General features: G+C 37.6%; 62 protein-coding genes (2 of these 62 cut by a window edge). 51 read left to right on the top strand and 11 right to left on the bottom strand.

The genetic code is table 11. The annotated features are described in order from the left end of the window. Both RCJ95_RS14285 and RCJ95_RS14290 read left to right on the top strand, forming a co-directional pair. On the top strand, positions 1-147 hold the 3' portion of the coding sequence (locus tag RCJ95_RS14285) for a hypothetical protein (protein WP_026023402.1). The gene continues 51 nt to the left of window position 1, outside the view; the window shows 147 of its 198 coding nt (coding positions 52-198); its start codon lies beyond the left edge, outside the window; it ends in the stop codon at positions 145-147. Positions 148-359: 212 nt separating this feature from the next. Further along, positions 360-1154 (top strand): inositol monophosphatase family protein, encoded by a 795-nt coding sequence (locus RCJ95_RS14290; protein ID WP_221679679.1) that lies wholly within the window; start codon positions 360-362, stop codon positions 1152-1154. Between the two features lie 42 nt (positions 1155-1196). Here the strand turns inward: RCJ95_RS14290 and RCJ95_RS14295 are convergent, their stop codons facing one another. Continuing rightward, on the bottom strand, positions 1197-1382 hold the full coding sequence (locus tag RCJ95_RS14295) for a DUF5325 family protein (protein WP_004224770.1): 186 nt from the start codon (positions 1380-1382) through the stop codon (positions 1197-1199). A gap of 138 nt (positions 1383-1520) precedes the next feature. On the opposite strand from RCJ95_RS14295, the gene typA reads away from it, so the two are divergent. The 5 genes from typA to RCJ95_RS14320 all read left to right on the top strand — a co-directional run bounded on the left by typA (position 1521) and on the right by RCJ95_RS14320 (position 6559). Beyond that, complete coding sequence (typA, locus tag RCJ95_RS14300) at positions 1521-3365, top strand: translational GTPase TypA (RefSeq protein ID WP_221679680.1); 1845 nt, start codon at positions 1521-1523, stop codon at positions 3363-3365. A gap of 30 nt (positions 3366-3395) precedes the next feature. Then, on the top strand, positions 3396-3794 hold the full coding sequence (locus RCJ95_RS14305; RefSeq protein ID WP_004224772.1) for a YlaH-like family protein: 399 nt from the start codon (positions 3396-3398) through the stop codon (positions 3792-3794). 216 nt (positions 3795-4010) lie between these two features. Further along, positions 4011-5003 carry an ABC transporter substrate-binding protein gene (locus RCJ95_RS14310; protein ID WP_257521262.1) on the top strand — a complete coding sequence of 331 codons (993 nt, stop codon included), beginning with the start codon at positions 4011-4013 and terminating at the stop codon, positions 5001-5003. Position 5004: 1 nt separating this feature from the next. Further along, entirely contained in the window at positions 5005-5772 is a 768-nt protein-coding gene (locus RCJ95_RS14315; RefSeq protein ID WP_221679682.1) for an ABC transporter ATP-binding protein, read from the top strand. Next, entirely contained in the window at positions 5765-6559 is a 795-nt protein-coding gene (locus tag RCJ95_RS14320; protein ID WP_221679684.1) for an ABC transporter permease, read from the top strand. Before RCJ95_RS14315 ends, RCJ95_RS14320 begins: the two co-directional genes overlap by 8 nt. Before the next feature lie 54 nt (positions 6560-6613). Here the strand turns inward: RCJ95_RS14320 and RCJ95_RS14325 are convergent, their stop codons facing one another. Both RCJ95_RS14325 and RCJ95_RS14330 read right to left on the bottom strand, forming a co-directional pair. Beyond that, entirely contained in the window at positions 6614-6817 is a 204-nt protein-coding gene (locus RCJ95_RS14325) for a YlaI family protein (RefSeq protein WP_048394712.1), read from the bottom strand. Between the two features lie 11 nt (positions 6818-6828). Then, the gene (locus RCJ95_RS14330; RefSeq protein WP_036077076.1) at positions 6829-7329 is read right to left on the bottom strand and encodes a hypothetical protein; all 501 of its coding nucleotides are present in this window, start codon (positions 7327-7329) and stop codon (positions 6829-6831) included. 182 nt (positions 7330-7511) lie between these two features. Between RCJ95_RS14330 and RCJ95_RS14335 the strand changes: the two genes are divergently transcribed. From RCJ95_RS14335 to RCJ95_RS14355, 5 genes are all read left to right on the top strand, one after another. Continuing rightward, positions 7512-7793 carry a YlaN family protein gene (locus RCJ95_RS14335; protein ID WP_004224778.1) on the top strand — a complete coding sequence of 94 codons (282 nt, stop codon included), beginning with the start codon at positions 7512-7514 and terminating at the stop codon, positions 7791-7793. 60 nt (positions 7794-7853) lie between these two features. After that, positions 7854-9035, top strand: coding sequence for an FtsW/RodA/SpoVE family cell cycle protein (locus tag RCJ95_RS14340; protein ID WP_004224780.1), 1182 nt, complete (start codon positions 7854-7856; stop codon positions 9033-9035). Between the two features lie 12 nt (positions 9036-9047). Beyond that, a complete protein-coding gene (gene pyc, locus RCJ95_RS14345) occupies positions 9048-12482 on the top strand; it encodes a pyruvate carboxylase (protein WP_446722429.1) in 3435 nt (1144 codons plus the stop codon). A gap of 133 nt (positions 12483-12615) precedes the next feature. Then, positions 12616-13236, top strand: a complete 621-nt coding sequence (locus tag RCJ95_RS14350) for a TetR/AcrR family transcriptional regulator (RefSeq protein WP_320939856.1) — start codon at positions 12616-12618, stop codon at positions 13234-13236. After that, on the top strand, positions 13229-13417 hold the full coding sequence (locus tag RCJ95_RS14355) for a hypothetical protein (RefSeq protein ID WP_004224783.1): 189 nt from the start codon (positions 13229-13231) through the stop codon (positions 13415-13417). The genes RCJ95_RS14350 and RCJ95_RS14355 overlap by 8 nt, the downstream gene beginning before the upstream one ends. A gap of 51 nt (positions 13418-13468) precedes the next feature. Here RCJ95_RS14355 and RCJ95_RS14360 read toward each other — a convergent pair whose 3' ends face one another. Further along, the gene (locus RCJ95_RS14360) at positions 13469-14392 is read right to left on the bottom strand and encodes a COX15/CtaA family protein (protein ID WP_004224784.1); all 924 of its coding nucleotides are present in this window, start codon (positions 14390-14392) and stop codon (positions 13469-13471) included. A gap of 336 nt (positions 14393-14728) precedes the next feature. Here RCJ95_RS14360 and cyoE point away from each other — a divergent pair, with 336 nt between their 5' ends. The 7 genes from cyoE to RCJ95_RS14395 all read left to right on the top strand — a co-directional run bounded on the left by cyoE (position 14729) and on the right by RCJ95_RS14395 (position 21334). Then, on the top strand, positions 14729-15646 hold the full coding sequence (cyoE, locus tag RCJ95_RS14365) for a heme o synthase (protein WP_004224785.1): 918 nt from the start codon (positions 14729-14731) through the stop codon (positions 15644-15646). A 99-nt stretch (positions 15647-15745) separates the two neighbouring features. Next, positions 15746-16834: a cytochrome c oxidase subunit II gene (gene coxB, locus RCJ95_RS14370; RefSeq protein WP_016992772.1), complete on the top strand. Its 1089-nt coding sequence runs from the start codon at positions 15746-15748 to the stop codon at positions 16832-16834. 40 nt (positions 16835-16874) lie between these two features. Then, positions 16875-18758: a cytochrome c oxidase subunit I gene (ctaD, locus tag RCJ95_RS14375; RefSeq protein WP_004224787.1), complete on the top strand. Its 1884-nt coding sequence runs from the start codon at positions 16875-16877 to the stop codon at positions 18756-18758. After that, positions 18758-19384, top strand: coding sequence for a cytochrome c oxidase subunit 3 (locus RCJ95_RS14380; RefSeq protein ID WP_257521265.1), 627 nt, complete (start codon positions 18758-18760; stop codon positions 19382-19384). The genes ctaD and RCJ95_RS14380 overlap by 1 nt, the downstream gene beginning before the upstream one ends. Beyond that, a complete protein-coding gene (locus RCJ95_RS14385; RefSeq protein ID WP_004224789.1) occupies positions 19384-19728 on the top strand; it encodes a cytochrome C oxidase subunit IV family protein in 345 nt (114 codons plus the stop codon). Before RCJ95_RS14380 ends, RCJ95_RS14385 begins: the two co-directional genes overlap by 1 nt. Before the next feature lie 180 nt (positions 19729-19908). Beyond that, complete coding sequence (gene ctaG / locus RCJ95_RS14390; protein ID WP_004224790.1) at positions 19909-20832, top strand: cytochrome c oxidase assembly factor CtaG; 924 nt, start codon at positions 19909-19911, stop codon at positions 20830-20832. A gap of 40 nt (positions 20833-20872) precedes the next feature. Further along, the gene (locus RCJ95_RS14395; RefSeq protein WP_016992774.1) at positions 20873-21334 is read left to right on the top strand and encodes a DUF420 domain-containing protein; all 462 of its coding nucleotides are present in this window, start codon (positions 20873-20875) and stop codon (positions 21332-21334) included. Positions 21335-21348: 14 nt separating this feature from the next. On the opposite strand, the gene ytvI is transcribed toward RCJ95_RS14395, so the two are convergent. Together ytvI and RCJ95_RS14405 are read right to left on the bottom strand one after the other, a co-directional pair. After that, the gene (gene ytvI, locus RCJ95_RS14400) at positions 21349-22410 is read right to left on the bottom strand and encodes a sporulation integral membrane protein YtvI (RefSeq protein ID WP_009373494.1); all 1062 of its coding nucleotides are present in this window, start codon (positions 22408-22410) and stop codon (positions 21349-21351) included. 146 nt (positions 22411-22556) lie between these two features. Continuing rightward, complete coding sequence (locus RCJ95_RS14405) at positions 22557-22958, bottom strand: YugN family protein (protein ID WP_004224795.1); 402 nt, start codon at positions 22956-22958, stop codon at positions 22557-22559. 147 nt (positions 22959-23105) lie between these two features. On the opposite strand from RCJ95_RS14405, the gene RCJ95_RS14410 reads away from it, so the two are divergent. Together RCJ95_RS14410 and RCJ95_RS14415 are read left to right on the top strand one after the other, a co-directional pair. After that, a complete protein-coding gene (locus RCJ95_RS14410; RefSeq protein WP_257521267.1) occupies positions 23106-24260 on the top strand; it encodes a CAP domain-containing protein in 1155 nt (384 codons plus the stop codon). A gap of 151 nt (positions 24261-24411) precedes the next feature. Continuing rightward, positions 24412-25884, top strand: a complete 1473-nt coding sequence (locus tag RCJ95_RS14415; RefSeq protein WP_221679697.1) for a UDP-N-acetylmuramoyl-L-alanyl-D-glutamate--2,6-diaminopimelate ligase — start codon at positions 24412-24414, stop codon at positions 25882-25884. Here the strand turns inward: RCJ95_RS14415 and RCJ95_RS14420 are convergent. After that, entirely contained in the window at positions 25865-26365 is a 501-nt protein-coding gene (locus RCJ95_RS14420) for a PaaI family thioesterase (RefSeq protein WP_221679699.1), read from the bottom strand. The two genes, RCJ95_RS14415 and RCJ95_RS14420, sit on opposite strands and share 20 nt — an antisense overlap. A gap of 87 nt (positions 26366-26452) precedes the next feature. On the opposite strand from RCJ95_RS14420, the gene RCJ95_RS14425 reads away from it, so the two are divergent. Together RCJ95_RS14425 and RCJ95_RS14430 are read left to right on the top strand one after the other, a co-directional pair. Next, complete coding sequence (locus RCJ95_RS14425; protein WP_004224800.1) at positions 26453-26899, top strand: YlbF family regulator; 447 nt, start codon at positions 26453-26455, stop codon at positions 26897-26899. A 109-nt stretch (positions 26900-27008) separates the two neighbouring features. Next, on the top strand, positions 27009-28061 hold the full coding sequence (locus RCJ95_RS14430; RefSeq protein ID WP_320940188.1) for a tartrate dehydrogenase: 1053 nt from the start codon (positions 27009-27011) through the stop codon (positions 28059-28061). Between the two features lie 90 nt (positions 28062-28151). On the opposite strand, the gene RCJ95_RS14435 is transcribed toward RCJ95_RS14430, so the two are convergent. After that, complete coding sequence (locus RCJ95_RS14435; RefSeq protein WP_221679704.1) at positions 28152-29063, bottom strand: glycerophosphodiester phosphodiesterase; 912 nt, start codon at positions 29061-29063, stop codon at positions 28152-28154. Between the two features lie 377 nt (positions 29064-29440). Here RCJ95_RS14435 and RCJ95_RS14440 point away from each other — a divergent pair, with 377 nt between their 5' ends. Then, positions 29441-29713 (top strand): YlbG family protein, encoded by a 273-nt coding sequence (locus RCJ95_RS14440; RefSeq protein ID WP_004224806.1) that lies wholly within the window; start codon positions 29441-29443, stop codon positions 29711-29713. Positions 29714-29715: 2 nt separating this feature from the next. Here the strand turns inward: RCJ95_RS14440 and RCJ95_RS14445 are convergent, their stop codons facing one another. Next, entirely contained in the window at positions 29716-30105 is a 390-nt protein-coding gene (locus RCJ95_RS14445; protein ID WP_036077099.1) for a DUF7147 family protein, read from the bottom strand. A 56-nt stretch (positions 30106-30161) separates the two neighbouring features. Here RCJ95_RS14445 and RCJ95_RS14450 point away from each other — a divergent pair, with 56 nt between their 5' ends. The 3 genes from RCJ95_RS14450 (at position 30162) to coaD (ending at position 32714) form a co-directional block, all read left to right on the top strand. Beyond that, positions 30162-31583, top strand: a complete 1422-nt coding sequence (locus RCJ95_RS14450; RefSeq protein WP_446722430.1) for an RNA polymerase II — start codon at positions 30162-30164, stop codon at positions 31581-31583. Positions 31584-31654: 71 nt separating this feature from the next. Further along, positions 31655-32221 (top strand): 16S rRNA (guanine(966)-N(2))-methyltransferase RsmD, encoded by a 567-nt coding sequence (gene rsmD / locus RCJ95_RS14455; RefSeq protein ID WP_446722431.1) that lies wholly within the window; start codon positions 31655-31657, stop codon positions 32219-32221. A gap of 1 nt (position 32222) precedes the next feature. Next, the gene (gene coaD / locus RCJ95_RS14460) at positions 32223-32714 is read left to right on the top strand and encodes a pantetheine-phosphate adenylyltransferase (RefSeq protein WP_004224812.1); all 492 of its coding nucleotides are present in this window, start codon (positions 32223-32225) and stop codon (positions 32712-32714) included. 58 nt (positions 32715-32772) lie between these two features. Here the strand turns inward: coaD and RCJ95_RS14465 are convergent, their stop codons facing one another. Continuing rightward, a complete protein-coding gene (locus tag RCJ95_RS14465) occupies positions 32773-33672 on the bottom strand; it encodes a hypothetical protein (protein ID WP_320940185.1) in 900 nt (299 codons plus the stop codon). Positions 33673-33790: 118 nt separating this feature from the next. On the opposite strand from RCJ95_RS14465, the gene RCJ95_RS14470 reads away from it, so the two are divergent. Continuing rightward, positions 33791-34837, top strand: coding sequence for a SepM family pheromone-processing serine protease (locus RCJ95_RS14470; protein WP_221679711.1), 1047 nt, complete (start codon positions 33791-33793; stop codon positions 34835-34837). A gap of 44 nt (positions 34838-34881) precedes the next feature. On the opposite strand, the gene RCJ95_RS14475 is transcribed toward RCJ95_RS14470, so the two are convergent. Then, the gene (locus RCJ95_RS14475; RefSeq protein WP_221679714.1) at positions 34882-36093 is read right to left on the bottom strand and encodes a nucleotidyltransferase; all 1212 of its coding nucleotides are present in this window, start codon (positions 36091-36093) and stop codon (positions 34882-34884) included. Positions 36094-36259: 166 nt separating this feature from the next. Here RCJ95_RS14475 and RCJ95_RS14480 point away from each other — a divergent pair, with 166 nt between their 5' ends. The 23 genes from RCJ95_RS14480 to RCJ95_RS14590 all read left to right on the top strand — a co-directional run. After that, the gene (locus RCJ95_RS14480) at positions 36260-36793 is read left to right on the top strand and encodes a YceD family protein (RefSeq protein ID WP_004224818.1); all 534 of its coding nucleotides are present in this window, start codon (positions 36260-36262) and stop codon (positions 36791-36793) included. 24 nt (positions 36794-36817) lie between these two features. Continuing rightward, positions 36818-36991, top strand: coding sequence for a 50S ribosomal protein L32 (gene rpmF, locus RCJ95_RS14485; protein WP_004224819.1), 174 nt, complete (start codon positions 36818-36820; stop codon positions 36989-36991). Positions 36992-37153: 162 nt separating this feature from the next. Further along, the gene (locus RCJ95_RS14490) at positions 37154-37921 is read left to right on the top strand and encodes an enoyl-CoA hydratase/isomerase family protein (protein WP_446722432.1); all 768 of its coding nucleotides are present in this window, start codon (positions 37154-37156) and stop codon (positions 37919-37921) included. Positions 37922-38032: 111 nt separating this feature from the next. Beyond that, complete coding sequence (locus tag RCJ95_RS14495) at positions 38033-38410, top strand: transcriptional regulator (RefSeq protein ID WP_004224822.1); 378 nt, start codon at positions 38033-38035, stop codon at positions 38408-38410. Positions 38411-38541: 131 nt separating this feature from the next. Then, positions 38542-38667 carry a hypothetical protein gene (locus RCJ95_RS14500; RefSeq protein WP_446722433.1) on the top strand — a complete coding sequence of 42 codons (126 nt, stop codon included), beginning with the start codon at positions 38542-38544 and terminating at the stop codon, positions 38665-38667. A 120-nt stretch (positions 38668-38787) separates the two neighbouring features. Continuing rightward, positions 38788-39690 carry a ketopantoate reductase family protein gene (locus RCJ95_RS14505; protein WP_221679719.1) on the top strand — a complete coding sequence of 301 codons (903 nt, stop codon included), beginning with the start codon at positions 38788-38790 and terminating at the stop codon, positions 39688-39690. Further along, positions 39687-40082 (top strand): DUF3397 domain-containing protein, encoded by a 396-nt coding sequence (locus RCJ95_RS14510; protein WP_221679721.1) that lies wholly within the window; start codon positions 39687-39689, stop codon positions 40080-40082. Before RCJ95_RS14505 ends, RCJ95_RS14510 begins: the two co-directional genes overlap by 4 nt. Positions 40083-40477: 395 nt before the next feature. Then, positions 40478-42094 (top strand): bacillithiol biosynthesis cysteine-adding enzyme BshC, encoded by a 1617-nt coding sequence (gene bshC / locus RCJ95_RS14515; protein WP_112117456.1) that lies wholly within the window; start codon positions 40478-40480, stop codon positions 42092-42094. A 254-nt stretch (positions 42095-42348) separates the two neighbouring features. Continuing rightward, on the top strand, positions 42349-42780 hold the full coding sequence (gene mraZ, locus RCJ95_RS14520) for a division/cell wall cluster transcriptional repressor MraZ (RefSeq protein WP_048394670.1): 432 nt from the start codon (positions 42349-42351) through the stop codon (positions 42778-42780). A gap of 62 nt (positions 42781-42842) precedes the next feature. Next, positions 42843-43793, top strand: a complete 951-nt coding sequence (gene rsmH, locus RCJ95_RS14525) for a 16S rRNA (cytosine(1402)-N(4))-methyltransferase RsmH (RefSeq protein ID WP_257521273.1) — start codon at positions 42843-42845, stop codon at positions 43791-43793. Continuing rightward, complete coding sequence (gene ftsL, locus RCJ95_RS14530; RefSeq protein WP_004224836.1) at positions 43794-44165, top strand: cell division protein FtsL; 372 nt, start codon at positions 43794-43796, stop codon at positions 44163-44165. Next, complete coding sequence (locus RCJ95_RS14535) at positions 44162-46384, top strand: penicillin-binding protein (RefSeq protein WP_446722434.1); 2223 nt, start codon at positions 44162-44164, stop codon at positions 46382-46384. The genes ftsL and RCJ95_RS14535 overlap by 4 nt, the downstream gene beginning before the upstream one ends. Before the next feature lie 57 nt (positions 46385-46441). Continuing rightward, positions 46442-48358: a stage V sporulation protein D gene (locus tag RCJ95_RS14540; RefSeq protein WP_221679735.1), complete on the top strand. Its 1917-nt coding sequence runs from the start codon at positions 46442-46444 to the stop codon at positions 48356-48358. A 125-nt stretch (positions 48359-48483) separates the two neighbouring features. Then, positions 48484-49455 (top strand): phospho-N-acetylmuramoyl-pentapeptide-transferase, encoded by a 972-nt coding sequence (gene mraY / locus RCJ95_RS14545; RefSeq protein ID WP_131521629.1) that lies wholly within the window; start codon positions 48484-48486, stop codon positions 49453-49455. Next, positions 49455-50804, top strand: a complete 1350-nt coding sequence (murD, locus tag RCJ95_RS14550; RefSeq protein WP_320939020.1) for a UDP-N-acetylmuramoyl-L-alanine--D-glutamate ligase — start codon at positions 49455-49457, stop codon at positions 50802-50804. Before mraY ends, murD begins: the two co-directional genes overlap by 1 nt. A 40-nt stretch (positions 50805-50844) precedes the next feature. Beyond that, positions 50845-51924, top strand: a complete 1080-nt coding sequence (gene ftsW / locus RCJ95_RS14555) for a putative lipid II flippase FtsW (RefSeq protein ID WP_221679742.1) — start codon at positions 50845-50847, stop codon at positions 51922-51924. Between the two features lie 21 nt (positions 51925-51945). After that, the gene (locus RCJ95_RS14560; RefSeq protein ID WP_369354375.1) at positions 51946-52779 is read left to right on the top strand and encodes a cell division protein FtsQ/DivIB; all 834 of its coding nucleotides are present in this window, start codon (positions 51946-51948) and stop codon (positions 52777-52779) included. Next, positions 52757-53485 (top strand): DUF881 domain-containing protein, encoded by a 729-nt coding sequence (locus RCJ95_RS14565; RefSeq protein ID WP_221679746.1) that lies wholly within the window; start codon positions 52757-52759, stop codon positions 53483-53485. The genes RCJ95_RS14560 and RCJ95_RS14565 overlap by 23 nt, the downstream gene beginning before the upstream one ends. Before the next feature lie 123 nt (positions 53486-53608). After that, positions 53609-54328, top strand: coding sequence for a DUF881 domain-containing protein (locus tag RCJ95_RS14570; protein ID WP_004224851.1), 720 nt, complete (start codon positions 53609-53611; stop codon positions 54326-54328). 3 nt (positions 54329-54331) lie between these two features. Next, positions 54332-54703, top strand: coding sequence for a small basic family protein (locus RCJ95_RS14575; protein ID WP_004224852.1), 372 nt, complete (start codon positions 54332-54334; stop codon positions 54701-54703). Between the two features lie 95 nt (positions 54704-54798). Then, on the top strand, positions 54799-56082 hold the full coding sequence (gene ftsA, locus RCJ95_RS14580) for a cell division protein FtsA (protein ID WP_221679748.1): 1284 nt from the start codon (positions 54799-54801) through the stop codon (positions 56080-56082). A 53-nt stretch (positions 56083-56135) separates the two neighbouring features. Continuing rightward, entirely contained in the window at positions 56136-57293 is a 1158-nt protein-coding gene (gene ftsZ, locus RCJ95_RS14585) for a cell division protein FtsZ (protein ID WP_221679749.1), read from the top strand. Positions 57294-57475: 182 nt separating this feature from the next. After that, on the top strand, positions 57476-57671 hold the 5' portion of the coding sequence (locus RCJ95_RS14590; protein WP_221679751.1) for a sigma-E processing peptidase SpoIIGA. Its footprint extends 638 nt past the window's final position; the window shows 196 of its 834 coding nt (coding positions 1-196); its start codon is at positions 57476-57478; its stop codon lies off the right edge, out of view.

Raw genomic sequence — 57671 nt, forward strand, 5'->3', positions numbered from 1 at the left:
GAGCATATTTTACAATTAGAATTAGATTATGAATTAGCTTCACTTTTTGCAGCAATGAATGAAAAAAATGATATCGAAATTGAAAAAAGTAAAAAACGTCTGGCAGAAATTCAGATGGAACTTGAAAGTTTGCACGCCTATGCGTAATCAAAATCTAATACCCATTTAAAAAATCACTTGCTGAATATTCCGACAGCAGGTGATTTTTATTGTGACAAAGGGTAAAATAGAAATTATATCATAAGGTAGTACTAGGTTTTATATAGCAAAAGTTGTGAAGTAGTGGGAAAAGGTATCATAAACATACGGGAGCGATTAATATAGAAGGCCTTTTCTTATATTCGAAGGGTGGGTTATGAGTGGATTTACAACAAATTGATAAATTTGCAAAAGATATTATTTTTGAAGCTGGGCGACGTATTCGGGAGGCTTTTTCGTATAATCTAGTAATTGAGACAAAATCAGGTGCAAATGACCTCGTTACCAATATTGATCGAGAGACGGAGTTATTCTTTATTGAGCAAATTAAAGCTTTTGATCCAACCCACAAAATTCTAGGGGAAGAAGGAATGGGCGAACAGGTTAAATCACTAGACGGTGTAGTTTGGATTATTGATCCAATTGATGGAACGATGAATTTTGTTAAACAGCATCGTCATTTTATGATTTCTATCGGTATTTTTGTCAATGGCGTAGGAAAGCTAGGTTACATATTTGATGTTATGCGGGAGGATTTATTTAGTGCCATCGAGGGGCAAGGGGCATGGTATAATGATTCACCATTGCGTAAACTACAGTCTGTTACAATGGAGGAGTCAGTCATTGGCATAAATGCACATTGGGTCGCACCTAACCGACATATTCACCATGAAAAAGTGATTGATATGGTTCGTAAAGTTCGCGGTACACGCTCCTATGGCTCCGCAGCAATGGAAATTGCATTTGTTGTAAGTGGCAAATTAGATGCCTATGTCTCTATGCGTTTAGCACCATGGGATATTGCAGGAGGGACCATCATTGCTCAGGAAGTTGGAGCAGTTGCTACAAATCTACATGGTGAAGGCTTTGATTTCCTTCATCAGGATACATTTATTATTGCTAATCCCGCTATTCATAAAGAATTATTAAAAAAATATATAGTGCCATATGAATAAAAAAGAGCCGTCTATTTATTAGACAGCTCCTTTTTATGTTCTTTAAAGTAATCCTTGCGCACGTAGTTTACGCTTCATTTTAAAGGCTGTCATGAAAATGACACAAGTAGCCACAATACCAGCTATTACACCAAATACATTACTAGCTGCAACAGAGTAGCCAATAGAGCACATTGCTAATACAGCTGCCAATGCATAGATGGCCATTACGATTTTTGCACGATTCATAGCCTAGCCTCCTATATAAAAAATTTGTCAATCAAATATATTTTTTAGAATGATGGAAATTCTAATAAGGACATTTCTATCCTTCTTGTGCTATAATATCACAGTTAAACATTCGAAAAAAGAATATGGAGTGGAATAATGACAAACTTACGTCAAGATCTTCGCAATATCGCAATTATCGCCCACGTTGACCATGGTAAAACTACTTTAGTCGACCAACTATTAAAACAATCAGGTACATTCCGTTCAAACGAACATGTTGAAGAACGTGCAATGGACTCTAATGATATTGAACGCGAACGTGGTATTACAATTTTAGCAAAAAATACTGCAGTAAACTATAACGGAACACGTATTAACATCCTTGATACGCCTGGACACGCCGACTTCGGTGGTGAGGTAGAACGTATTTTAAAAATGGTAGATGGCGTTTTACTAGTTGTCGATGCGTATGAGGGTTGTATGCCGCAAACACGCTTTGTACTGAAAAAAGCGTTGGAACAAAAGTTAACACCGATTGTAGTTGTAAACAAAGTTGATAAAGACTCAGCTCGTCCATTAGAAGTAGTAGATGAAGTATTAGAATTATTCATCGAGCTAGGCGCTGATGATGATCAATTAGATTTCCCTGTTGTGTATGCATCAGGTGTAAACGGTACAGCTTCTCTTGATGCTGATCCAACAAAACAAGAAGAAAATATGCAATGTCTATTTGAAAAGGTAATTGAAGCAATTCCTGCACCAGTAGACAACTCAGTAGATCCATTACAATTCCAAGTGGCATTACTTGACTACAATGATTATGTTGGTCGTATCGGGATTGGACGCGTATTCCGCGGAACAATTGAAGTAGGACAACAAGTTGCTTTAATGAAGTTAGATGGGACTGTGAAACAATTCCGTGTTACGAAACTATTTGGTTTCTTTGGTTTAAAACGTGAAGAAATCCAATCAGCAAAAGCTGGTGACTTAATTGCTGTTTCAGGGATGGAAGACATCAATGTTGGGGAAACAGTATGTCCGGTGGAACATCAAGAAGCTTTAACACCATTACGTATTGACGAACCAACATTACAAATGACTTTCTTAGTGAATAATTCACCGTTTGCAGGTCGTGAAGGGAAATGGGTAACTGCTCGTAAAGTAGAAGAGCGTTTACGTTCACAACTTCAAACGGACGTATCTCTTCGTGTAGAAGATACAGATTCACCAGATGCATGGACAGTTTCTGGTCGTGGTGAGCTACATTTATCAATTCTTATTGAAAATATGCGCCGTGAAGGCTTTGAACTACAAGTATCAAAACCTCAAGTTATCATTCGTGAAATTGATGGTGTAAAATGTGAACCATTTGAACGTGTACAAATTGATGTTCCAGAAGAAAATGTAGGTTCGGTTATTGAATCGATTGGTACGCGTAAAGGTGAAATGTTGGATATGGTGAACAATGGCAATGGCCAAGTACGTTTAACATTCCTTGTTCCTGCACGTGGTTTAATTGGATATACAACAGAATTCATGTCTATGACGAAAGGTTTTGGTATCATTAACCATACATTCGATTGTTACCAACCATATATTCCAGGCCGTATTGGTGGACGTCACCAAGGTGTTCTTGTATCAATGGAAACTGGTAAATCGACAACTTATGGTATGATGCAAGTAGAGGACCGTGGTACACTATTTGTTGAGCCAGGTACTGAAATTTATGAAGGTATGATCGTTGGTGAAAATACACGTGATAATGATATCACTGTAAACATAACAAAAATGAAGCAAAAAACGAATGTTCGTTCTGCGACAAAAGATGCAACAAACGTTATTAAAAAGCCACGTCTATTAACACTAGAAGAAGCATTAGAGTTCTTAAATGATGATGAGTATTTAGAAATCACACCAGAATCTATTCGCCTTCGTAAACAAATTCTAGATAAAAATGAACGTGAAAGAATAGCGAAAAAACTAAAAAACGCTGAACAATAATTTTTTGCTTCCACGAAAGGAAGAGGAGTCTTGGATCTGAAGTCCGCTTTATTGGGTGAACTAAATGTTATTCAAGTTGCTGCACAGACAGGTACAGATGAAACAACACGAGTTTATGGGAGAATGGCTGGTATCACTAGATTTTTATATGAAAATTTACCAAGCTATGAAATAGCAGGTTATGTTGTATTTCTTCTTGTATTTGTACTTTCTGCCATTGTCTATAAGCTAGGCTTTGCCAAGAAATTAAAGTTATCTCAAAATATTATTATTTATGCGTTCCTATTTTTAGGTTGTATCATGCTTACATTCTTCGCCCTATTCTTACCAATGATTGAAGGTCTGATTGTAGCGGCCTTAATTCTAATTGTCTATAAAACAAGACTATGGCGTGAAAAAAGAGAAGAGCAACAAGCTACCAATCAATAACAATTACGTACTTTATAATAAGAACTTTTTATCTGTTAGTAACAGTCTTAGCGGTTTTAAAGCTAAGGCTGTTTTTTTTGTATGTTTCACTTGTAGTCAAGCTGAAGAAAACACCCACACTCTACACAAATTAAAAAATGATAGGCACCGAAATCTTCTTATGTGAATAAGTTAATGTCGATAGGCTTATTTTCAACACATCAAGGAGGAAAGGGAATGCGTTGGCTTACAAAAGGTTTATTATTAGGTGTCATTGCTTTGTTACTCCTTTCTTTGACGGCATGTAATAAAGCAGAGCTAGAAAAAGTCAAAGTAGGAGAAGTAACTCGTTCAATTTTCTATGCGCCTCAATATGTAGCACTTGAGAAAGGTTTCTTCGAGGAGGAAGGTCTTTCTGTTGAGCTACAAACGATTGCAGGTGGCGATAAAACGATGACGGCGTTACTGTCAGATGGAATTGATATAGCTTTAGTTGGGTCGGAGACGTCTATTTATGTCACATTACAAGGTGCAAATGATCCTATTCAAAATTTTGCACAGTTAACACAAACGGATGGTACCTTTTTAGTGGCAAGAGATAAGATAGATAATTTTTCGTGGGATCAATTGAAGGGCTCAACGTTTTTGGGGCAACGTAAAGGTGGAATGCCACAAATGGCAGGTGAATTCGTGCTGAAAAAACATGGCATCGACCCTGTAAATGATTTAACGCTCATTCAAAATATTGATTTCGCCAACATTGCTACTGCTTTTGCATCAGGTACTGGTGACTATGTTCAATTATTTGAACCTACTGCGAGTGTCTTCGAGAAAGAAGAAAAAGGTTATATTGTAGCTTCGTTTGGAACGGAATCTGGTAATCTTCCTTACACGTCCTTTATGGCCAAAAGTAGTTATTTAAAGGATGAAGCTTCAACTGTTCAAGCTTTTACAAATGCTTTGAAACGAGCACAGGATTTTGTGCAAAATGAGAGTGCTGCTGAAGTAGCAAAGATTATTCAACCGTATTTTGAAAATGTGGATATAGAGATAATTGAAACGGTAATTGAGCGATATAAAGCACAGGGCTCTTATGCTACTGACCCAATCCTTGATGAAGGAGAGTGGGATAACTTGCAAACAATTATGGAGGAAGCAGGTGAACTTCCTCAACGTGTGGAGTATGAAAAACTTGTGAACACTACTTTTGCCAAAAAGGCTGCTGAGTAATATGGAATTTTTACAGCTGGAGAATATTCACCATAGTTATTTTTCAAGTACACAGGCAAAGGAAGTATTACGTGATATCAGTTTAGCCATTCATGAAGGAGAGTTTGTTTCGTTTATTGGGCCGAGTGGCTGCGGTAAAACCACATTATTATCAATTATTGCAGGATTATTCCCTGCCACTGAAGGCAATGTTTATATAGATGGTGAAAAGCTATCAGCAAGTAATCAATCAAGCATTGGCTATATGCTTCAGCAGGATTATTTATTTCCTTGGAAGACCATTGAAGAAAACGTCACAATTGGCTTGAAAATAATGGAGAAAAGTCATAAAACACATAAAGTAACGGCCAATGCGTTATTACAGGAAGTAGGATTACCACAAGTGGGGAACAATTACCCTCGAGAGTTATCAGGAGGTATGAGGCAACGTGTCGCCCTTGCTCGTACCTTAGCTGTGAATCCTAAAATTTTATTATTAGATGAACCATTTTCTGCATTAGATTATCAGTCGAAATTAAAGCTTGAGGATTTAGTGGTGGAAACATTAAAAACTTATAAAAAGACTGCTATTCTTGTGACACATGATATTGGTGAAGCAATCGCGATGAGTGAGCGTGTAGTTCTATTTTCTGCAAACCCAGGGACAGTTCACAAGGTGTTTGAAATACCTAAAGCCCTTAATGAACTATCACCTTTTGATGTAAGACAGCATCCAGCCTATGCAGATATTTTCCAAACTATTTGGAAGGAGCTGGAGAGCCTTGGATAATACATTATTTAAGCAATATCAGCAATTGTTAAAAAAAGAAAAACGCTATGTTCGAGTATATCAGCTTATTATTTTACTGCTATTCTTTGGTGGATGGGAGCTGCTTTCAAGATTAGAATGGATTGATCGGTTAATTTTTAGCTCGCCAACTCATGTATGGCATACATTTATTGAGAAAGTCATTGACGGTTCTTTAACATTGCATGTGAGTGTTACATTAATGGAGACCGTAATTGGCTTTTTAGCAGGGACTCTATTAGGAACATTGATAGCTGTTGTCTTGTGGTGGTCCCCGTTACTATCAAAAGTACTCGATCCCTATCTAGTAATTTTAAACGCGATGCCAAAAGTTGCACTTGGTCCGATTTTGATTGTTGCACTCGGCCCAGGTTACTTTTCTATCATAGCTATGGGTGCATTAATATCCATCATTATAACAACGATTGTTGTATATACTGCATTTAAAGGTGTCGATCCAAATTATAGTAAGGTTTTACAAACCTTTGGAGCGACAAGATGGCAAATCTTTCGTGAGGTCATTTTGCCAGCCTCATTTCCTACGATCATTTCGACCTTGAAAGTGAATGTTGGTTTATCATGGGTAGGGGTTATTGTAGGGGAATTTTTAGTAGCTTCAAAAGGACTTGGTTATTTAATTATCTATGGCTTCCAAGTATTTAATTTTAACCTGGTCCTTATGTCACTTCTGATCATTGCCTTTTTTGCTACGATAATGTATCAAGTTGTAGAATTAGTTGAAAAAGCGATTATTAAAAATAATGGATAGTAGAAAAAAGAGGTGTCTCAAAATAGAGGCACCTCTTTTTAATCTGTTCTTTAGTTAAAATTCTTTATCCATCTGGGGTGAAGTACGATAAAAACGGAAATTGCCCGTTTCCATTCGTGCTACAGTATTTTCTGAAATGCGATCATGACAAATATCGCACATATAAGTATGAATTGGTCGATTACGCAATTTTTTTGCTAAAGGTAGATTATCATCTAAATTATGAATCGTATCGCAAATAACGCATTTAACGCGCATTGCATTCCCTCCTATTCAGCGCGAATGGCTGATACGTTTTTAATAGGATTGTCAATATTTGAACCGTCTCTTAGTAATACATGGATTGGACCGTCTTCTAAAAGAGGCTTACCGTCTTGGCTATATTTTAAAATAAGTGTATAAGCTTCTTCAATTGTAAAAGGATATTCTTGACCATCTTTGCAAGTTAAGACGATTTTTGTCGCTTCTGGTTTAATTTCAGCATTCTTCAAGAAATGACTTAATTCGATACCAAATGTACCTGTCTCCATTCCTTTACGGTCAAATTTCCTTTCTGATTTTAATGTAGGCGGGAATGTTGCTCCTTCCATAATTTCACGTGACCAGTGTGCTCCTACTTCACGCATATATTTGACGTCAGCATCTTCCTCAACATTTTGAGTAGTGAAGTAAGTGTTTAAATCTAATTTACGATCATCGAAAATCCACACAGTAGGATCTAATGTTAGTTGGTATGTGACTGCACCTGTGATAGGAATTATTGTTTCCATAATAGAAATCCTCCTCAAATCTTGTATATCCATGACATAGTATAACGCTAATGCCTAGAGATAATAAAGAAATATAATTCGAATTCTCTATTTTCCAATGAAGACACTTGCATTTTTATCGACTAAAAGATAAACTTTATTAAGATAGAATCGAAGAAATATCAGATAATGGGGGCGTCCTCATGGATACGAAATCACAAACTTCTTTTCAAGAGAAGGCTTTGGAGCTATTAGTTGCTGATGCAGATAAGATTGCTCGCCTTATTCGAGTACAAATGGATCATTTAACAATGCCACAATGCCCTTTATATGAGGAAGTATTAGATACACAAATGTTCGGTCTATCACGTGAAATTGATTTTGCTGTGAAGCTTGGATTGATTGAACGTGAAAAAGGCAAAGAAATTCTCGATTCACTCGAGAAGGAACTTTCTGTACTACACGACGCGTATACAGACAAATAAAAAGAAAAACTCAAACGCTTATTTGCGCTTTGAGTTTTTTTACTAGAACGAGGTTTTCCGATGAGACAATACTTAAAACGCTATGCACAAAATTTTGATTACCCCTTATTTTTTACGGTCCTATTATTAAGTTTATTTGGGTTAATAATGATTTACAGTTCAAGTATGATGGTTGCTATTGCACAGAAAAAACAGGCACCTGATTATTTTTATCAAAAGCAAGTGACCAATTTAATGGTGGCATTTCTTGGCTTTATCATTACAGCATTTTTTCCATATAAACATTATGCGAATAAGAATATTATGTTGTTACTAACGGTCGTATTGGCGGTGTTATTCACATGGTTAAAATTATTTGGTCATGGGGCAGATGAAGTAGGCTCTCAAAGTTGGATTGCTATCCCAGGATTAGGGAATTTTCAGCCTTCGGAGTATGCGAAACTATTTATAATTTTATATTTTGCAGCTGCTTTTTATCGAAAAGCACAAAAATATACGTTTGAAAAGCTACAACCTACTGAAATTTTTTATCCAATTTTTCTATGGATTTTAGTGGTTGCTGGGGTAGCCTTTGAAACAGACTTAGGAGCAGTGATTATTCTATGTGGTATTGCTGTTTCAGTTGTAGCTTCAAGTGGTATTCCATTTAAAACATTTTGGAAATTTTTCGGTGTATTAGGTGCATTTGGTACAGCTATTCTTGGTATTCTATGGCTATTTAAGGGAGAGCTACTAACAGGAAATCGAAAAGGACGGATATTGTCTTACTTAAATCCGTTTGAATATGAGGATGGTAGTGGTCACCAAGTGGTGAATAGTTATTATGCCATTGGCGGAGGCGGCTTAGAGGGACGTGGCCTTGGTCAATCCATTCAAAAATTAGGTTACTTACCTGAACCACAAACAGATTTTATTATGGCAATTATTATGGAGGAATTAGGAATATGGGGAGTTTTAATTGTCCTAGGTGGTTTAGGCTTTATTGTATATAAAGGTTTTTCTATTGCATTGCGAACTAAAGATCCATTAGCACGCATGATTGCGGCTGGTATTGCGAGCTGGATAGGCTGGCAATCATTTATTAATCTTGGGGGTGTAACCGGGTTAATCCCGTTAACCGGTGTAACGTTACCTTTTATAAGCTATGGCGGTACATCTATAATCATTCTATCTTTAGCGATGGGAATATTAATCAATGTTTCTATGTTTGAAAAGGTAGAGAGGAAAAAAACACAATCATAAAGGGGGATACCTATGGAATCAATCAACAAAATTCTCGTAGCCAATCGAGGAGAAATTGCAATTCGTATTTTCCGTGCTTGTACGGAGCTGAATATCCAAACTGTTGCCATCTATTCAAGAGAAGATAGTGGTGCTTTTCATCGCTTTAAAGCAGATGAAGCTTATTTAGTGGGAGCTGGCAAGAAACCAATCGATGCTTATTTAGATATTGAAGGTATTATTGCCATCGCAAAAGATGCAGATGTTGATGCGATTCATCCAGGGTATGGTTTTTTATCAGAAAACGTGGAATTTGCACGTCGCTGTGAGGAAGAGGGCATTGTCTTTATCGGACCAACTTCTCAGCATTTAGATATGTTTGGAGATAAGGTCAAAGCACGTTCTCAAGCCATTGCGGCTGAGATTCCTGTTATTCCTGGTACAGATGGCCCAGTAGCCGATCTAGCAGAGGTAGAGACGTTTGCTAGCAATTATGGCTATCCAGTTATGATTAAGGCAGCACTTGGCGGTGGTGGTCGTGGGATGCGTCTAGTCCATAGGCCAGAGGATCTTGCTTCCTCCTATGAAAGAGCAAAATCTGAGGCAAAGGCTGCTTTTGGTTCCGATGAAGTATATGTAGAAAAAGCAATCATAAAACCAAAACACATTGAAGTACAAATTATTGGCGATAAACACGGCAATATTGTGCATTTATATGAGCGTGATTGCTCAATTCAGCGTCGACATCAAAAAGTGGTAGAAATTGCGCCATCTCATTCGATTTCACAAGAGTTAAGAAATCGTATTTGTGATGCAGCTGTGAAATTAATGAAGAATGTCTCGTACATAAATGCAGGGACAGTGGAATTTTTAGTCGCAGGAGAAGATTTTTATTTCATCGAGGTAAACCCTCGCATTCAAGTAGAACATACAATTACAGAAATGATTACAGGTGTTGATATCGTCCATGCCCAAATCAAGGTAGCGGCAGGCTATGGACTTCACAGTGAAGAAATTCATATGCCAAAGCAAGAAGACATGCCAATGATTGGCTATGCCATTCAAGCCCGTGTGACAACAGAAGACCCTGCAAATGACTTTATGCCAGATACAGGAAAGTTAATGGTTTACCGCTCAAGTGGTGGTTTTGGCGTGCGATTAGATGCCGGGAATGGATTCCAAGGTGCTGTCGTAACACCATACTATGACTCTTTATTGGTTAAAATTTCCACTTCGGGTATGAACTTTAAAGAAGCTGCTGCGAAAATGGATCGTAATTTAAAAGAATTCCGTATTCGTGGCGTTAAAACGAATATTCCGTTTTTAAATAATGTGGTGACACATGAGAAGTTTTTATCAGGAGCCTTTGATACTAGCTTTATTGATACAACACCAGAGCTTTTCGAGTTCCCTGTCCGTAAAGACCGTGGAACAAAGCTGTTAAGCTATATAGGGAATGTGACCTTAAATGGCTTCCCTGGTGTAGAGAAGAAATCAAAACCTATCTTTGTTCAGCCAAACCAACCTAAAATTGATCCTTTAATTTTACCACCAGCAGGTACGAAGCAGATTTTAGATACACAGGGAGCAGATGGCTTAGTCCAGTGGATTTTAGCACAGGAAGACGTACTACTAACAGACACTACATTCCGTGATGCACACCAATCTCTACTTGCAACACGTGTTCGTTCACAGGATATGTACCAAATTGCAGATGCAACAGCTCGCATGATGCATCAGTTATTCTCGCTGGAAATGTGGGGCGGGGCAACATTCGATGTAGCTTATCGCTTCTTAAAAGAAGATCCATGGGAGCGACTAGCGAAACTCCGTGAGCAAGTGCCGAACGTGCTATTCCAGATGTTACTGCGTGGAGCTAATGCTGTTGGTTATACAAACTATCCTGACAATCTAATCCGAGAATTTATCGCTGAATCAGCTTCATCAGGAATTGATGTATTCCGTATTTTCGATAGCTTGAATTGGATTAAAGGCATGGAAGTAGCAATAGATGCTGTGCGTCAATCAGGAAAAATTGCTGAAGCGGCAATCTGTTATACGGGGGATATCCTCGATGACAGTCGTGCGAAATATTCAGTGCAATACTATAAGGATATGGCGAAAGAACTTGAAGCATCTGGTGCCCATATTTTAGCGATTAAAGATATGGCTGGTTTATTGAAACCAGAAGCGGCGTACCGTTTAATTTCCGAGTTAAAAGAGACGACAAGTCTGCCAATCCACTTGCATACACATGATACTAGTGGCAATGGAATTTACTTATATGCTAAAGCGATAGAAGCAGGTGTTGATATCATAGATACAGCGCTTGGATCTATGGCAGGCCTAACATCTCAACCGAGTGCAAACTCCTTGTACTATGCAATGAAGGGCGGCAAACGTGAGGTACGAGCAGATATCGATGCATTAGAAAAATTATCGTACTACTGGGAAGATGTTCGTAAATACTATAAAGATTTTGAAAGTGGCATGATCAGCCCACATTCTGAGATTTACGTACATGAGATGCCTGGTGGTCAGTACAGTAACTTACAGCAACAAGCAAAAGCTGTAGGGCTTGGTGATCGATGGGAAGAAGTGAAACGCATGTATTCCCGTGTAAATCTACTATTTGGTGATATTGTTAAAGTGACACCATCCTCCAAGGTGGTGGGTGATATGGCTTTATTTATGGTGCAAAATGATCTAGACGAAAATACGGTCTTAACAAGAGGGAAAACGATTGACTTCCCAGATTCTGTGATTGAATTCTTCCAAGGTTATCTTGGGCAGCCGCATGGCGGGTTCCCAGAGGCATTACAACAAGTAGTGTTAAAAGATCGTGAAGCAATTACAGTTCGTCCAGGAGAATTATTAGAGCCTATTCAGTTTGATCAATTAGAGGCTGTACTTGAGGAAAAGTTAAATCGTCCAGTTACGAAAAAAGATGTACTGGCTTATGCACTTTATCCAAAAGTCTTTGAGGAATATGCGAAAACAGCAGAATCCTTTGGCAATATTTCAGTTCTTGACACACCGACATTCTTATATGGCTTAAAGCTTGGAGAAATTATTGAGGTCGAAATTGAAAAAGGTAAAACATTGATTATTAAACTCGTTTCAATCGGGGAACCACAACACAATGGAACACGTGTCCTTTACTTTGAGCTCAATGGACAATCGCGTGAATTGGTGATTCAAGATATGACTGTTGAGGTTGATGGCAATTTAGCGTTAAAAGCCGATCCAAGCAATCCAAATCAAATCGGTGCTACAATGCCAGGTACTGTGTTAAAAGTTGTTGTTTCTAAAGGTAGTCCTGTTAAACGTGGGGATCATCTGTTAATTACAGAAGCCATGAAAATGGAAACAACTGTCCAAGCACCTAAAGACGGCATTGTAAAAGAAGTATATGCGAGTGCAGGAGATGCGATTTCTACAGGGGATCTATTAATTGAAATTGAATAGATAGTCGTGAAAAAAGGTTATTAGATGCTTTTATTGCATCTATATAACCTTTTTTATTGTGTTAAGCGATAAATCATATACAATTTGATTACTTAATCAAAAAAATGTTTGGCTAATCAATCAGGAGGGTTCTATGGATAGCAATAAAAATACCTTTATTCAGGAAGCAAGAAAGCAGCAAATTATTGAAGCTACGATAACGACACTTGATGACATAGGCTATGTAAAGGCGAGTTTAGCACAAATCGCTAAACGTGCTTCTATCAGCACAGCAATAATTTCTTATCACTTTGTAGATCGACAAGATTTAATCAACCAAAGTCTGCAGACACTAATTGAGCAATCCACAACTTTTATTTTGACAAAAACATATACTGCCAGTGACCCTGTCACACAATTAGCAAACTTCATAGAGGCAAGCATTGCTTATCAAGCGACACACCCAAAAGAAAATGCAGCATTATTAGAAATTGTCTTCAACGCTCGGACTGTACAAGACATCCCTTACTATAAACTGCCAGATGAAGAGGAAGACCCACTTTTGACGGCATTATGTAATATTTTAGAAGATGGAAAAAAACAGGGGACATTTAGTGTTCGCTCTGTCAATGTAATGGCAAAAGTAATTCAAGGAGCGATTGGTGAATACATGCTTATAGGGGGACCGCTTGCTATTGCGGCAGAGGATTACAGTCTCGAAGTAACAAATATTATATGGACAGCAATGAAAGTAGAGGGGCCAAAAAATGCTTAGAGCGCTATTCAACTGGATGTTAGTCATTGGTTTAATTTTATTAGGAGGCCGTCTCGTAACACTAATTTGTCGATATTTCGACATTCCCTTTACAACATTTTTTAAAGATTATGCACTAGTATCCATGATTATCTTAATTGTTGGAATTATAGGAACTGAAGCTATGAAGAAACAAAAATAGTCATAGAAAAAAGATTCGACACATCTTTGGTGTCGAATCTTTTTTAATGGGCTATTTCTTTTTCTCATTATAATTACTTCTAGCAACTAGCATGATCATATAGCATAATAAACCGAATAAAAGGGAAATAAATAATGAATGCAGTAAAGCTACCGTTAAATTCAGTTTAGTAAGGACTACTAACATACCTGCAATAACTTGTAAAACTACTATAGAAAAAGCAATTATCCATCCATAGTATATAACACGTTGATGTTTATATTCCTTTACAGCGTGCCAAGTTATGTATGCAATCCAAATGAAAATAATAAGAACAGCTAATCGATGTCCCATTTGCACCCATTCATACATATTATTCGGGGGTGCGAAAGGTGTTTCATTATAGCAAAATGGCCAATCAGGACAAATTAAGCTCGAATCTGTATGACGAACTAGCGCCCCTGTATAAACGACTAAATAAGAATAAATTGTGACAGCAATTGTATGCCAACGTAACTTTTTACCAATAAATACGTTATCGGCATCAAATTTCCGATCGACTTCAAATACAATCATAGAGAGAAGAAGAACCGCGGCAAAGGAAATCAGAGATATCCCAAAATGAAGTGCTAAGATGAAATCACCTTGCCCCCATAATACTTGAGCTGCTCCAATAAGAGCTTGCGCGATTAAGAAAAACATTGCTAGGAAACCTAATAGTTTTACTTCGCGAATATGTCCGAGCTTACGCCATGTCCAAACGGTTAACACAAGAATTGAAATAGATACAACTCCTGTTACGAGACGATGTGAGAATTCAATAAGGACTTCTGGTGTAATCTCCTTTGGAATAAGAGATCCATTACAATCAGGCCAATTTCGACCACAGCCTAGGCCACTATCTGTTTTGGTAACGAGAGCCCCACCTAGTAATATAAGGAGCATCCCGACTGTAGCGGCAACAGCAAACCACTTCAAATACCTGTTGTGTTGCATAAAATGAGTCACCTACTTTATCTATCAACATTACAAGCACGTAATGTTTCTGCTACTAGATAATATCGAAAATACGTATAAAAAACAACTTGTAAAGAGAAGGGACTACTAGATGTCGATTCCATTTCACAAATTGTTCATAATTTCGTGCTTTAACCTTCACAATTCATTTTAGAAAATGTTTTACTATAGATATGTTGTTTTTAATTATATTTCTAGACAAAACTAATTTTTACAACTTCATCTAAATTTCACTTAATGTCTAGAAATCAATCGCAAATTTCGCTATAGTTATTGTTAGCGGAATATGCTTACAAAAATGAAAGGAGAGGTATTATGTCAAACGGTCGTACACTGGCGGCTACTAGAAATACTGGTCCTGAAACAACATCTGTTGTAAAAGATTTCTTAGCACTAATAAAAATTGGAATCGTTAACTCGAATCTTGTCACAACGTTTACAGGGATGTGGCTGGCTTTTCAGTTTACTAGTAGACATTTCTTGCAAGAGCTTGATGTCATATTTTACACCATGCTGGGTGCGGCATTAATCATTGGTGGCTCAGGTGCAATGAATAACTTCATTGATCAGGATATAGATCCTATCATGAAAAGAACAAAGGCAAGACCGACAGTGACAGGCAGATTTAAGCCAAACTTTGTGTTGACCATTGCCCTCTCATTTTTAATTGTAGGTGAAATTTTGTTATTTGCGGCATCGTTTGCAGCCGGCATGTGGGGACTAGTAGGAATATTTGCTTATGTCGTTCTGTATTCAATGTGGTCAAAGAGGAAGCATGTTAGTAACACGGTTGTAGGTAGTATTTCAGGGGCTATTCCTCCTGTTATTGGATTCGCGGCGATTGAGCCTGCCTTAGGTCCAGGAGCACTAGCTTTATTCCTTATCATGTTTGCATGGCAACCACCACATTTCTATGCGCTTGCTATGAAACGGACTGAGGAATATCGTGCAGCTAAAATACCAATGCTACCTGTTATAAAGGGATTTAAACGTACAAAGTACTCAATGTTATTCTGGATTCTTTTATTATTACCGTTACCTTTCCTTTTAACAGAGCTTGGAATTGGCTTTTTAACTCTTGCTACTGCATTGAACTTGGGTTGGTTAATACTAGCTCTGAAAGGCTTTACAACAAAAGATGATATGAAATGGGCAAATAAAATGTTTATTTATTCGTTGAATCATATGACCATACTATTTGTAGCCATCATAATATTTGCGGTGTTTAGCTAAAGTTAGGGATTCTTTCTTTTTATAAGAATTCATATAGACAGAACTGATGTCCTAGGTACACATGAAAATACAACAAAGAAAGAGGGGTTTAATTAAGCTATGATGAAAGGGCTTAAAAAATGGCGTCTTTTTTCACTTCTAGCAGTGATGATGGTTTTCCTTTCAGGTTGTGGTGAAGATTATCTTTCTACACTAAAACCATCTGGAGAAGTAGGTAAACAACAATTAAATTTATTACTGTTAACTACTGTAATTATGACGCTAGTAGTAGTAATAGTATCCGTTATCTATTTACTTGCATTCCTAAAATACCGTCGTGCACGCGTAGGTGAAAATGTTATACCTAAGCAAGTAGAAGGTAGTCATACGTTAGAAGTGATTTGGACAGTTATTCCGATTATTTTATTATTAATTATCGCTGTACCAGTTGTTACAACTACTTATAAATTTGCAGATGTTGCTGCAATGGATGAGGTAGATGAAGAAGGGAACAAAACAGCCCTAACGATCAATGTAACGGCAAAATTATACTGGTGGGAATTCGAATATCCTAACCAAGGTATCGTAACGGCTCAAGAGCTAGTGGTACCAACAGGTGAAAAAGTTTACTTTAATTTAAAAGCTGCCGATGTTAAGCACTCATTCTGGATTCCTGCTGTAGGCGGTAAAATGGATACAAACGTGGAAAACTTAAACAAATTCTACTTAGTATTCGATAAAGAATCAAAAGATCTTAAAGATGGCGTATTTTATGGAAAATGTGCTGAATTATGTGGACCTTCACATGCATTAATGGACTTTAAAGTAAAAACATTAAGCCCTGATGCATTTGATGCATGGGTTGATGCAATGAAAGCAACTGAAGGACAAACTGCTGACAAAGCTTCCACTGATCTTGGTGAAGCAACTTTTGCTAATAGCTGCTTAGGCTGTCATGCTATCTCTGGTTCAGGAGCAGGCGGTACACCAGGTCCAAACTTAACTACGTTTGGTGACCGTAACCGTGTTGCTGGTTTCTTAGAGCATAATGAAGAAAGCTTAAAAGCTTGGATTAAAAACCCTGAGGAATTTAAACCAGGTAACTTAATGATGAATGCTGAAGGCACTGCGCCTATCTACGGTAATTTATCTGATGAAGAAATTGAAGCTCTTGCAACTTACATCATGGGCTTATCAGTAGAAAAATAATTTTCGTTCTATGTAACAAATTTTGAGGGAGGTAAAAGTTGTGAGCTCATACACACAGAAAAAGGGCTTTGGAGCAGCTGTCTGGGATTACATCACTACTGTTGACCATAAAAAGTTAGCAGTGATGTATTTATTAGCCGGTACATTGTTCTTCGCTATCGCTGGTTTTGAAGCATTATTAATGCGTATTCAATTAATGAAACCAAATAATGATTTCGTATCAGCTGGTTTTTTCAATGAATTATTAACAATGCACGGAACAACAATGTTATTCCTAGCTGCTACGCCACTACTATTCGCATTTATGAACATGCTTGTACCATTACAAATTGGTGCGCGTGACGTTGCATTCCCGTTCCTTAACTCATTAGGGTTCTGGTTATTCTTCCTAGGTGCAGTATTCCTTCACCTGTCATTCTTTATGGGTGGCGCTCCTGATGCGGGCTGGACTTCTTATGCATCATTATCTTTATATTCTCCAGGACATGGTATTGATTTCTATGTTCTTGGTTTACAAATTTCAGGGGCAGGTACATTAATTTCAGGTCTTAACTTTATCGTTACGATTATTACAATGCGTGCTCCAGGTATGACATTTATGCGTATGCCATTATTCACTTGGACTGCTCTTGTATCAAGTGCCTTAATTTTATTCGCATTCCCCCCATTAACAATTGGTTTATTAATGATGTTATTTGACCGTATGTTCGGTGGTAACTTCTTTGACCATACAATGGGTGGTAACACAGTAATTTGGGAACACTTATTCTGGATCTTCGGACACCCAGAGGTTTATATCTTAGTATTACCAGCATTCGGTTTATTCTCTGAGATTATTCCAGCGTTCTCTCGTAAACGTCTATTCGGATACTCTTCAATGGTATTCGCTACAATTTTAATTGGTTTCTTAGGGTTCATGGTTTGGGCTCACCATATGTTTACAGTTGGTCTTGGGCCAACAGCAAACGCAATCTTCGCTGTTGCAACAATGGCAATTGCAGTTCCAACAGGTATGAAAGTATTCAACTGGATCCTAACTATTTGGGGCGGATCTATTAAAGTTACAACACCAATGCTTTATGCACTTGGATTCATCCCGTCATTCGTTGCGGGTGGTGTTACAGGGGTCATGCAAGCATCTGCACCTCTTGACTATCAATTACATGATTCTTACTTTATCGTTGCTCACTTCCACTACGTAATCGTTGGTGGTATCGTTACAGCATTATTTGGTTCAGCGCACTTCTACTGGCCAATTTTCTTCAACCGTATGTTAAACGAAACGCTTGGTAAAATTACTTTCTGGGTATTCTTTATCGGATTCCATTTAACATTCTTCCTTCAACATTTCTTAGGTTTGATGGGTATGCCACGTCGCGTATTCACTTACATGGAAGGTCAAGGTTGGGATCAATTCAACTATATCTCTACAATCGGTGCATTAATGATGGGTGTAGGGGTTATCTTAATGGTAATCAACTGCTTAATGTCTATTAAGGGCAAACCAGCAGGACGCGACCCATGGGGCGATGGACGTACTTTAGAATGGTCAATTCCACAACCAATTCCATTCTATAATTTCCGTCAAACTCCACTTGTTCGTGGTTTAGATCCATGGTGGATTGAAAAACAAGAAGGTAATAAAGAGGTAACATTTGCTGAGCCACTAGGTGATATCCATATGCCAAATAACTCAGCGATTCCATTCGTTATTTCATTAGGTATGTTTATTGCAGCATTTGGTGCACTTTACAATCCAGACGCAGATAAGCCGTGGTCTATCTATGTATTAATCATTGGTTTAGCTATTACATTTGGTGCAATGATTGCTCGTTCTGTTAAAGACGATCATGGTTTCCATTTACACAAAGAAGAAATTCTTGAAATTGAAGAACATCTTTACGGCAAAGGAGGAAATAAATAATGGATTTCAATACTAAATTTACTCCTCATACTTGGCCAGATCATCCTGAACAAGCTACGATGGAAGGTAAAAATAAAGTCGTTGGTTTCTGGATTTTCCTTGCCTGTGAAGTTGTACTTTTCGCAAGTTTATTCGCTACTTATTTAGCGCTTAAGAACAAAGGGCCAGCTGGCATGGAGTTCACAACTCAAGGTTTATTTGAATTACCATTAGCATTTGCTATGACAATGTTATTATTAACATCATCACTAACATCTGTTTATGCAATTTACCATATGCGTAACTTTAACTTTAAAGGTATGCAAACTTGGTTAGCGATTACATTAGCTTTAGGTCTTGGATTCTTAGCACTTGAAATCTATGAGTTCAACCACTATGTGCACCTTGGTTTTACATTTAATCAATCTGCATTTGCAACAGCGTTTTATTCTTTAGTTGGTACACACGGTTTCCACGTATGTTTAGGACTTGTATGGATTGCAACATTAATGATTCGTAATGCTAAACGTGGATTAAACCTGTACAATGCACCTAAATTCTTCGTTGCTGCTTTATATTGGCACTTTATCGACGTGGTTTGGGTATTTATCTTCACAGTAGTATACTTGATGGGAGTGATCGGATAATGTCTTCACACGATACACCTATAGTTGCTAAGTCACAAGCACAGTATGAGTATGATCGTCATCATAATGCCGTTCATATGCGTAAACAAGTAATCAACTTTGCGATTATGATTTTCTTTACTTTTATCGCATTCGCAGTAGTTGCAGCTGATTTTTCTAAATACTTAATTATGCCATTCGTATTATTATTGGCTGGCGTTCAAGTTGTACTTCAACTGTATTCTTTCATGCACTTAGAAGATAAAAAAACTCACTTTGGTGGCGTTATTGGTTTCTTCATGTGGATGGGAATTTTAATCGCATTTACATTCTTCTTAGCATTTTTAACAATCATTTGGTGGTAATCACCAAAAAAGCACGTTCGTTATTTTGTACGAACGTGCTTTTCTTATGTTTTGAGGTTATTTAGGTATCAAAAGAGGCAAACACTGTTAAACTTAACATTTGTTCACCTTTCGTTCATTGCAGTATAGCTGTAAGCGTTTTATAATAGGAGTACTGAAGTTTAAAGGAGTGCGTTCTATATGCCACTTAGTATATTTGGTTTCCAAGCATTGTGGAGCCCGTATTTAATAGGGGTTCTTGTTTTTATAACAATCATCTATTTTTTAGTCACAACAAAGTGGCGTAAGGATTTTAAAGTAAGCGAACCTTTGAAAAAAAGTGAAGCTATTTACTTTGTTTTAGCTATGATTACCATCTATATTATCAAAGGATCTCCTATCGATTTAATGGCTCATATTATGTTTACCATGCATATGGTGCAAATGGCTATTCTGTTATTGCTGGTCCCTATTTTCTTAATTAAAGGGATTCCTTGGTGGGTTTGGAAGGTGGCTATTGAGGCACCAGTAGTTAGAACATTGTTTAAAGTGCTAACATTACCAGTTGTTGCTGTCTTTGTATTTATTGGTCTATTTTCTTTCTATCATTTACCGTCCATATTGGATTACATTAAATTAAATGAAACATTACATGGTACCTATACATTTGTATTATTTCTATCTGCGGTGTTTATGTACTGGCCTTTAATTCAAAATATGCCAAATAGTAATCAAATGAAGCCTTTGCATAAATTGGCGTATATTATTGCTAATGCTGTTTTAATTACACCTGCTTGTGGATTAATCATCTTTGCCCCAAATGCAATGTATGAGACATACACAAACGGTGATGCATGGTTAAAGGCGATGGAGCTTTGTGTACCAGCCTCTACATTGTCAGGATTATCTTTATCTGGACCTGAGCTATTTACAGACATGAAACCAGTTGCAGATCAGCAATTAGGTGGCGTGTTAATGAAAATCCTACAAGAGCTTATTTTTGGTGTACTAATTGGTACAATCTTCACAAGATGGTATCGATCTGAGCAAAAAGATCCGGATAAAATCACTGCTGACGCTTTAGCTGCCCACCAAAAGAAGTGGGAAAGTCAACAGCAACATTAATTGAAGAATAGAAATTTACTTTGTGTAAGGGGTTTTGACAATGGAATTGCAAATTTTGCCTACTATTAGTACATCGTTTATCGTTATTAGTGCGGTACTAGTAGCGATAGGGTGGGGCTTAATTATAAAACGAAATGTAGAGGGACATAAGAAAGTGATGCTTGCTGCAGGTGTTGCGGCACTTATTTTCTTTATCATCTATGCGTCCCGTACAATCTTTATTGGAAATACAGCTTTTGGCGGTGGAGAAGATTTAAAACCATATTATACGTTCTTCTTGATTTTTCATATTATTTTAGCGACATCTGGAGCTGTGTTCGGTATCGTTAGTATTATTTCAGGTTTGAAAATGAACATTAAATTACACAGACGAATTGGGCCAATTACAAGTATTATTTGGTTCTTTGTTGCCATAACTGGTGTATTAGTTTATTTATTATTGTATATTTTATTTGAGCCTGGTGAAACAACATCAGTAATTAAAGCCATTTTAGGATTTTAAAAAAATCTCCCTCCTTATTTCTGTGCAGGAGGGAGATTTTTTATAGTTGGTTGGAATAGTGAAAGGACTACGACAACCAGTAATGGACCAATTAATATTCCAATAAATCCAAAGATTTTAAAACCGATAAACATGGCAATAAAGGTATTCAAGGAAGAAAGTCCAATTTTATCACCAATAATTTTTGGCTCAATCATTCGTCGGACTAGAAATTGTCCAATGGTTAGTAAAATTAAGACAGCTGCATATAAATAATCGCCAGCAAAGACCTGATAGATTGCCCATGGGACTAATAAAATAAATGAATCAAGAAAAGGGATAAAGTCTAAAACAACAAGTAGAAGTGCTAACAGTATAGGAAAGGGTGTTTTTAAAAAATAAAATGCAGCGAATGATATAGCAAAGATCCCTATCCCTACAAGTAATTGAGCTTTCAGAAATCCAAATAATGCTAGCTTAACACGTTGGCCAATAAAGATTATTTTTTGATGGTAATGAAAAGGAACGGGCGTTAATAATTTACGATTAATTGTTGGTAATTCTAAAAGCAACATATACAACACAATCCAATAAACAAATATATCAAAAAGACGTGTGGGAATATATGTTAGTAACGTTGACCAAACATTGACGTTCGTTAAGGATAAAGAAAATTTTTCGATGGATGCTAAAGCTTTTGCAATCATAAATTGAATTTGTGAAACTAACTCTACAGGTAAATGATAGGTGTAATTGCTGAGCTTCGATTGCATTTGAATCCATAGGGCGGACAATTGATTAAGATAATCAGGTATATCAATAATAAAGGAAGAAAATTGTTTCCAGCTTATATAGAGGATAAGTGCACATAATAATAAAGATATACTTAGAAAAAACAAAAAAAAGAAGAAGACAACGATTTTTCGTTTTTTTCTAAACCGTTTACTCATTCGAACGATGATTGGTTCTAACAATAACGCGGTTAAGTAGGCAAGTAAAATTGGTAATGATATGGAGATGGACCAAAGGATCAGTATGCCCATTGCGATAACAATAATGGGATGACGAAAAAAAGGACGATTAAAAAATGATAACATTTTTCTCACCTACATCTTGTAATAGATATAGGTAGTATGAGAAAAAAATTTTTTTTTACTCAAAATAAAAAAAGACTGGACCACCAGTCTTTTTACAACCATGAAGCTATTTATGCTTACTTACCGTCACTTCAATGTACGAAAGATTAGCGTGCGTTAACAGGTTCAAAGTTATTTTTATTTGTAGGCTCGATTGAGAATTGATCTAACTCTAATTTAACCTTTTTTAAGATTTCTTCACATTTTTTTACAAGGTGTGCTGGATAAACCTCGTCATCGCCATATTCAACACCATGTGGATAATAATATTTACCAAGGACTGGTTTCATTAATGTAAGGATGGCATCGTGTGCACCTACGTCACCAGAAATAGCATATGCGAATACGCGTAGGTAATAACGACCTTCACGAGTATCGAATCGTTTATCGAATGTCATACGCTCGTAATCCCAGCCGCCATCACATTCTAAACCATGTTTTTTCATAATGCTGACAAGTAGCTCTTGATCAGCTGTTAAATTTTCAAGGTTAGTATTTTCAAAATACATGTATAGTCCTCCTTTAGGTTCTCGTACAAAGTATACGCTCATTTTTATAATAGAGCATATTCGACATTGTTGCAATGACAACATTGTGTCAACCCAATTACAATTGATATAATAACTTACAATAATGGTGATGAAAAGGAGTCCTGTATGAAAGCTTTATTCCGCATTTTAATGGTTTGTGGTGCAGTTGCATTAATTGGCTTTATGTTTTTTAATACCCCTAAGGAAAATGAGCCACTAGAAGGCCCAAATACCAATTCGAATATCATACCTCAAACACAGCTAAAGCAGGAACCTGCAATAGGCGCAATGACACGTCCACAAACAGGTATATCCACATTGATAGGAAAAGGCACACAAACTGTTTTAGAACAATATGGGGAGCCTGCAAGAAAAGAGCCGTCTTCATTTGGTTATCAATGGTGGGTCTACAATGAAGATGTTTCAACTTTTTTTATGATTGGCATTGATAATAATATTGTGACACAAATTTACATAGCAGGACAAGAAATTGATGCATTTCCTTTTAAAGTAGGCCAAAAACGTGATGAAATATACAGAATGACGATCATTGATTATGAGGTAGCCGCCACTGTAGGCGAAAATATTTTCATTTTTTCGATGAGTGAAGAAGATATGCAAACAAGGCTGCTTATCAAATTTGATGGTCTTTACGCACAGCTTTACATAGATAGGGAGACAAGTGAGTTGCAAGGGATTCGATATACAGACAGTGAAACACTTGTCCTTCATCAGCCATATGAAATGAGCTATCAAGGGGAGCTTGTTAGACGTACTCCTCCTTCCTCTTTCTTACAGCAAGAAATTGATGTGGCTAGCGCTAAACAATTAGACGATTTGCTAAATGTAACAAGAGTCCATCATGATTTACTTCCTTTAGAAATGGATGAATCCTTGGAGGAAGTAGCAAGAATGCATAGTGAGGACATGAAGGTGCAAAATTTTTTAGCGCATGAATCTCCAACCTATGGCGATCTAAAAAAAAGATTACAGACGCAAAAAATCGAGTATAGTGAAGCGAATGAAAACCTAGCAACTGCTTATTTTGATGCAATTGAAGCCATGCATGGCTGGACAAATTCTCCTGAACACAGAAAAGTTCTTTTGAATGATCGATACACCCACGTTGGTTCTGGCGCCTTTGTAGATTATTATACGCAAATATATCTTGAACCTACTACACAAGAACTGGATAGAGAAGAACATGATAATGAAGAGACAAAAAATGAAAAACAAGATAGCGAAGATTCTACAGATAAATCAAATCAAACCTTACCATAACAGAATAATATTCAATTGAAGACAAGCTTTCAACAAACGGGCTTGTCTTCATTTTTTATGTGGAGTTTCTCCTTCTTTTAGGGTTCTACATTTTTCGTCACACCGTTACAAACGCCGTCATATGATAGAGAACTGAGAGGGGGAATGAGGTTTGCAATTAGCAGAGTTATTAAAAGACTGGCCATGTAGCGTGACGGGAGGATCTATACGGACAGAAATTACTGGTGTAGAGGACTATGCGCAGGCGGTACAACCTGGTGATATATTTATTGTGCGAAAAGGAAAAAAAACATCGGGAAGTCGGTTTGTCAAAGAGGCATTGGCACGTGGAGCTGCTGCCATCGTTTCAGAAGAAAGTATCTCTTTGCCAATTATAGATAAAGAAATTCCATTTGTATGGGTTCCAAATACAGCATTATTTTTATCGTATGCAAGTGCGAAGCTTGCTGCTTTTCCAGCAGAAGCTTTAACTGTTATCGCCATTACAGGTACAAATGGAAAGACTACAGTGAGCCATTTTGTCAGTCAGCTTCTAAATGCACTACATAAACATGCAGCAGTTATTGGAACAGTTGGCTTTTTCATCAATGGTGAGAAACAACAAACGGCTTATGAGCAATTAACAACATTGCAAGCTAAAGAATTACACCCCATTCTTAAGCAATGTGTGCGGAAAGGTGTGACCCATGTTGTATTAGAGGCTTCTTCAATGGGGTTGCAGCAGCATAGGCTCGATCATTGTGACATTGACTGTGGTGTATTTTTAAATTTATCAGAAGATCATTTAGAAGATCATGGAGGGTTAGAAGCTTATAAACGTGCCAAGAAACGTTTAGCGGATTTATCAAAAAAGCTAGTATTAAATGGAGATGATAATTTTTGCCGTTCTGTTGGCATTTATGATAAGAAAAAATCTTGCTCATTTGGTTTTGATAATCACAATGATTTACATATCCAAATCGTCAGTGAATCAGTTGGCAAAACCGTACTTTGTTTACAGACTTCCGCGAGTGAGCATATTGTAGAAATTCCCTTTGTTGGTAAATACCATGTGCAAAATGCTGTTGCATCCTTAATGGCTGTATGGCGCTTAGGTGTACCTATGGAAGATATAGTTGGACATATGTGGTCATTAAGGCTACCAGAGGGCAGGCTGGAGAAGATTGAAAATCCATTAGGAATTGATGTTTATGTAGATTATGCCCATACAGCAGAAGCTTTACAAGCGGTATTGCAAACCTTTGATCGCTCTAAAACAATTTACCTTGTCTTTAGTTGTGGAGGAAATCGAGATAAGGCGAAACGCTTTGCAATGGGGGCAGTAGCAAGTAAATACGCTGATGTTATTTATTTAACGACAGATAATCCACGTGATGAAGATCCTATTGTGATTAATGAAAGTATTATTGCTGGTTTTACAGAGCAACAATATTATGAAATTTATTTAGATCGCAAACTTGCTATCCATCAAGCATTAGCAAAGGCAGAAAAGGGTGACATTGTCCTTGTTGCCGGAAAAGGGCATGAACAAACACAGCAAATTAAAAATCAAAAGTTCCCTTTTTCCGATCAACAATGTGTTAAAGACTATTTTGCGAGTTTAATTACGGACGACGCTGAATAACGAAGAAAGATCCTGTAGCAATAGCAAGCCTGCGACCAGTCTCATCTTCAATATCACATTCCATGACAAGCGTTTGGCGTCCCTTATGAACAAAACGACCACGTGCAATCAATTCTTTATTTGTGGTGGTAGCAATATACGATACATTCATATTCGTAGTAACTACATTATAGCCCTCAGGCACAGAGCGCGAAGCAAGCCCTCCCATAGCGGCATCAGCAATCGTTGCAACAATACCTCCATGTGGCACCTTTATCGTATTGTGGATGACCGGTGTAATAGGGATACGGACCTCACTGACCTCAGTCTCAAATTTACCTACCATATGTAAAATAGCATTAATATAACGACGGTGAATGCCCTGCTGTTTCTCCCGTAGGCCCTTTAAAAGATGTAATAAAACTTCTTCATCTTCCTCGGTACTGTTTTGTAAAATCTCGGCAACTAACTGTTCAACCTGATCCTTAGATGTTGTCATCATTTTGAAAACCTCTTTCATGAAAATTATCATTAATGTAAAATTACCATAAAATCTGTTATGATGGGAAAGAGATTGGGGGAATTAAAGATGATGATGACCTCTGACTGGGTAATCATTTTGGATGAGGCGGAAGCGCTTTGTGAGATGATTCTTTCCTCAGAACCTGCGATGGCGCTACAACAAGCGTATGAAGCTGTATATAGTGATGCACAAATTGTAGAAGCTATATATGCATTTAATCGCATGAAAGAGCAGTACGAAGATGTACAACGATTCGGAAAATATCATCCGGACTACCATACAATTATGAAGTCGATTCGCCAACAGAAAAGGGCACTTGACTTAAATGAGAAAGTTTCAGCCTTGAAAATTGCTGAAAACGATTTTCAGGATTTACTTGATGAGATTAGCCTATTAATAGGAAAAACGGTCTCTGAAGCGGTAAAAGTTCCTGTTAGTAATCCATTCTTTGCATCTGGTTCATCTTGCGGTGGTGGATGTGGCTCGGGCGGTTCATGCTCCTGCTCAGCGTAAATAGGATGTGTGTATATAGCATATCTCTTCTAGACTGTAGACAACTCGAAGGCAATAACTGAGTTAGTTTACAGTCTTTTTTATAATTAAATTGAAGGAGGAAACATTAATGAAAACTTATCGAATTGCTGTAATACCTGGAGATGGAATAGGACAAGAGGTTGTGCCAGCTGCAATAAAAGTTCTTGACCAGGCAGCGTTGTTAGATGGACGCTTTCAATTTGAATGGACAACCTTTCCATGGGGCTGTGAATACTATTTAGAGACAGGAAAAATGATGCCTGATAATGGTATTGAGCTGTTAAAACAGTATGATCAAATATTCTTAGGTGCAGTCGGAATGCCTAAATTGGTTCCGGATCATGTATCATTATGGGGCCTTCTCATTAAAATTCGACGTGAGCTACAGCAATCTATTAATGTACGACCTGCAAAGCTACTTCAAGGATTACCATCACCTTTACGACAACCAAATGATTTTGATTTTATAGTTGTAAGGGAAAATTCCGAAGGGGAGTATGCTGAAAGCGGAGGAAGAATACATAGTGGTCAAGATGAGGTGGCAATCCAAAATGCTGTTTTTACAAGAAAAGGTACAGAACGGGCGATGCGCTATGCATTTGAACTAGCCAAAACACGTAATGGACATGTGACAAGTGCTACTAAATCAAATGGGATTACATATAGCATGCCTTTTTGGGATGAAGTGTTTACTCAAGTAGGAAAAGAATATAAAGAGGTAGGTCAAGCATCTAATCATATTGATGCACTAGCGGCATTTTTAGTGATGAAGCCAGAAAATTTTGATGTTATCGTAGCATCGAATTTATTTGGGGATATTTTGACAGATTTAGGCGGTGCCATTATGGGAAGCATCGGTATTGCACCTGCAGCAAATTTAAACATTGAAGGGCAATATCCATCAATGTTTGAGCCTGTCCATGGTTCTGCACCAGATATAGCTGGTCAAGGAATTGCCAATCCTATAGGACAAATTTGGACAGGTAAGATGATGCTCGATTTCCTTGGTTATCAAGATGTGGGAACAAGGATATTGAATGCTATAGAGCAAACAATAGCGCGGGGTATAAAAACGCCTGATTTGGGTGGAGTTGCCACACTAAAAGAAGTAACAGATGCAATCTTAGATTATTTAACATAAGTATTCCTGTAATGGAAAGTAATAATGGGGCTAACATTTACATGAAAGGGAAGCACATCTGTTCAGTGTGCTTCCCTTTCATTCCTTGTCTTATTTAGACTCTTGAACCTGTAATAACTCAACAGCAATATCCGGACGATCGGTAATAATGCCCTTTGCCCCATTATTGAGTAGTTTTTTCATCGTATCTAGGTCATTGATTGTCCAATAGTGGACAGGTATATTGAGGTTGTTTAAAAACTGAATAAATTTAGGAGAATCTAATGCAATAACCCCTGACTTTGGAGGAATTTGAAAAACATCCACTTTAGGGTGATATAAATGTCCAAACTGACTTGAGAAGGAAGCAAATGCTTTTCTGACATCTGATTCACCTGCACCAAGTGCTACTTGATTTTGAGCATATAAATTAAAACGATCTATTTGCTCACCATAAAAGCTTGTCACAACAACACGATGTTCAGCTTGAAGTTCTTCGATTAAGCGCCAAAGTTTAGAAGGCATCAGACTCCCTTCATAAGTATCTGGAGCATCTTTGATATCAATATTGATTAACATGTTTGGATAGGTTTCAAGCAACTCTCGTAAAGTTACGACTTTCAATTTATCCTCTCGATATGGGAAATTTCCATCTAAATCTTCAAATTGGTAGCCATGGTTCAAGGCATTGATTTCTGCCAACGTCATATCTGCAATGAGCCCATAGCCATCCGTTGTACGTTCAACTGTCTCGTCATGGAAAACAATAATTTCCTCATCTTTCGTTAGGCGAATGTCGATTTCAAAGCCATCAACACCTAGCTGTACAGCTTTTTCAAATGCAACCATTGTATGTTCTGGTGCTAAAAGAGCTCCGCCGCGATGTGCAAGAATTATGGGGCGTTCAAATTGTAATGCTTGTTTACCTTCGCGTTGCTGTGGTTTGGAAATAGCTTTACTGCCTGCCCAAGCTGCTGCACTTGCTGCTGCAATTGCAAGCGCAATTTTTGTTTTCTTACCCATATTCGTCCTCCTTAAAAATTATCCTCATATAAAAAGTTGTAGTGAAAGCATTGTTTAATTAATAGTAGTGAGTACAGGGACTACTATTAAAATTAGTTACTAGTATAAATGAATGATGATTTTTTTATGCCGATTTTTGCCATCCTATTTGAAAAACAATCGGGTTCATTTGAGGCATGACCATCTTTCAGCATTTTTCTGTTCCTGTAATGATGCTACAATTGAATTTAATTAAAACAACTGATTCATCTTCACGATGTTCAACGTTGTATGCTTTTCCATTATAACGGAAAATTGAGCGTTCTGTCAGCTAAACTCTGTTGCTATCATTTTCTGGTCTATGGTATTCTTTTATGTAAGAAATGAGGGAATCCACTATGAACGAACGACAAGGGCTAATCGTTTACGTCCATCAATTAAAACATGCGAAGTCACTTCGGAAATATGGTCATGTTCTTTATATTTCTAGAAGGCAAAAATACGTAGTGCTTTACTGCGATCGTGAGGATATTGACATGATGACAACAAAACTACAACGCCTTCCATTTGTGAAAGACGTTGTGGCGTCTTATCGTCCTTTTGTAAAAACTGAATATGAAAATGCAAAACCAGATAAAGCAAAGGAATATGACTATAAAGTAGGTCTATAAACTTATGTTAATGCAGGTATATAGTTATTTAGTCTTAATATACCTATTAAGTATTGATAAAATAGTTTTGATTCCGAAAATATAGATGAGTGCTTTATTTCTACAACTACTGCTTTTCGACCGAGTTGTTCTATTTGTGCTTCAAACATTTTTTGTCGCTGTGTTGGCTGTTCTTCATTGTATGGGATGCCTTCTCGACAAATATAAATAGGCATGAATTTACTTTCGCCGACTGGTTTAAGGGCGACAGCTAAAGAAATCACCTTCTTGTCTTCTTTTGTAGATGTTAGTAAAAAGGCTTGATGAAAACGTTCCTGGTTGGTTTTAATAATTTCGAGTAACTCGTAAACATCACCATAGCCTTCACCTAATTCTATAAATTGTTGTGGCATAATAATTGCACATCCTTTCCAATATTCATAGTATCATGCTGCGGGAGGTCAAGCACATGAAATTTGCATTAAGCTTTTTTTCTATTTTAGCACTAATCATTACAGGAACGGTATTTTTCCAATACCATGCTTATTCATCTGATTTAGAAACAGGCATAGGGGATTTTCATTATTCTCAGGAAATAGAAATTGTCTATCGCGAAAATAGCTTAGATATTCGTCAACATTTTAAAAACCTACCAAATCAAAAGGTGAAAATTAAATGGCCTGAAAAAGCAACAAACGCTAGTTGCTTTATTGAAAATGAAAAAAGCTGTGATCGTTTATCAGATGAAGTTTCTTACTTTGCAAAAGGGGAGACAAAATCACAATCTGTGTCATACATAATTCCAATTGAGGGTGGCTTAAAAAATAAGATGCTCCTTCAAAATGTTTTTGCTACACTAATAAATGGTGAAGCATCATATTCAATTGTTTCGATTTCTACAGACAGTAAGGTGAAAGGACAATGGGTTACAGGTTTGCCCCTAGTAGGTCAACAACAACTTGTACTTGTCAATTACACAATGTTTAGAGGAAACGGTACAGTTCAAGATTTATATTGGCAAGCCGGGGAGCTTAAAGCGCAAGAACAGACACCTGTGTTATCAATTTATGCCCAGCAAGAAGTCCCTAATGATTTTCTAAAGTCATTAGAAAATTTACAGCTTCTAAGTGATGACCATATTGCAATTATTCAAGAAAAAAGTCCAGTAGCAGTTCATGACGAAAGATTGTTATTTTTACCAACACTTACTGCACAAGCTGTAGAGCAAGAAGTAATTTTATCACAAATCAAATCACAATATAATTTTGTAGATTCCCCAGAATGGTTGCCTGAGGTTGTGGCATCCTATTTAATAAGCGATCCAATTGGGGGAGAAAAAACAAAGAAAATCATCAAGACATTAAATGATTACATGACAGATGCTCAACAACAAGCTTGGCAGGAAACATTGAAAAAGCTTGGAGATGAATCAATTTCACCAGATACAATGGACAAGTATTTATCACAGGTATTAGATGCCAAGACATCTTATTTTGCATTAAATGCAGCTCAGCAAAATGGAACCTATCCACTTTTATTTGAGGATCCACGTGATGTCTATGTGGATGATACATTGAAGGAAGATGTTCATGTTATTCTCTATGAGGGACAGGTGTTGTATACGGCAGATACATTATTGCCTTACCTTGGCTACTCAGCTGAGGAAGGAAAAAATGGCTATTATGTTAATAGCGAGCATCGTACATTCCGCTTCCCTAAAGAGCCTGGATTCTATGTATTCAACCAGCGTAGGTATTCATCAATCTCTGAACCAATCATAAAGATTGCTGATCATTATTATGTAGAAGAAGCTTGGTTACAGCGATTATTCCAAGTTGAATTGCAAAAAAAGGATGAGCGTATTCAAGTATTAAAACAAGAGCAACAATAACTTTTGCAGCGGAGGGCCAACCTTTCGCTGCAAAATACTTTATATAGACGAAAGTACGGTGAGATACTGATATGAGAGTTGTAGCAGGAGAGCGCAAAGGAATGCCGCTTAAAGCAATAGCGGGAAATACGACAAGGCCTACAACTGACAAAGTAAAGGAATCCATTTTTAATATAATCGGACCATTTTTTGATGGAGGTTTGGCGCTAGATTTGTTTGCTGGAAGCGGTGGTTTGGGGATTGAATCATTAAGTAGAGGAGCAGAACGTGCTATTTTTATTGAGAAAGATCCTAAAGCATTCCAGGTGCTACAAGAAAATATAAAAAAATGCCGTTATGAAGAATATACAGAGCTTTTTCGTATAGATGCAAAGCGCGCTGTGAAAGCGCTATTAAAGCGTGATATTACATTTAAACTCGTATTTTTAGATCCACCTTACCATCAGCAGGAATATTATGACCTCGTACAGATTTTGGTCGATAACAGTAAAATACAACAAGATGGTATTATTTTATGTGAACATGCAAAAGAGATAGGATTACCTCAAAATTTTGGGGAGTTTGTTTTAACAAGACAAGAAACCTATGGCGTAACAATTATTTCTGTTTATCGCTGTACAGAGGAAGAGGGAGAATAAGTTGTCTGAAAAAATTGCTGTAGTTCCTGGAAGTTTTGACCCTGTAACATTCGGCCATTTAGATATAATTAAACGTGCGGCCGACGTGTTTGATATCGTATATGTAGCAGTATTAAACAATTCAGCAAAGAATCCTTTGTTTTCTGTAGAGGAACGTATGGCTTTGATGGCTGAAGTGACAAAAACCTTACCTAATGTTCGTATAGAGAGTTCTTCAGGCTTATTGATTGATTATGCTAAGGAAAAAAAGGCGAAGGCAATTGTCCGTGGCTTACGAGCAGTTTCAGATTTCGAATATGAGATGCAAATTACTTCTATGAACCGTTTCCTGGATGAAACAATCGAAACATTTTTCATCATGACGAAAAATCAATATTCATTCCTAAGTTCTAGTATAGTAAAAGAGGTTGCGAAATACGGTAGTGATGTTAACGAGCTAGTCCCTACATGTGTCGTAAAGGCTTTAAAAGAAAAATATGGTTTTACACAATAAGGATGCAGAGGATGTCAAGAGAACGATGACATCCTCTTTTTGATATTTAGAGCGAGTGTTATTTTAGAAAAAATAAAGCATAAATAGTTGGTACAATGATTATGCTAAGGAGGCGGAATTTAATATAAGGTCGTACAGAAAGTTTCGCAGATTTGGCGATAACAAAAATTTGTAAGTGAATACTTATACTTTGCATCGTTAACAAAATCACAACAAGTAAATGGGTATACGGAAGATCTGGAAATGCTGTAACTGTCATTTTAAGACCGTTCGTTACCTCCAGAACAGCTGCTATGGAAAGCTCAATCGTATAGGGAAGCTTTGGTATCAGCTGATCTAAGCCTTGTTGTACAATGGTTTGAATCGTTGTAAAAAAGATAATGGTTGTACCAACTAGCAGAATGGTTGGGGCTGTTTCTTTAATACTTTCCGAAAATGGAGCACTATAGAGTGGTGTGTTGTGTACGGAGATATTAGGTGAATCAGTTTTGCGAAAGAAAAAGTAGCCAGTTACTAGGCAACAAATATTAAACGTATGTAGTAAACATAAAAACAACCATCCAAACGTATTACTGTGTAGTAAATCAAGGCTTACAAAACCTAATACAAAAAGTGGACTGGGTGCATGACAAACAGCTAGCAAGAAATTTGCTTCTTTAGGGTGTAATTGACCACTATTTTTCAAATAAACAATAGTGGTTGCGCCAGTTGGATAGCCTCCAAGGGCACTAATAACGTAGGCTTGTACGTATAAAGAAGCCCTTTTTGTTTTGGTACGCATAGGGGCTGTTAAACGCAGCAGCCATTGTGTTAACACAAGATACGGCAATAAGTACGGGAAAAGTGCTTCCATGAAAAGATTTAAGCCTAAATCTGTACCACTGTGAGCGGTTTGTGGGAATAACAAGAGTAAGAGAATTAGAATCACGCAGAGCACTATTTGAATTGTAGCAAACATGTTATCATCTCGTTTCAACTTTTTGTCATTCACATAGGCAAATGCTAAAATCAATATATGTGAGAAAGGCAAAAACATGAACGTATGGTTTTGCAAGCGTCCTAGGAGGTGTTTTCAAGTGAAGAAAAAAATTAGTATTTATGCAGTGTTGATAGTCGTGATTTGTTTTATGATGTTATACCGACTAGACGCGTATATTATGAAACCTGGAAGTGCCTATGATGTCAGTAAATTTGTTACTGTGGATAGTAAAGAGGCAGATAGTGAGGGGTCTTTAAGTTTAATGACAGTTGCTATGCAGCAAGCCACACCATTTTCGTATTTGTGGGCGAAAGTCCAAAAATATCAAAAGCTAATGGATATTGAACAAGTACGAAATCCTTTAGAGGATGATGAGGAATATAATATTCGACAGTTAAAGTTAATGTCTGATTCACAATTTAATGCCAAATCTGTAGCCTTCCAAAGAGCAGGGCTAGAGACAAAGGTTCTTTTTAATGGTGTATTCATATTAAATGTTTTAGACGGAGGAGCTTCGGACGGTATTTTAAAAGCTGGTGATGAAATTGTCGAGGTTGATGGTCAAAGAATAACTAGCCAGCAAATGCTTGTGGATCTATTAAAACCTAAGCAGCTTGGCGATAAGGTAACCATTCAATTTATACGTAATGAAGAACAACATCAGGAGACTATTACACTAAAGGAAATTCCTAATGCCCAAGAACATAGAGCAGGTTTAGGTATTTCCTATACTGAAAGCAAATCGATTGAAACTAATCCGAAAGTGACGATGAAAACAGAGGATATCGGGGGGCCTTCTGCTGGACTGATGTTTACACTTGAAATATTAGACCAATTACTTGATGAAGATTTAACAAAAGGCTATGCAATTGCTGGTACAGGTGAAATGCTAATAGATGGAACCGTTGGAAGAATTGGTGGAATAGACTATAAGGTTATTGCCGCTGATCGTGACGGCATGGAAATCTTTTTTGCACCAGATGATGAAATCTCTCGAGAAATGAAAGCGAAGTATCCAGAGCTAGAATCGAATTATGCAACGGCTGTCAAAACGGCAAAAGAGATTAAAACAAAAATGAAAATCGTTCCAGTAAAGAGCGTTGACGATGCTATCAATTATTTAAAGCAACTTCAACCAAAATAATATAAAGGGATGCTAAGAGGACTTTAGCATCCCTTTTGATGTCTTTAGTAACGAATAGGTGGTGTTTGATAATCCTTCGGCAGCGTAAGATCCTTTGTTCCTTGCTCGATACTTAAATTATAAAGCTCTGCCGCATGTATATCGATAGCTAACATCGCATCATCTGTAGCTGCAACGCGACTGATTAAGGGTAATTCTATATTCTTTTTTTGCTGACCTAAATAAGCTTGTCCCATCGAACTCATACCCAATAGCCGAATAAAGGAGGGCGCGTTAAAACTTTGAAGCTGCTTTTTGGTAAACCCTGTATAGATATGTGTTATCATCCGTTGAAGGCGGGTCCAAGTATAACGCTTAGATTTTATTTTTTCCATAAAGCTATAAAATGTAGAGCTGGTTTTGGCTGCTTTTACAATTGCGTTTTCTATGCCCTCTGTTACTTCTGCATAACGAGTAAGTTCTGAAGGGGTATGTCTTATAATGGTGAACTGTAATAACGGCCAAAATGTTTCCCAGCTTGCAAATTGGTTATACTTTGTATGCCAGTCAGTTAAATAATCAAAAGTAGCAGTAGGAACAACATTTTGTACACTTTGTAAAGAATTTGTAGAGGCAAGGGCTTTACGTATGCCAGTGGCACTGGCGATCGATGCATCTTCCTTTAAAGCATCATGATATCCTGCTGCAACGCGAGGAATTGTTAGTGGTTTAATGTTGCTGTTAAGTGCCCTCGTTGCTTCAAGATAATGAAAGCCCAGTATATTATTTGGTTGTGCAAGATCGATGTATGGAGCAGGGTACATCTGAGAAAGCTGTTCATAGGCGTAATGTAGGCTTTTTGGGTAGCTGGCACCTGTTTTAAGGCTGTCTTTAATGAACAGGTCATATTCTGCACGGTGGCTGTCAATCAGCTCGAAAGTGTTTAGAAAGGGCTGTATAGAGCCGTCTTCACTTCCAAAGGCAAAAGAGTTGCAACCAACAGCACTTAATAAGGAAATGGCCCCTTTTGCGAAATCTGTGGCAGGTGCTGTACTATAGACATAAGGCAGTTCAATAACAATATCTACACCGCCAGAAAGCGCCATTTTAGTACGTGTCCATTTATCTACCATGGCAGGTTCTCCACGCTGTAAAAATGTGCCGCTCATAACAGCGATTACGAGATCTGCCTGTGCTGCTTTTTTAGCCTGTTCTAAATGATAAGCATGTCCGTTGTGAAAAGGATTATATTCAACAACAATTCCAACTGCTTGCATGCTTCTCCCCCTTATAATTTGTGTCTTTATTTAAACTGTTAGGAGTAAATACACTTCTCATAGTATATAATTATAGGTGGGTTTTAAAGTGGTGACAAGAAATTATCTTGACATCTATTTTTACACATTATATAATCAACATTGTTGTCTCGAGGTGATTAAACGAATGAAATGGTCAATTCATCAATTATCTAAATACCGCCAAAACGGGATGCCAATCGATGCCTTTGTCCAACTGGACGAAGTGATGGAGCGAAACCAGGATATTCGAGCAATTTCGCCCGTTCATGTAAAAGGGCTATGTACTTTTGGTGCATCGCAAATGACATGTCAGTTAACTGTGACAGCAACGTTAACACTACCATGTGCTCGCACATGGGAGGATGTTGAGTTTCCAATTGAAGTTGAGACAGTTGAAATTTTTAGCTGGATCGACGAAGATAAACGAGGAGACGATGACGGAGACATTCACTATATTGACGGTGAAGTCATCGACATGAAACCGGTTCTTGAGGAATTAGTTTTGCTTGAGGTACCAATGCAAGTGTTCAAGGAAGATTCTGAAGGACAAGTGCATGGTGGTAAAAATTGGTCTTATGCAACAGATGAAGACGTAGAGCTACACAAAAAAGCTGACGAACAAAAAGTGGATCCAAGACTAGCTGCTTTAGCTAAGTATTTTGATCAAACAGACGAATAGACGATCTGTAAGGAGGTGCCATCAATGGCTGTACCATTTAGAAGAACTTCTAAAACTGCAAAAAGAAAGCGTCGTACGCATTTCAAATTATCTGTACCTGGTATGGTAACTTGCCCTAACTGTGGTGAGGCTAAATTATCACACCGTGTTTGCAAAGCTTGCGGACAATACAAAGGTAAAGAAGTAGTAAGCAAATAATACAGTGTTTGCTCACTTAAAAGGCTAGTAGAGAGACCATGGCTCTTTACTAGCCTTTTTGTTTGCTTAAAAAGACGGAATATTGCGTTGATTATGAAGTTCTTTACAATCGTGAAATAATTGTGTGATACAATTTATTCATTGCGACAAAGGGGGAGTAATATGTCTTATACGATTGGCAATTATGATGGCATTATGACGTTTACCATTAACCGTGAAGAGAAACGGAATGCTGTCAATGATGAAGTGATGAACGGTCTTCAAGAAGTCATTACGTATATTCGTGGGCATGAAGATGTGCGTTTCTTAGTAGTGACTGGTGCTGGCGATAAATCGTTTTGCTCAGGAGGGGATTTATCTGAGTTTCATTCACTGGAAACAGAGGATGAGGCATTTGGTATGTTAAGTAAGATGGGGAAAATATTATATGACCTTGCTACGCTTCCTGTACCAACTATAGCACTTATAAATGGAACTGCTGTTGGAGGGGGCTGTGAGATTGCAACAGCTTGTGATTTTCGTTTAGTAGCTAGCCATGCGAAATGTGGATTTATTCAAGGAACACTAGCCATTACAAGTGGCTGGGGTGGTGGTACATATTTATTTGAACGAGGTTTGCGTCATGATCGTGCAATGAAGATGCTAGTGGATGCGAAGCCTTACCCTGCACAATTATTATATGAGATAGGATGGGCTATGCGTGTTTTTGAAGGCTCAAAAGAAGATGCCTTGAACGATTTTATTGAACATATGCGAAAAATTCATCCTTCTGTTCATAAAGCTTATAAGGAGATTGAGCTTCGAAAGTGGCGTGAACGAAATATGTATGAGCGTGTGATGGAAGAAGTTCGTACCTGTGCAAAGTTGTGGGAAAGTGAAGCGCATCATCAAGCGGTTAATAATTTCTTGACAAAGAAGAATAATAAGTAATGTATAAAGACAGTGATGAGAGTAAAAACATCATCACTGTCTTTTTTCATGCAATGATTCTATTTTGCTTGCTTTTGCATATAGTAGTAAAAAATGCGAGGGTGATAGATTATGGAATTGAAAAAAAGAAAAGATCAATGGACAAAGGAAGATGATGAAAGACTAGCAGAAATCGTATTGCATAATGTGCAAAATGGCAAAACACAGCTAGAGGCCTTTGAAATGGCGGCCATAGAACTAGGTCGTACAAAACAAGCGTGTGGTTTCCGTTGGAATAAAACATTGCGTGGTCAATATAGTCAGTCACTATTAGCTGTGCGAAATCAGCCCCAACAATCTATGCGAAGTCATTTGAAATTAGCGTTGACAAGTTTTGACGAATTAACGGAGGCTTATCAAACGCTTGAAATGAAGCATCGTGAATTGCAAAATGAGCATGAGAAGCTAGTGAAATGGCTTCAACAAGGTTATTCATTAATGAAAGATTAAAATTATGATTACGTGGCTTTTGGAACATGAATTACATTGCTTTTCTTTTATGGACATAAAACCCTTTCTGTGTATCGTCAATAATCAGACTATCCTGTATAATAAAAGAACCTGCGTAGAAGGTGCCTTAGATGTATTCTAAGGCACCTTATTCTTATAGTTTTATGAATATAGGCTATTCAGAGGTGAAGCATCAGATGGGTGATTTAAAGTCTGCTGATTTAGAAGGCGTGCCAAAAGTGCGTCACCCTCTTTGATGGTGTGAATAATATCGTGTAGCTCCGAGGTATCACAGAGTGTTTCTAGATTTTTGGAACAATCTTGATGTAATGACGTCGAGGTAACATTGATCAGTAAAGATGGAAAGGGTGTAGACAATGAAAGTAGCGATAATTGGGGCAGGGGCGGTAGGTCAATTAACAGCAAGTTTTTTAGCGGAGTCTGGTGTATCAGTAACGTTGGTTGCCAGAAGGCAGGAACAAGTAAATGAACTAAATGCCAAAAAGTTAACACGTATCAACGTTGATGGAACTAAAACTGTGCAAAGGATTGTTGCTACGACAGATTTGACTAATCTTCCAAAGCAAGATTTATTAGTGATTGCTGTTAAATACGGACATTTGCAAAAACTCTACAATCAATTAGCCTTATTCTCAAATGATATGCCGTTGCTTTTTATGCAAAACGGCTTAGCGCATTTTGAGGAGGCGCTACTATTGCCGCAAAAAAATATCGCCTTTGGTTCAGTGACCTTTGGAGCTCAATTGTTGGACCAATCAACGGTTCATCATAGAGGAGTAGGGCTATGTAAAATAGCGATAGAACGAGGAGAACACCGGGCCTTTCAACAGCTACTACAATTACAACATTCCTTATTTCCTATTGAATTGGCTAGTAATGCAGAGCAAATGCTTTTTGCAAAAGCGGTACTTAATAGCTTAATTAATCCATTGACAGCTGTTTTGCAAGTAAAGAACGGAGAGTTAGTGGCTAATCAACAAGCATTTTTACTGCTAGAAAGTATTTATCGAGAGCTTACGGAAGCTTTTGAAGATATTGAACTCACCATATCTTTTAGTGATGTGATAGACTTATGTAGGAAAACGGCCAACAATACTTCATCTATGCTAGCGGATCGTCTGCAGGGGAGAAAAAGTGAAATCGAAACAATTGTTGGTGTCATTCTAAATAAAGCTTTAGCAAACGGTCATAATTTACCTACTTTGCGTACTTTATATCATCAAGTGCTTGCAATAGAGGAGAGCGGTGAAAGAAGTTGAAAGACCTTTTACATATAGTTATTAGTATCATTATTTTTTGTCCAATTGTTCTTTTCATAATTGTTTATCTGGTTGGCAGGAAAGTTAAAATTCGTGGCACACATGCTTTTGGTGCAGCCTCTGATGTTACGACATTGTGCTTGTTTTTTTCTGTTCCGTTAGCTATCGGTGTGCTTTGGCGTGTGAATGTTGGGGCGCTTTTGGTGATACTCGCGATAATGATGGCCATGATTTTTACATATATTGATTGGCGGACTAAAAAGGAAATAGAAGTAAAGCCGTTATTAAAGAAAATTTGGCGTTTTTTATTCTTAATACTTAGTACAGCTTATCTAGTGATATGTATCGTGGGTGTTATTCAATCCATTATGGAATATTTACAGGTTGTCTAAGCATTTTCTTTTCATGTTGAAGCTTTAAGCGTTAAAATAATAGCATTAAAATAGTTATAAAAATCATTCTATGGGGATGAGAATATTGATTGCATTCATAAACCTTCGTAACTAGAAGCGTAGTTCAGTGACATAGGAAGTGAACCAGCACGTGTATTTTGTACCAAAAGCAAAGTTAGGTATAGAAAATCCTTCTTGAGGGAGAACGATGGCTTTTAAATCGAAATGTCTGCTGCAACATTGTTGCCTCAAAGCCGCTAATGGATGCCGCGGATTTTTTTGAGCAATTTGAATGTCAAGGCGACATTGAAAGCCTCATGTGCATAGTATGAATGAAATTCAATTTCTTGTTATGAGTAAGGAAATGATTTAGTGAGTAGAGGAGTTTATGTTAAATGAAACTGGAGTCAATCCAAGTACCTATAAAAAATCATGTACTAGCAGATTACTGGTCGCCAAATACTGCCATTCATCAATTTTTTGAGTATGAATACAATGATCAAGCTTTTGAGAAAAGAGCGGAGCATTTAGCGCGAAATTCCCGTGATCAAAAAGAATTAACAACAATCATCCGTCAATTTATGGAGCCGCTGGGGTTATCAAAAAAAGCGAATGAACATTTAGAACAACTAGAGCAAGGAGCTATGGTAATAGTTGGTGGACAACAAGCAGGTATCTTAACAGGCCCTCTTTACTCCGTTCATAAAGCTATTTCAGTTATTGCATTAGCGAAAGAGCAAAGTACGAAGCTTCAACAGCCTGTTATTCCTGTTTTCTGGATCGCTGGAGAAGATCATGACTTAGAAGAAATTAATCACACCTATACGGTTCATGGGGAATTGCTGAAAAAAAGAGCTTATGGAGAGCGATCTAGACGTAAAACGATGGCTTCTGCAACAGCCCTAAACAAAGAGTCGATGACGCAATTAATTAATACAATTATTCGTGATATTGGAGAAACAGAGTATACAGAAACGCTGATTAAGCAATTAGTTGACGCATTGAATAATAGTGAAACATTTACAGATTTCTTTGCCTGTCTAATGAATCAATTGTTCAAAGAGGAAGGTTTATTATTAATCGATGCCGCCAACTTTCAATTCCGTCAATTTGAACATAAATATTTTGCTCAAATCATTCAATCCAATGAAGAAATTGCTAGAGTAGTAACGGAAAAGGAGCAAGAGCTTGAACGTGCTGGCTATGGTAAGCCTATTTTAGCAACATATGAAGCCGCTAATTTATTTTACGTAGAAGATGGGGAGCGACATCTTTTAGAAAGAAAAAATGATCTGTTTGTTAATTTAGCGGCAAACCTTAAATTTACACAAGAAGAGCTATTAGAAGTGGCGCATAATCATCCAGAACGTTTAAGTAATAACGTAGTAACTCGCCCGTTGATGCAGGAGATGACATTACCAGTATTAGCGTTTGTTGGAGGTCCAGGAGAGCTAGCTTATTGGGCGACACTGAAAAATGCATTTTCGGTGTTAGATTTACAAATGCCGATTTTTGCTCCGCGCCTACATATTACTATTGTCACTCGTCATGTAGAGCAATTATTACGTGAGCATCAACTAACTGTTACTGACGTATGGGAAGGGAAAGCATTACACCTGAAAGAACGTTTTATTGCAGATGTCCAGGACAGTGAAGCCAAACGTCAAATCCAAGCTATGCAGCAGTTGTTAGTAGAAAAATATGAAGAGCTAGCCTCCTATTTAGAGAAACAGCATCTGCAATTAGATAAGATTCTTGAGAAAAATCAAGAAAATCATGCGAAACAATTTGACTATTTACAGCAAAAAATTGAACAAACTGTATTAGGTAAGCATGAAACGACGATTCGTAAATTTATGACACTGCAAAATGAATTATATCCTAATGATGGTTTCCAAGAGAGATCCTTTAATCCATATCAATATTTCAATGAGTTTGGACCTATGTTAATTACTGAAATGTTGAAGCAAAATTATAGCATCGGTAAACACCACTATTTACTTTATTTATAAAATTAATAAATAGATACTTTTTACCTAAGTAGTAATTTGATATCCTGTGAATTTGATGAATAATGTCGAGATAAATAGTATTTAAAGAGCTATCCTACTAGGGGTTGCTCTTTTTTTATATCATTTAGCATATGTCAAAAAAATTCCTAAAGGTCTAATTGCATATTAAGCGATAAAATGTCAAGTTTTTTTTAAAAAAAGTGGAGGAAAGTGGGGGGATGTGGTACATTATTTAATAAAGTGGGGTGAGTAGTATGTTCATGGGAGAATATCAACACTCCGTTGATGCGAAAGGGCGATTAATCGTACCGGCAAAATTTCGTGAAGCTTTAGGCGAAACGTTTGTTGTCACAAGAGGTCTCGATAACTGTCTATTTGGCTATCCTATGAATGAATGGCGAAAACTCGAAGAGAAATTAAAAGGTTTACCAATGACCAAAAAAGATACACGAGCATTTGCGAGGTTTTTCTTTTCTGGAGCAACAGAGGTAGAGATAGACAAGCAGGGGCGTATCAATATCCCAACTACTCTTATGCAACATGCGCATCTAGTAAAAGAATGTGTGGTGTTGGGGGTTTCAAATCGAATCGAGATTTGGGCTAAGGATGCTTGGGAAGCTTACTTCAGTGAGTCTGAACAATCTTTTAATGAAATTGCAGAAAATATGATTGGCTTTGATTTTTAACTTGTAATAGGCATTACAACGTGATAGTTGAATGAGGTTAAGGCCTGAGAGGAGCGAGTGGTATGTTCGATCATACAACCGTGTTATTAAAAGAAACTGTTGATGGGTTGAACATAGATCCTGATGGTGTATATGTGGACTGTACACTAGGTGGTGCGGGACACAGTGAATATCTAGTACAACAATTATCAGATAAAGGCCGCTTAATTTGTTTTGATCAAGATATGACGGCTATTGAAAATGCGAAAATTAGATTAGCACCTTATATAGAGCGTGTTACATTTATCCATTCGAATTTCCGTTACTTAAAAGAAGAACTAGTAGCTCATGGCATTAAGCAGGTTGATGGTATTTTATATGACTTAGGCGTATCTTCTCCACAATTAGATACACCTGAGAGAGGCTTTAGTTATCACCACGATGCACCACTTGATATGCGTATGGATCAAACTGCAACACTGACAGCATCAGATGTTGTTAATCAATGGGCATACGAAGATCTTGTTCGTATATTTTTCCGTTATGGAGAAGAGAAGTTTTCTAAACAAGTGGCCCGTAAAATTGAAGAGGCTCGAAAAACAGCACCGATTGAAACAACTGGTCAACTTGTAGAATTAATTAAAGAGGGTATTCCAGCAGCGGCACGCCGAAAAGGTGGGCATCCGGCAAAGCGCATTTTCCAAGCAATAAGAATTGCTGTTAATGATGAGCTAGGCGCAGCAGAGGATTCATTAGTCGATGCGATTGATATGATTAACGTAGGGGGGCGCATTAGTGTCATTACGTTCCATTCATTGGAGGACCGCCTATGCAAGACAATCTTTAAGGAAGCGTCATCATTACCGGAATTACCACCAAATCTACCTGTAATTCCTGATGACATGAAGCCAACTTTAAAGCTTATTACACGAAAGCCTATTATTCCTTCTGATGAAGAATTGGCAGTTAATAATCGTGCGCGTTCAGCGAAGCTTAGAGTGGTGGAGAAAATTAACGACAAAGGGCGTGAGTAAATGGCAGCAGTTCGTGTAAGGCAACAGCACCAACATCAACAAGTGCAACAACCGATAACACCACCTAGTCCACAACCCACTATCATACGTCGTAAAAAAACGAACCAGAAGTTTGAAAAAACAATGCTAATTGTTTTAATTGGCATTATTGCTGTACTAGGAATACTTGTATTAAATAAACAAGCAGCGATTCAAACAACAAGTATAGACATTCAAAAAATCGAATCAGAAGCAGAAGAGATTGCGAAACAGAATGTTGACTTAACGGTTCGTGTAAGTGAACTTTCTACATACGAAAACATATGGAAAAAAGCCAAAGAACTCGGTTTAACTCAAAATGAGAAAAATGTAAAGGTAGTGCCGGGAGAATGAAAAAAAAGAGATTTCGATTCCAATGGGGAGCCTTTCTATTATTAATTTTTTATGGAGGGCTCTTTTTTCTATTATTCACAAGAATGGTGACATTACAGGCTACAGGTGAAGTGGAAGGACAAGAGCTTGCAGCGAGAGCAGCAGCTAAGTATGGTAAGGAAAGTGTAATTACAGCTAATCGTGGAAAGATTTATGATCAAAATGGACAAGTAATTGCAGAAGATACATTAAGTTATCGCATGATTGCCATTGTAAGTGAAAAGGCTACAACAGATCCTAAGAATCCCCGACATGTAGTGGATTCGGAGAAAACGGCAAAAATACTAGCGAAATATATTCCAGCGATGAAGGAAAAGGAAGACGAGATTGTTAAAAAATTGAACAATCGATATAGAAGTGATGGTGAACCTTTATATCAAGTTGAGTTTGGTAGTGCAGGCCGCGGCATTAGTCACGAGGTCATGAGTAAAATAAAGGAAGAAAAATTACCAGGAATTCTCTTTGTGAGTGACTTAAAACGGTATTATCCAAATGGTGTATTTGCCTCTCATTTAATTGGCTATGCTCTCAAAAAAGATAATGAAGATGGCACGGTTACAACCAAGGGGGAAATGGGTCTAGAATATACGTATGATAAAGAATTAACAGGCGTTAATGGCAAAGTAGAATATGAGACAGATGCTTTCCGCTATTTGCTTCCAAACAGTGAGAAAATGATTACACCTGCAAAAAATGGGGACGACATTTATTTAACACTTGATAAAACAATCCAAAGCTTCTTAGAGGAAGCAATGACAAAGGTTGAACAGGAATATAACCCTGAGTCCATGACCGCGGTAGTAGCAGATCCGAAGACTGGAAAGATTTTAGCAATGTCACAGCGTCCTACATTTAACCCAGAAACACGTGAAAGTCAAAACATGAAGTGGCTGAACGAGGTGATTGAGGAGACAATTGAGCCTGGCTCAACGATGAAAACATTCACGCTTGCTTCAGCTATCGATACGGGAAAATGGACACCGAATGATTCATTTATGTCAGGTTCATATACAGTATTTGACCGTACGATTCGAGATCACAATAGATATGGTTGGGGTCCAATTACTTATTTAGAAGGCTTTCAACGCTCTGCCAATACTGGTATGGCCCATTTATTAACTAAGATTGGCGATGACGTATTTATTGATTATCTGGACCGCTTTGGTTTTGGGCACAAAACGGGAATTGATTTACCGAATGAAGCAGCGGGTACTATTTTAACAAAGTATCCTATTCAACGAGTAACAACAACTTATGGCCAAGGTTCAACAGTTACACCTATTCAGTTAATCCAGGCAATGACTGCTATTGCGAACGATGGCAAGATGATGCAGCCATATGTTATCGACCGTATTGTTGATTCTTCTACAGGGAAAATTATTCAAAATCATGAGCCTGTTGAGAAAGGTCAACCAATTAAAGCTGATACAGCGAAACAAGTACGAGAAATCCTAGCCTCAACATTAACATCAAAACATGGGACAGCGAAAGATTTTATATTGGAGGATTATGAGGTTGCAGGGAAAACGGGGACTGCCCAAATTCCAAAAGCTAGTGGTGGATATCTTTCAAACCAATACCTTTATTCATTTTTAGGCTTGGCTCCTGTAGATGATCCACAGCTAATTGTATATGTCTCAGTGAAAAAACCTAAGCTGAACAATGAGCTTGGATCGGTACCAGTATCAAAAGTCTTTAATCCAGTTATGTTAAATAGCTTAAAGCACCTTAATATCAACCCAGACGATGTTCAACATGTTAACAAAGTCAGCATTCAGGACTTTACAGGTCAAAGTGCTGAAGCGGTTGAAGTAGAATTAGCCAATGATGGTTTACAACCAATTGTTGTTGGTAGTGGTGGTAAAGTTATTGAACAATATCCAACGAACACTCAAAAACTGGTAAAAGGTAGTTTTGTATTTTTAAAGACAGATGGCGAGGTAACATTGCCAGACTTTACGAATTGGTCATTACGTAATTTACTAGTCTTTAAATCTATGACTGGACTAGAGATGGAAATATTCGGTGAAGGTTTTGTAGCAAGTCAAAGCGTTTCAGCTGGAACCGTCATCACTGATAGTTCCCCCATTGTTGTCAAGCTCAAAACACCTGCTGAAAGCTTTGTACAAGACGTTGAAGCTGCCTCTGAGGGTGAAGTTGAAGAAGTAGAGGATGAATAATACTGAATAGAAGTCCACTTTATTTCATACGTTGTAAAAAACAAGGTGTGATGTCGAATGAAGTGGATTTCTATCCATTCTAAAAAGCGTTTACGTATTTTATATGTGTTGTTTATGTTCGTAGCAGTGGCAATTGTTGTTAGGTTGTTCTTTTTGCAAGTGTTAGATCAAAAAGAATTGACTACCAAGGCAGAGGAGAACTGGGACAGGGAAATTCCCTTTGCGAATGAACGAGGGCATATAACAGATCGAGATGGAGAGAGTATTGTAACTAATAAGCTAGCGCCTACATTATATTTCATGCCTTCACAAAGTAATGATATTGAAGGAGCTGCTGAAAAAATTGCCCAGGTTCTCGAAGTGGATAAGGCGAAGCTATTAGAGAAAATGCAAAAAAAAGCTTACTTAGTGAAACTAGCACCTGAAGGCAAAAATATATCTTATGAAAAAGCAGTAGAATTACAAGGTATGCAAATTGAAGGGTTGTATAGTGGTGTTGATTATTCTAGGGATTATCCTTACGGCACGCTATTATCTCGATTTTTAGGTTTTACGGGGTATGATGCCCAAGGATTAGCTGGAATTGAATATGAATATGATAAATTTCTGCAGGCTAATTCTTCTGCGATCCGTCTCTTTACAGATGCAAAAGGTAATAATTTGCCTAATGTTTCAAGTGCTTGGAAAGCAGGAGAGGATGGGGCTACGATCGAGCTAACAATTGACGTTGATGTACAGCAAGTCGTAGAGCGTGAAATATCGCAAGCAATGAAGCGCTATGAAGCTGACCAAGCACTAGCGATTGCGATGAATCCAAACACTGGCGAAATTTTGGCATTAGCCTCTTATCCTACTTTTCATCCAGCTGAATATCAATTAGTAGAGCCAGCCATCTACAATCGAAATTTACCTGTATGGATGACGTATGAGCCAGGTTCTACTTTTAAAATTATTACCCTTAGTGCTGCGTTGGAAGAAAACCTAGTGGATTTGGAGCATGAAACCTTTTATGATCCAGGTTATACAATGGTGGCGGGAGCAAAGCTTCGCTGTTGGAAACGTGAAGGACATGGGCATGAAACATTTTTAGAGGTGGTTGAGAACTCCTGTAACCCAGGCTTTATAGAATTAGGACAGCGTCTAGGCAATGAGCGACTACTACAATATATTAAAGACTTTGGTTTTGGACAAAAGACAGGGTCTAATATTGCTGGTGAAGCATCTGGTATTTTATTTTCTAAGGATGCCTTTGGTCCTGTTGAGCAGGCCACGACTTCATTCGGGCAAGGGGTAGCCGTGACACCTATTCAACAAGTTCAAGCAGTAGCTGCTGCCATAAATGGAGGCAAGCTTTATACGCCATATGTTGTGAAAAAGGTATTTAATCCAAATACAGGAGAAGTCATACAGGAAACGCAACCAGTTGTTAAAAATCAGGTAATTCGTGAAGAAACCTCTGCTAAGGTTCGAGGTGCTTTGGAATCAGTAGTAGCGAATGGTTCAGGTCGACAAGCCTTTCGAGATGGACTGCGAATTGGTGGTAAAACTGGAACAGCACAAAAAGTTGAAAATGGCCGTTATAAAAGTGGAGAATACATCGTATCTTTTATTGGCTTTGCACCAGCAGACAATCCGCAAATTGTTGTCTATGTAGCTGTTGACAATCCGAAAAAGACAACCCAGTTTGGTGGTGTTGTAGCAGCACCTATAGTGGGGCAAATTATTGAGGATGTTGCGCCTTTTGTAGGTATTGAAAAATCGAAGGAACAACTGGAAAAGGATTATCGTTATGGTGACCCAATTACTGTGAAGGTACCGAATTTTATTGGTCAAACAAAGGATGATATTGCCAAGCAATTTTATCCATTCCGTATTGAATGGCATGGAGAAGGGACTAAAATTGGTAATCAATTACCTGAAGTGGATAGTGTTATCAAACAAGATGGTACCATTCATTTATATTTGGAGAACTAAAATAACTTTACCTTTAAAAAATGGGAAAGAACCACTATTATTATGAAGGGTAGTAATAATAAAATGAAAGTTAATGCTTTTTTCTTAAAGAAGAAAGTGAAACAAGATTTAAAGGAGATTTTTCAATGAAACTCGCAACAACACTTACCATTTTAGCTCTTGCTTTTATAGTAACAGTTATCCTGGCACCAATTAGTATTCCACTTCTTCGTCGTCTAAAGTTTGGGCAAAGTATTCGAGAAGAGGGACCAAAATCACATATGAAAAAAGCTGGTACACCAACAATGGGAGGAATCATTTTCTTAATATCCATCCTCCTAACAACTGTTGGTGTAGGTAGCTTTTTAGATTTATTAACGACACAGACCGTAGTACTTTTATTAGTATTAGCAGGATTCGGCTTAATAGGTTTATTAGATGATGGTTTAAAGGTTGTATTTAAAAGAAATTTAGGTTTAACCTCTCTTCAAAAATTGATTGGTCAAATTGTTATTGCTATTCTTGCGTATTTTCTTCTACATGTAGGATCGTTTGATACAACGTTAGCTATTCCATTTACGGAGTGGACAATTGATCTTGACGTATTCTATGTAGCCTTTTTAATTTTTTGGTTAGTAGGCTTCTCCAATGCAGTGAATTTGACAGATGGACTAGACGGGCTAGTGGCGGGTACTGCCTCCATTGCCTTTGCAGCATTTGGTGTTATTGCGCTATTCCAAAGTCAGGCAGATATTGCACTATTTTCGTTTGCTGTAACAGGTGCTTTATTAGGCTTTTTATTATTTAATGCAAATCCTGCAAAGGTATTTATGGGGGATACGGGGTCATTAGCATTAGGTGGAGCATTGGCTATGGTATCTGTCTTAGTAAAAGAAGAATTCTTGCTTTTACTAGTTGGCTTAGTGTTTGTTATCGAAACACTTTCCGTTATTTTGCAGGTAGGTAGCTTTAAGCTTCGAAAAAAGCGTATTTTTAAAATGAGCCCTATTCATCATCATTTTGAATTATCAGGTTGGTCAGAATGGAAAGTAGTGCTTGTCTTCTGGTCAACTGCCTTAGCAGTAGCATTAATTGCAGTCTTATCGGAGGCGTTCTAATGAAAAACTATACTGATTTACAACATAAAAAAGTACTTGTGTTAGGTCTAGCAAAAAGTGGTGTGGCCGCTGCTGAAATTTTACATGAGCTTGGTGCATTTGTAACAGTAAATGATTCAAAACCATTTGATGAAAGTCCAGATGCACAAGGGCTATTACAGAAGGGGATTACAGTAATTTGTGGTCGCCATCCTGAAGATTTACTTGATGAAGGCTTTGAGTTAGTGGTAAAAAATCCAGGTATACCTTATAGCAATCGAATTGTGGCTGATGCCCTTAGTCGAGAGATTCCAGTCTGGACAGAGATTGAGCTAGCTTTTTTAATTAGTGATGCACCATTTATTGGTATAACAGGCTCAAATGGCAAAACAACGACGACAACTTTAATATTCGACATGTTAAGTAAAGGAAGTAAAAATCCGTTAATTGCTGGAAATATTGGAACAGTTGCTTGTGGCGTCGCAAAAGAAGCGAATCAAGATGACATCATTGTAACAGAATTGTCTTCATTCCAATTGATGGGGATCAAAACGTTTAAGCCTAAAATTGCTATTTTGACGAATCTTTATGATGCGCATTTAGACTATCATGGAACATTTAATAACTATGCTGAAGCGAAGTTTGGCGTAACTCGTAATCAAGATGACAGTGATTATTTTATTTATAATGCCGACCAACCGATTGTGGTTGGATATGCAGCACAATCTCATGCACAGAAGATTCCATTCAGTTCGAAGGGGCGTACTGCAAATGGGATTAGTGCAGATGATACAACAATTTATTGGCAAGGGGAACCATACATGGATCGCGCGAACATTGCCTTGCCTGGTAAGCATAATTTAGAAAACATCTTAGCAGCCGTGGCAGCCTGTATTTTAGTTGGTTGTGACAAAGAGAAGATGGAAGAGGTTTTAGCGACATTTGGTGGAGTTAGACACCGTACACAATTCGTACGTGAATGGAACGGTCGAAAGATTTACAACGACTCTAAGGCAACCAATTGTTTAGCGACAAAGAGTGCTTTAGATGCTTTCCAAGCTCCTGTCATTTTACTCGCAGGTGGCTTAGATCGTGGACATTCTTTCGAAGAACTTCGCCCTTGTATGAGTCATGTAAAGGGTGTTGTTGCGTTTGGAGAAACTGGCTTACGATTTGTAGAATTTGCAAAATCGTGTGGTGTCCAACAAACCGTCATTGCTCAAAATGTAGAAGACGCTGTTCAATATGCAGCACCGATGTCTGCAGAAGGAGATGTTATTTTACTATCTCCAGCATGTGCAAGTTGGGATCAATATGACAGCTTTGAAATACGTGGAGATGTTTTTATTGATGCTGTAATGAAGCTGTAATGAGCCTGTAACTATTTTAGAATATACTTGACTTGGAAGGATGGCATTACTGAGAGGTAAAGAAAGCTACTTATTGCTCGTCACAACTTTGATGCTATCAATAATCGGCATTATTTTCGTCTATTCTGCAGGTACCTACTGGAGTGCCGTTCATTATAGTGGAAAAATGCCGTTTTATATGAAGCAAAGCGTATACTTTGTGGTAGCCATTGTCGTATTTTTAATCACGATTCGATTAAATATTCTGAGAGAGCAGTCCTTTTGGAAAATGGCCTATATATTTTCGTTAATTTTACTCGTTCTCGTACTGATTCCTGGTATAGGATTGGTGCGAAATGGTTCGCAAAGCTGGATTGGTGTAGGTCCATTAACAATACAGCCAGCAGAGCTAACGAAAATTACCGTCATTGTGTACTTGAGCCATATATTAGCCCAACATAAAACGGGCACTCCTGTTGTTAACTGGCGACATGGTTTTATCCTGTTACTTCCTGTTGTTCTTATCATGTTGCAGCCGGATTTTGGCTCAGTATTTATTCTCGTTGTATCTGTGTTTTTATTGTTTTTTGTCGCTGGCTATCCTCTAAAACTATACGCCATGATTATGCTAGCTGGTGTCGCGGGATTAGTAGGTCTCATAGCGACAGCACCATATCGTCTAAAGCGTATAGAAGCATTTCTTGATCCATGGGCTGATCCCTTGGTTAGTGGGTTCCAAGCGGTGCAATCTTTAATGGCTATCGGTCCAGCAGGGATTTTTGGGCATGGCTTTGGACAAAGCCGACAAAAGTTTCTGTATTTACCAGAGCCTCAAAATGACTTTATTTACGCCATTATTTTAGAAGAAGTCGGATTGATTGGTGGCCTCGTTATTTTAGCGCTTTTTATACTAACGATCTATGCAGGCTATAGATTTGCTGTACAGGCTAAAAACCGAACGTCCTATTATGCGATTATTGGGCTAGTCACAATGCTTATGGTGCAAGCTTTTCTAAATATAGCTGTAGTAATAGGTTTAGTGCCAGTAACGGGTGTTACATTACCTTTTATTAGCTATGGTGGAACATCTTTAGTAACAATGTGGTTAATAATAGGTATTATTTATCAATTAGCGAAATAAATATAAAGGAGGAGTACTTTTGTGGAGAAAGTAATTGATATAGAAGAACGCATACCTACGCTAAAAAAGCGACGAAAAAAGCGTACAAACCGGAAATTTATAGTGCTAATATTACTTTTCTTTATTGTGTTAGCAGTACTCCTTTATTTTCAATCTCCATACAGTAGCATCAATAAAATCACAGTCAATGGTGCTAAGCTAGCGAATGACCAATATTATTTGGAGGCAAGTACTCTATCACCAGGAAAATCAATGTGGAGTTTCAAAGTGGAAGATATTGAGCAGATTTTATTAAAGGATAAATGGGTAAAAGAAGTACATGTTAACCGTAACTGGTTACAAGGCGTAACAATTGATATTAAAGAATGGAAAAAAGTTGCGTACTTAGCTGGGGACGGGACTTATTATCCTTTGCTAGAAAACGGTAAGCGCTTTGAACAAAAGGGAAATGATACACCCATTGATGCACCTGTTTTTATCGGGATAACCGGTGAAAAGACAATTAATAAGCTTGTTGAGCAGCTAGCACAATTAAAGCCCGAAGTATTAGCTTTAATTTCTCAGGTTAACACGAATAGTAATGAAGCAAATCCAAATGCAGTCAAGCTTTATATGAATGATGGCTACGAAGTACGTGCTGTTATTCAGACACTAGCGGAAAAGTTAAATTACTACCCCTCTATTGTCGCACAAATTGCTAACTTAGAAAAAGGTGTGATTGATTTAGAGGTTGGTTCATACTATCGTCCTTTTAACGAGGAATACAACAAGATTAGTATTGACATGGAAGCAAATGCAGATGGTGAAATGGTTAACCAGGAAGTGACAGAAGATGAACAACAAGAAGACGAATAGCAAAGGTAGTTTTTTTACTAGAAAACAATTCGAATTACTAATTGTTTGTATAACAACAGGATTTATCATCGGCTATTCATACAACCAGGCGAAAGATAATCGAGAGGCAGGCACTATTAATTCTGAGCTTTTTGAGCAAGAAGATTCTTATCGTGAGGAGTTAATCACTCAACAAGAGCGCAATAAAGAACTCACGGAAGAAGTAAATAATTTACAAGAACAAATTCGAAAGTATGAAAAATCCTTTGCATCAAACGAAAAGGACTATAAGAAGCTTGTTGAGCAAGCAGAAGATTTACGGCTTTTACTCGGTGAACTAAAGAGTGAGGGGAAGGGCATACGCATAACCCTTCAAGATGGAGACTATGATCCAAAATCCTTAAATCCAAATGATTATATTGTTCATGAAAGTCATGTATTTAAATTGTTAAATGAACTAAAAATTTCAGGCGCGCAAGCTATTGCTATTAATGGACAACGTGTATTAGCGAGTTCTTATATTCGCTGTAATGGCCCAGTAATAACAATTGATGGTACACAACATCCAGCTCCGTTTGTGATCGAAGCGGTTGGTGATTCAGATACATTAATAGCTTCTTTAAACTTAAACGGGGGCGTTGTAGATCAATTATTAAATGACAATATTGTGGTGTCCCTTGAAGAAAATCAGAAGCTTACCATGCCAAAAGTAAAAATAGAAAGTTAGGACAAGTTCTATACTTTAAACTTCATGTTTAATTTAGCCTCCAGTTATATAGTCGATTGTAGAAAATTATACAATTCAAAGTCGTATTCTGAGGGGCATACGATACGTCTAGGAGGGGCTATTTTGAAAAGAAATATGTACACCCGAATAACGATCGTGCTATTTATTATCGGTTTGATGATAGCGGTACAATACAATACCATACAAAAACCAGCTGAGCGAGATACACGAGATATTTGGGCAATAAGAGAGGAATTGGCACAAGAAAAACAAAGACATTCCGCACTACTGGCAGAAATTCGCTCACTTCATGAAGTAGTGGATCGCTATGAGCAATCTGAAAAAGTAAATCAGCAAGCAGCCTTAAATGAAACATTAAATCGTTTAAAGCTACAAGCAGGATTAACAGAAGTTATAGGGCCAGGTGTTGTACTTCGAGTTGAACCTGCACCTGAACTGATAGAAATGGGCTATGAAATTAAAGAGATTTCACCCGATTTGTTAACTCAATTATTGAATACCCTTTTTAAGAACAATGCTACTAATGTCTCAATTGATGGTAACCGTGTAGTACAAACAACAGCCATACGGGATATCAATGGTAAGACGACAGTAAACAGTATACCACTGTCTTCGCCTTCATTTGAGATATTTGTTGGGACAAGCGATTATAAAGCAGCGCAAAAAATGTATAATTCCTTGCAGGCCTCAACATTTATAGACTCATTTTATTTAGACAATTTTAATTTAGTAATTGAAGAACCAATTGAACAGTTACAACTTCCAGCATTTGATCAGCCGTTGACAAATGATTATTTAGCAGAGGTAAAAAAAGGAGATTAATATATGTGGCTACCATTTTTAGGTTTGATATTTGGACTTGCCCTTGGCTTGTTAACAAATATACAAATCCCCTCTATGTATGAAAATTATCTGTCAATAGCTGTTTTAGCAGCTTTAGATACATTATTTGGAGGTATTCGTGCTCAATTACAGCAAGTTTACGATGATAAAGTTTTTGTATCAGGATTCTTTTTTAATATAGTTCTAGCAGCAGGATTAGCTTTTATAGGAGTGAATTTGGGGATAGATTTGTATTTAGCAGCGATTTTCGCTTTTGGAGTACGTTTATTCCAAAATATAGCAATTATTAGGCGTATATTACTAACTCGGTTAGATGAGAAACGTCACAAGCGGAAAAAAACTTCCATAGAATGAGAGAAAAATTGACCAAAATACTCGATTTGCTTAGACATTATGCCAAATTTACAATAGAATGAAAACAAGAGCATTTTTCAAGGAGGTGCAGCGAATTGAATCAGCAAGATTTATACATTTCCCTTGATATTGGGTCCTCCTCTGTCAAGGTATTAATAGGTGAAATGAGTGACGGGCAATTACATGTAATTGGCGTCGGAAATGTAAAGTCGAATGGAGTTCGAAAAGGTGCAATTGTTGATATTGATGCAACAGTACAATCTATTCGAAAAGCAATAGAACAGGCCGAACGAATGACTGGTTATCAAATCCATGAAGTCGTTTTAGGCGTTCCAGCTAACCAGACGATGTTACAGCTAGTTAAAGGTGTTGTCGCTGTAAATAGTGAAAATAGAGAAATTACAGATGATGATTTAGACAGAGTGGTAGAATCTGCACAAGTCATGTCAATACCTCCTGAACGTGAATTAGTTAACATCATTCCAAGACAGTTTATTGTGGACAACCTTGATGAAATTAAAGATCCTCGTGGTATGATTGGCATCCGTCTTGAAATGGATGCAACAATGATAACGACATCCAAAACGCTTTTACACAATGTTCTTCGCTGTGTTGAGCGAGCGGGTTTAAGTATACGAGAAATATATTTGCAGCCATTAGCATCAGGCTACTTTGCATTAACAGAAGATGAAAAAAACCAAGGAACTGCCTTTATTGACTTAGGTGGCGGATCTACAACAATTGCAGTTTTTGAAGAGGGATTATTAACGCATACGGGTGTCATACCAGTTGGTGGTGATCATATAACGAAAGATATTTCAATCGTTTTAAAAACACCAACAGAACAAGCAGAACAAATTAAACACCAGTTTGGACATGCCTTTTATGATGACGCATCAGATGACGAACTCTTTGAAGTGCCTGTCGTGGGTACAGATTCTACTGATCAGTACAGCCAACGATTTATATCGGAGATTATTGGTGCTAGATTAGAAGAATTACTAGAGTTAGTTATAGATGAATTAGCACGTTTAGGTGTTAGAGATTTACCAGGCGGTGTAGTTTTAACTGGTGGTGTTGCAAAGCTTGAGGGGATTGCCCAATTAGCACGTCAAATTCTACAAACGCGTGTTAGAATCTATACACCTGATTATATCGGTGTTAGAGAGCCTTCATTTGCGACGGCAGTTGGACTTATTCGTTACGCCCATTTAGAAGATGATTTTTACGGTAAAAGTACGAATACGCAGCCTGTTGAATATGCAGTTGTAGGGGCTCAACCAGCTATAAGCAAAAAGCAAGAGTATTCTGCACCTTCAGAACCAAAAGAAAGCGTAATTGGGAGAGCAAAAAAATTATTTGATAAGTTTTTTGATTAACTAGAATGCGTAATGAATGATACAGAGTCGAGTTACCGTGGGAGGAAAAAGAGATGTTAGAATTTGATACAAGTGTTGATGAACTTGCAGTAATAAAGGTCATAGGTGTTGGTGGCGGCGGTAACAACGCTGTCAATCGAATGATAGAACATGGTGTACAGGGTGTTGACTTTATCGCAGTTAACACGGACGCACAGGCATTAAATCTATCCAAAGCGGAAGTAAGGCTACAAATTGGGGCTAAATTAACGCGTGGATTAGGTGCAGGTGCAAATCCAGAAGTAGGAAAAAAAGCTGCTGAAGAGAGCAGAGAACAGCTAGAAGAGGTTTTACGAGGCGCCGATATGGTATTCGTGACTGCTGGTATGGGCGGCGGAACGGGTACTGGTGCAGCTCCAGTGATTGCACAAATTGCGCGTGAATTGGGAGCCCTAACAGTAGGTGTTGTCACACGTCCATTTACTTTTGAAGGTCGTAAACGTCAAACCCAAGCAATCGGTGGCATTGGCGGTATGAAAGAAGCAGTAGATACACTGATTGTAATACCAAACGACAAGCTACTACAAATAGTTGATAAATCAACACCAATGTTAGAAGCCTTTAGAGAAGCCGATAATGTATTACGTCAAGGTGTACAAGGTATTTCAGATTTAATTGCTACGCCTGGTCTTATTAACTTAGACTTTGCAGACGTGAAAACGATTATGTCCAACAAAGGTTCAGCTTTAATGGGAATTGGTATTGCAACAGGTGAAAACAGAGCTTCTGAGGCTGCAAAGAAAGCTATTTCAAGTCCATTGCTTGAATCATCCATTGATGGTGCTAAAGGTGTCCTTATGAACATTACAGGTGGTTCAAATCTTAGCTTATTTGAAGTACAAGAAGCAGCAGATATCGTAGCTTCTGCATCAGATGAAGAGGTAAATATGATTTTCGGTTCTGTAATTAATGAAAATCTTAAAGATGAAATCATTGTTACAGTTATTGCGACAGGCTTCACCGAGGAAGCTTTACAACAACAACGACCTACAGCAAAACAGACACTGAATATGAACAGACAATCTGCTCCACAGCAACAAGCACCTATTCGTGAACAACGACAAGAAATGCATGTTCAACATGAGCAGCCACGTCAAAATCAGCAAAATTATGCACAGGATGACATGCTTGAGGTTCCGGCATTTTTACGTAACCGCAAAAATCGTGGTTAATTAACTTCTAAAAAGCTCGTATTTTACATATGTAAAATACGAGCTTTTTATATTGACTGCCATAATGTTCAAATGTGTAAGGAAACCATGTTTTTTGTCAAAACATTTTTAGGAAATGATGCGATTGTTTGACAATATTTGTGGGAGTAACGTGCTAACTTTGTAAGTAGGAGGCGGCTGTTATGTATGGAGAATGGCTGGTGCTCATTAATACGCTTTTTAATCTAGCGATACTCACGTTTACGGCAAGAGTAACAGGAGTCCTTGTAAAAAATTCAAGATTATTAATGAGTTCTATTTGTAGTAGTTTTGTAGCTGTCATTGGCGGTCAAATGCTGTGGACGACAATTCTTAGTTTTATATTGTTAATTGGTATAG

The sequence above is a fragment of the Lysinibacillus sp. BSL11 genome, assembly GCF_052928325.1.

Excerpts from the sequence above, each read along its gene's own strand:
- RCJ95_RS14565 (WP_221679746.1), top strand. The coding sequence starts at position 52,757 with ATGAACAACAAGAAGACGAATAGCAAAGGTAGTTTTTTTACTAGAAAA.
- RCJ95_RS14480 (WP_004224818.1), top strand. The coding sequence starts at position 36,260 with ATGAAATGGTCAATTCATCAATTATCTAAATACCGCCAAAACGGGATG.
- RCJ95_RS14430 (WP_320940188.1), top strand. The coding sequence starts at position 27,009 with ATGAAAACTTATCGAATTGCTGTAATACCTGGAGATGGAATAGGACAA.
- RCJ95_RS14325 (WP_048394712.1), bottom strand. The coding sequence starts at position 6,817 with ATGCGCGTTAAATGCGTTATTTGCGATACGATTCATAATTTAGATGAT.
- RCJ95_RS14440 (WP_004224806.1), top strand. The coding sequence starts at position 29,441 with ATGAACGAACGACAAGGGCTAATCGTTTACGTCCATCAATTAAAACAT.
- rsmH (WP_257521273.1), top strand. The coding sequence starts at position 42,843 with ATGTTCGATCATACAACCGTGTTATTAAAAGAAACTGTTGATGGGTTG.
- RCJ95_RS14420 (WP_221679699.1), bottom strand. The coding sequence starts at position 26,365 with ATGATGACAACATCTAAGGATCAGGTTGAACAGTTAGTTGCCGAGATT.
- RCJ95_RS14360 (WP_004224784.1), bottom strand. The coding sequence starts at position 14,392 with ATGCAACACAACAGGTATTTGAAGTGGTTTGCTGTTGCCGCTACAGTC.
- murD (WP_320939020.1), top strand. The coding sequence starts at position 49,455 with ATGAAAAACTATACTGATTTACAACATAAAAAAGTACTTGTGTTAGGT.
- RCJ95_RS14540 (WP_221679735.1), top strand. The coding sequence starts at position 46,442 with ATGAAGTGGATTTCTATCCATTCTAAAAAGCGTTTACGTATTTTATAT.
- RCJ95_RS14465 (WP_320940185.1), bottom strand. The coding sequence starts at position 33,672 with ATGTTTGCTACAATTCAAATAGTGCTCTGCGTGATTCTAATTCTCTTA.
- mraY (WP_131521629.1), top strand. The coding sequence starts at position 48,484 with ATGAAACTCGCAACAACACTTACCATTTTAGCTCTTGCTTTTATAGTA.
- RCJ95_RS14385 (WP_004224789.1), top strand. The coding sequence starts at position 19,384 with ATGTCTTCACACGATACACCTATAGTTGCTAAGTCACAAGCACAGTAT.
- RCJ95_RS14395 (WP_016992774.1), top strand. The coding sequence starts at position 20,873 with ATGGAATTGCAAATTTTGCCTACTATTAGTACATCGTTTATCGTTATT.
- RCJ95_RS14335 (WP_004224778.1), top strand. The coding sequence starts at position 7,512 with ATGGATACGAAATCACAAACTTCTTTTCAAGAGAAGGCTTTGGAGCTA.
- ftsZ (WP_221679749.1), top strand. The coding sequence starts at position 56,136 with ATGTTAGAATTTGATACAAGTGTTGATGAACTTGCAGTAATAAAGGTC.
- RCJ95_RS14445 (WP_036077099.1), bottom strand. The coding sequence starts at position 30,105 with ATGCCACAACAATTTATAGAATTAGGTGAAGGCTATGGTGATGTTTAC.
- ctaG (WP_004224790.1), top strand. The coding sequence starts at position 19,909 with ATGCCACTTAGTATATTTGGTTTCCAAGCATTGTGGAGCCCGTATTTA.
- RCJ95_RS14490 (WP_446722432.1), top strand. The coding sequence starts at position 37,154 with ATGTCTTATACGATTGGCAATTATGATGGCATTATGACGTTTACCATT.
- RCJ95_RS14435 (WP_221679704.1), bottom strand. The coding sequence starts at position 29,063 with ATGGGTAAGAAAACAAAAATTGCGCTTGCAATTGCAGCAGCAAGTGCA.
- coxB (WP_016992772.1), top strand. The coding sequence starts at position 15,746 with ATGATGAAAGGGCTTAAAAAATGGCGTCTTTTTTCACTTCTAGCAGTG.
- ytvI (WP_009373494.1), bottom strand. The coding sequence starts at position 22,410 with ATGTTATCATTTTTTAATCGTCCTTTTTTTCGTCATCCCATTATTGTT.
- pyc (WP_446722429.1), top strand. The coding sequence starts at position 9,048 with ATGGAATCAATCAACAAAATTCTCGTAGCCAATCGAGGAGAAATTGCA.
- RCJ95_RS14355 (WP_004224783.1), top strand. The coding sequence starts at position 13,229 with ATGCTTAGAGCGCTATTCAACTGGATGTTAGTCATTGGTTTAATTTTA.
- RCJ95_RS14340 (WP_004224780.1), top strand. The coding sequence starts at position 7,854 with ATGAGACAATACTTAAAACGCTATGCACAAAATTTTGATTACCCCTTA.
- rsmD (WP_446722431.1), top strand. The coding sequence starts at position 31,655 with ATGAGAGTTGTAGCAGGAGAGCGCAAAGGAATGCCGCTTAAAGCAATA.
- RCJ95_RS14425 (WP_004224800.1), top strand. The coding sequence starts at position 26,453 with ATGATGATGACCTCTGACTGGGTAATCATTTTGGATGAGGCGGAAGCG.
- mraZ (WP_048394670.1), top strand. The coding sequence starts at position 42,349 with ATGTTCATGGGAGAATATCAACACTCCGTTGATGCGAAAGGGCGATTA.
- RCJ95_RS14330 (WP_036077076.1), bottom strand. The coding sequence starts at position 7,329 with ATGGAAACAATAATTCCTATCACAGGTGCAGTCACATACCAACTAACA.
- RCJ95_RS14505 (WP_221679719.1), top strand. The coding sequence starts at position 38,788 with ATGAAAGTAGCGATAATTGGGGCAGGGGCGGTAGGTCAATTAACAGCA.
- RCJ95_RS14575 (WP_004224852.1), top strand. The coding sequence starts at position 54,332 with ATGTGGCTACCATTTTTAGGTTTGATATTTGGACTTGCCCTTGGCTTG.
- RCJ95_RS14535 (WP_446722434.1), top strand. The coding sequence starts at position 44,162 with ATGAAAAAAAAGAGATTTCGATTCCAATGGGGAGCCTTTCTATTATTA.
- RCJ95_RS14350 (WP_320939856.1), top strand. The coding sequence starts at position 12,616 with ATGGATAGCAATAAAAATACCTTTATTCAGGAAGCAAGAAAGCAGCAA.
- RCJ95_RS14295 (WP_004224770.1), bottom strand. The coding sequence starts at position 1,382 with ATGAATCGTGCAAAAATCGTAATGGCCATCTATGCATTGGCAGCTGTA.
- ftsL (WP_004224836.1), top strand. The coding sequence starts at position 43,794 with ATGGCAGCAGTTCGTGTAAGGCAACAGCACCAACATCAACAAGTGCAA.
- RCJ95_RS14405 (WP_004224795.1), bottom strand. The coding sequence starts at position 22,958 with ATGTATTTTGAAAATACTAACCTTGAAAATTTAACAGCTGATCAAGAG.
- cyoE (WP_004224785.1), top strand. The coding sequence starts at position 14,729 with ATGTCAAACGGTCGTACACTGGCGGCTACTAGAAATACTGGTCCTGAA.
- RCJ95_RS14410 (WP_257521267.1), top strand. The coding sequence starts at position 23,106 with ATGAAAGCTTTATTCCGCATTTTAATGGTTTGTGGTGCAGTTGCATTA.
- rpmF (WP_004224819.1), top strand. The coding sequence starts at position 36,818 with ATGGCTGTACCATTTAGAAGAACTTCTAAAACTGCAAAAAGAAAGCGT.
- bshC (WP_112117456.1), top strand. The coding sequence starts at position 40,478 with ATGAAACTGGAGTCAATCCAAGTACCTATAAAAAATCATGTACTAGCA.
- RCJ95_RS14450 (WP_446722430.1), top strand. The coding sequence starts at position 30,162 with ATGAAATTTGCATTAAGCTTTTTTTCTATTTTAGCACTAATCATTACA.
- ftsW (WP_221679742.1), top strand. The coding sequence starts at position 50,845 with ATGGCATTACTGAGAGGTAAAGAAAGCTACTTATTGCTCGTCACAACT.
- RCJ95_RS14380 (WP_257521265.1), top strand. The coding sequence starts at position 18,758 with ATGGATTTCAATACTAAATTTACTCCTCATACTTGGCCAGATCATCCT.
- RCJ95_RS14315 (WP_221679682.1), top strand. The coding sequence starts at position 5,005 with ATGGAATTTTTACAGCTGGAGAATATTCACCATAGTTATTTTTCAAGT.
- RCJ95_RS14500 (WP_446722433.1), top strand. The coding sequence starts at position 38,542 with ATGTATTCTAAGGCACCTTATTCTTATAGTTTTATGAATATAGGCTAT.
- RCJ95_RS14495 (WP_004224822.1), top strand. The coding sequence starts at position 38,033 with ATGGAATTGAAAAAAAGAAAAGATCAATGGACAAAGGAAGATGATGAA.
- typA (WP_221679680.1), top strand. The coding sequence starts at position 1,521 with ATGACAAACTTACGTCAAGATCTTCGCAATATCGCAATTATCGCCCAC.
- RCJ95_RS14475 (WP_221679714.1), bottom strand. The coding sequence starts at position 36,093 with ATGCAAGCAGTTGGAATTGTTGTTGAATATAATCCTTTTCACAACGGA.
- RCJ95_RS14310 (WP_257521262.1), top strand. The coding sequence starts at position 4,011 with ATGCGTTGGCTTACAAAAGGTTTATTATTAGGTGTCATTGCTTTGTTA.